The sequence below is a fragment of the Neobacillus novalis NBRC 102450 genome (genome assembly GCF_001591805.1).
Taxonomy (GTDB): Bacteria; Bacillota; Bacilli; order Bacillales; family Cytobacillaceae; genus Neobacillus; species Neobacillus novalis.
Map to the genome: position 1 here is coordinate 1 of NZ_BCVP01000015.1, position 57,671 is coordinate 57,671.

The 57,671-nt window shown below is 43.0% G+C and carries 60 protein-coding genes, 1 tRNA gene and 1 pseudogene (1 of these 62 running past the window's edge); 52 read left to right on the forward strand and 10 right to left on the reverse strand.

The annotated features are described in order from the left end of the window. Positions 1–219 precede the first annotated feature (219 nt). A pseudogene (locus tag BANVL01_RS12070) lies at positions 220–909 on the reverse strand (CsxC family protein); the annotation flags it as partial. A 1,424-nt stretch (positions 910–2,333) separates the two neighbouring features. Here BANVL01_RS12070 and BANVL01_RS12075 point away from each other — a divergent pair. The 3 genes from BANVL01_RS12075 to arsC all read left to right on the forward strand — a co-directional run bounded on the left by BANVL01_RS12075 (position 2,334) and on the right by arsC (position 3,805). Beyond that, positions 2,334–2,639: an ArsR/SmtB family transcription factor gene (locus BANVL01_RS12075; protein WP_066091776.1), complete on the forward strand. Its 306-nt coding sequence runs from the start codon at positions 2,334–2,336 to the stop codon at positions 2,637–2,639. Positions 2,640–2,730: 91 nt separating this feature from the next. Next, positions 2,731–3,393: an MIP/aquaporin family protein gene (locus BANVL01_RS12080; protein ID WP_066091773.1), complete on the forward strand. Its 663-nt coding sequence runs from the start codon at positions 2,731–2,733 to the stop codon at positions 3,391–3,393. Then, the gene (gene arsC, locus BANVL01_RS12085; RefSeq protein ID WP_066091770.1) at positions 3,386–3,805 is read left to right on the forward strand and encodes an arsenate reductase (thioredoxin); all 420 of its coding nucleotides are present in this window, start codon (positions 3,386–3,388) and stop codon (positions 3,803–3,805) included. Before BANVL01_RS12080 ends, arsC begins: the two co-directional genes overlap by 8 nt. A gap of 51 nt (positions 3,806–3,856) precedes the next feature. On the opposite strand, the gene BANVL01_RS12090 is transcribed toward arsC, so the two are convergent. The 4 genes from BANVL01_RS12090 to BANVL01_RS12105 all read right to left on the reverse strand — a co-directional run bounded on the left by BANVL01_RS12090 (position 3,857) and on the right by BANVL01_RS12105 (position 7,657). Beyond that, positions 3,857–5,068 (reverse strand): MFS transporter, encoded by a 1,212-nt coding sequence (locus BANVL01_RS12090; RefSeq protein WP_066091766.1) that lies wholly within the window; start codon positions 5,066–5,068, stop codon positions 3,857–3,859. Positions 5,069–5,151: 83 nt separating this feature from the next. Beyond that, positions 5,152–5,730: a DUF2087 domain-containing protein gene (locus tag BANVL01_RS12095; RefSeq protein WP_066091763.1), complete on the reverse strand. Its 579-nt coding sequence runs from the start codon at positions 5,728–5,730 to the stop codon at positions 5,152–5,154. A gap of 146 nt (positions 5,731–5,876) precedes the next feature. Next, complete coding sequence (locus BANVL01_RS12100; protein ID WP_066091760.1) at positions 5,877–6,935, reverse strand: ABC transporter permease; 1,059 nt, start codon at positions 6,933–6,935, stop codon at positions 5,877–5,879. Beyond that, a complete protein-coding gene (locus tag BANVL01_RS12105) occupies positions 6,932–7,657 on the reverse strand; it encodes an ABC transporter ATP-binding protein (RefSeq protein ID WP_066091757.1) in 726 nt (241 codons plus the stop codon). Before BANVL01_RS12105 ends, BANVL01_RS12100 begins: the two co-directional genes overlap by 4 nt. Positions 7,658–7,940: 283 nt before the next feature. On the opposite strand from BANVL01_RS12105, the gene BANVL01_RS12110 reads away from it, so the two are divergent. From BANVL01_RS12110 to cydS, 9 genes are all read left to right on the forward strand, one after another. Beyond that, on the forward strand, positions 7,941–8,534 hold the full coding sequence (locus tag BANVL01_RS12110) for a putative ABC transporter permease (RefSeq protein ID WP_066091754.1): 594 nt from the start codon (positions 7,941–7,943) through the stop codon (positions 8,532–8,534). 186 nt (positions 8,535–8,720) lie between these two features. Next, positions 8,721–9,419, forward strand: a complete 699-nt coding sequence (locus BANVL01_RS12115) for a response regulator transcription factor (RefSeq protein ID WP_066096914.1) — start codon at positions 8,721–8,723, stop codon at positions 9,417–9,419. 4 nt (positions 9,420–9,423) lie between these two features. Next, entirely contained in the window at positions 9,424–10,788 is a 1,365-nt protein-coding gene (locus BANVL01_RS12120) for a HAMP domain-containing sensor histidine kinase (RefSeq protein ID WP_066091753.1), read from the forward strand. After that, entirely contained in the window at positions 10,785–11,477 is a 693-nt protein-coding gene (locus tag BANVL01_RS12125; protein WP_066091750.1) for a polysaccharide deacetylase family protein, read from the forward strand. The genes BANVL01_RS12120 and BANVL01_RS12125 overlap by 4 nt, the downstream gene beginning before the upstream one ends. A gap of 7 nt (positions 11,478–11,484) precedes the next feature. Continuing rightward, entirely contained in the window at positions 11,485–12,093 is a 609-nt protein-coding gene (locus BANVL01_RS12130) for a DedA family protein (RefSeq protein ID WP_066091747.1), read from the forward strand. A gap of 167 nt (positions 12,094–12,260) precedes the next feature. Beyond that, entirely contained in the window at positions 12,261–13,439 is a 1,179-nt protein-coding gene (locus BANVL01_RS12135; RefSeq protein ID WP_066091744.1) for an MGDG synthase family glycosyltransferase, read from the forward strand. Positions 13,440–13,838: 399 nt separating this feature from the next. Next, positions 13,839–15,185 (forward strand): cytochrome ubiquinol oxidase subunit I, encoded by a 1,347-nt coding sequence (locus BANVL01_RS12140; RefSeq protein ID WP_066091741.1) that lies wholly within the window; start codon positions 13,839–13,841, stop codon positions 15,183–15,185. Next, positions 15,182–16,207, forward strand: coding sequence for a cytochrome d ubiquinol oxidase subunit II (locus BANVL01_RS12145; protein WP_066091736.1), 1,026 nt, complete (start codon positions 15,182–15,184; stop codon positions 16,205–16,207). Before BANVL01_RS12140 ends, BANVL01_RS12145 begins: the two co-directional genes overlap by 4 nt. 20 nt (positions 16,208–16,227) lie before the next feature. After that, entirely contained in the window at positions 16,228–16,329 is a 102-nt protein-coding gene (gene cydS, locus BANVL01_RS28870) for a cytochrome bd oxidase small subunit CydS family protein (protein WP_425311843.1), read from the forward strand. 181 nt (positions 16,330–16,510) lie between these two features. Here cydS and BANVL01_RS12150 read toward each other — a convergent pair whose 3' ends face one another. Both BANVL01_RS12150 and nikR read right to left on the reverse strand, forming a co-directional pair. After that, positions 16,511–18,046 carry an NCS1 family nucleobase:cation symporter-1 gene (locus BANVL01_RS12150; protein ID WP_066091733.1) on the reverse strand — a complete coding sequence of 512 codons (1,536 nt, stop codon included), beginning with the start codon at positions 18,044–18,046 and terminating at the stop codon, positions 16,511–16,513. A gap of 455 nt (positions 18,047–18,501) precedes the next feature. After that, the gene (gene nikR, locus BANVL01_RS12155; RefSeq protein WP_082804968.1) at positions 18,502–18,921 is read right to left on the reverse strand and encodes a nickel-responsive transcriptional regulator NikR; all 420 of its coding nucleotides are present in this window, start codon (positions 18,919–18,921) and stop codon (positions 18,502–18,504) included. Positions 18,922–18,996: 75 nt separating this feature from the next. On the opposite strand from nikR, the gene BANVL01_RS12160 reads away from it, so the two are divergent. The 4 genes from BANVL01_RS12160 to BANVL01_RS12175 are packed head-to-tail and all read left to right on the forward strand — an operon-like array spanning position 18,997 to position 21,396. Then, a complete protein-coding gene (locus BANVL01_RS12160; RefSeq protein ID WP_066147884.1) occupies positions 18,997–19,632 on the forward strand; it encodes an energy-coupling factor ABC transporter permease in 636 nt (211 codons plus the stop codon). Next, on the forward strand, positions 19,629–19,904 hold the full coding sequence (locus BANVL01_RS12165) for a PDGLE domain-containing protein (protein ID WP_066091724.1): 276 nt from the start codon (positions 19,629–19,631) through the stop codon (positions 19,902–19,904). Before BANVL01_RS12160 ends, BANVL01_RS12165 begins: the two co-directional genes overlap by 4 nt. Next, a complete protein-coding gene (locus BANVL01_RS12170) occupies positions 19,901–20,587 on the forward strand; it encodes an energy-coupling factor transporter transmembrane component T family protein (protein ID WP_066091721.1) in 687 nt (228 codons plus the stop codon). Before BANVL01_RS12165 ends, BANVL01_RS12170 begins: the two co-directional genes overlap by 4 nt. Then, positions 20,587–21,396, forward strand: coding sequence for an energy-coupling factor ABC transporter ATP-binding protein (locus tag BANVL01_RS12175; RefSeq protein ID WP_066091718.1), 810 nt, complete (start codon positions 20,587–20,589; stop codon positions 21,394–21,396). Before BANVL01_RS12170 ends, BANVL01_RS12175 begins: the two co-directional genes overlap by 1 nt. Positions 21,397–21,788: 392 nt before the next feature. Here the strand turns inward: BANVL01_RS12175 and BANVL01_RS12180 are convergent, their stop codons facing one another. Beyond that, positions 21,789–23,153 (reverse strand): Ig-like domain-containing protein, encoded by a 1,365-nt coding sequence (locus BANVL01_RS12180; protein WP_066091715.1) that lies wholly within the window; start codon positions 23,151–23,153, stop codon positions 21,789–21,791. Positions 23,154–23,518: 365 nt separating this feature from the next. Here BANVL01_RS12180 and BANVL01_RS12185 point away from each other — a divergent pair, with 365 nt between their 5' ends. The 16 genes from BANVL01_RS12185 (at position 23,519) to BANVL01_RS12260 (ending at position 39,007) form a co-directional block, all read left to right on the forward strand. Beyond that, the gene (locus BANVL01_RS12185; protein WP_066091712.1) at positions 23,519–23,803 is read left to right on the forward strand and encodes a YhdT family protein; all 285 of its coding nucleotides are present in this window, start codon (positions 23,519–23,521) and stop codon (positions 23,801–23,803) included. Next, on the forward strand, positions 23,800–25,245 hold the full coding sequence (panF, locus tag BANVL01_RS12190; RefSeq protein ID WP_066091709.1) for a sodium/pantothenate symporter: 1,446 nt from the start codon (positions 23,800–23,802) through the stop codon (positions 25,243–25,245). The genes BANVL01_RS12185 and panF overlap by 4 nt, the downstream gene beginning before the upstream one ends. 268 nt (positions 25,246–25,513) lie before the next feature. After that, complete coding sequence (locus tag BANVL01_RS12195) at positions 25,514–25,753, forward strand: CsbA family protein (protein ID WP_425311842.1); 240 nt, start codon at positions 25,514–25,516, stop codon at positions 25,751–25,753. A 232-nt stretch (positions 25,754–25,985) separates the two neighbouring features. Continuing rightward, positions 25,986–27,965: an excinuclease ABC subunit UvrB gene (uvrB, locus tag BANVL01_RS12200; RefSeq protein WP_066091704.1), complete on the forward strand. Its 1,980-nt coding sequence runs from the start codon at positions 25,986–25,988 to the stop codon at positions 27,963–27,965. A gap of 9 nt (positions 27,966–27,974) precedes the next feature. Continuing rightward, positions 27,975–30,851, forward strand: coding sequence for an excinuclease ABC subunit UvrA (gene uvrA / locus BANVL01_RS12205; RefSeq protein ID WP_066091701.1), 2,877 nt, complete (start codon positions 27,975–27,977; stop codon positions 30,849–30,851). Positions 30,852–30,899: 48 nt separating this feature from the next. Then, on the forward strand, positions 30,900–31,139 hold the full coding sequence (locus BANVL01_RS12210) for a hypothetical protein (protein ID WP_066091695.1): 240 nt from the start codon (positions 30,900–30,902) through the stop codon (positions 31,137–31,139). Between the two features lie 52 nt (positions 31,140–31,191). Then, on the forward strand, positions 31,192–32,133 hold the full coding sequence (locus BANVL01_RS12215; RefSeq protein ID WP_066091692.1) for an ABC transporter permease subunit: 942 nt from the start codon (positions 31,192–31,194) through the stop codon (positions 32,131–32,133). A 2-nt stretch (positions 32,134–32,135) separates the two neighbouring features. Next, positions 32,136–33,041, forward strand: coding sequence for an ABC transporter permease subunit (locus BANVL01_RS12220; protein WP_066091689.1), 906 nt, complete (start codon positions 32,136–32,138; stop codon positions 33,039–33,041). A gap of 63 nt (positions 33,042–33,104) precedes the next feature. Beyond that, positions 33,105–33,419 carry a magnetosome magnetite crystal formation protein family gene (locus BANVL01_RS12225; RefSeq protein WP_066091686.1) on the forward strand — a complete coding sequence of 105 codons (315 nt, stop codon included), beginning with the start codon at positions 33,105–33,107 and terminating at the stop codon, positions 33,417–33,419. Positions 33,420–33,458: 39 nt separating this feature from the next. Beyond that, complete coding sequence (locus BANVL01_RS12230) at positions 33,459–34,568, forward strand: DUF4097 family beta strand repeat-containing protein (RefSeq protein ID WP_066091683.1); 1,110 nt, start codon at positions 33,459–33,461, stop codon at positions 34,566–34,568. Positions 34,569–34,585: 17 nt separating this feature from the next. After that, positions 34,586–34,951 (forward strand): phage holin family protein, encoded by a 366-nt coding sequence (locus BANVL01_RS12235; RefSeq protein ID WP_066091680.1) that lies wholly within the window; start codon positions 34,586–34,588, stop codon positions 34,949–34,951. A gap of 138 nt (positions 34,952–35,089) precedes the next feature. Continuing rightward, complete coding sequence (gene hprK, locus BANVL01_RS12240) at positions 35,090–36,025, forward strand: HPr(Ser) kinase/phosphatase (RefSeq protein ID WP_066091677.1); 936 nt, start codon at positions 35,090–35,092, stop codon at positions 36,023–36,025. Between the two features lie 20 nt (positions 36,026–36,045). Further along, positions 36,046–36,864, forward strand: a complete 819-nt coding sequence (gene lgt / locus BANVL01_RS12245; protein ID WP_066091674.1) for a prolipoprotein diacylglyceryl transferase — start codon at positions 36,046–36,048, stop codon at positions 36,862–36,864. 20 nt (positions 36,865–36,884) lie between these two features. Beyond that, a complete protein-coding gene (locus BANVL01_RS12250; protein WP_066091672.1) occupies positions 36,885–37,853 on the forward strand; it encodes a nucleoside recognition domain-containing protein in 969 nt (322 codons plus the stop codon). Beyond that, positions 37,822–38,466 carry a pyrophosphatase PpaX gene (ppaX, locus tag BANVL01_RS12255; RefSeq protein WP_066091669.1) on the forward strand — a complete coding sequence of 215 codons (645 nt, stop codon included), beginning with the start codon at positions 37,822–37,824 and terminating at the stop codon, positions 38,464–38,466. The genes BANVL01_RS12250 and ppaX overlap by 32 nt, the downstream gene beginning before the upstream one ends. A 4-nt stretch (positions 38,467–38,470) precedes the next feature. Then, positions 38,471–39,007, forward strand: a complete 537-nt coding sequence (locus BANVL01_RS12260; RefSeq protein ID WP_066091668.1) for an acyltransferase — start codon at positions 38,471–38,473, stop codon at positions 39,005–39,007. 24 nt (positions 39,008–39,031) lie between these two features. Here the strand turns inward: BANVL01_RS12260 and BANVL01_RS12265 are convergent, their stop codons facing one another. Then, positions 39,032–39,310, reverse strand: a complete 279-nt coding sequence (locus BANVL01_RS12265) for a hypothetical protein (protein WP_066091667.1) — start codon at positions 39,308–39,310, stop codon at positions 39,032–39,034. A 143-nt stretch (positions 39,311–39,453) separates the two neighbouring features. On the opposite strand from BANVL01_RS12265, the gene BANVL01_RS12270 reads away from it, so the two are divergent. From BANVL01_RS12270 to BANVL01_RS12340, 15 genes are all read left to right on the forward strand, one after another. Further along, positions 39,454–40,626 (forward strand): ATP phosphoribosyltransferase regulatory subunit, encoded by a 1,173-nt coding sequence (locus tag BANVL01_RS12270; RefSeq protein WP_066091665.1) that lies wholly within the window; start codon positions 39,454–39,456, stop codon positions 40,624–40,626. After that, complete coding sequence (gene hisG, locus BANVL01_RS12275; protein ID WP_066091662.1) at positions 40,619–41,281, forward strand: ATP phosphoribosyltransferase; 663 nt, start codon at positions 40,619–40,621, stop codon at positions 41,279–41,281. The genes BANVL01_RS12270 and hisG overlap by 8 nt, the downstream gene beginning before the upstream one ends. Then, positions 41,259–42,554: a histidinol dehydrogenase gene (gene hisD, locus BANVL01_RS12280; RefSeq protein ID WP_066091659.1), complete on the forward strand. Its 1,296-nt coding sequence runs from the start codon at positions 41,259–41,261 to the stop codon at positions 42,552–42,554. The genes hisG and hisD overlap by 23 nt, the downstream gene beginning before the upstream one ends. 166 nt (positions 42,555–42,720) lie before the next feature. Further along, entirely contained in the window at positions 42,721–43,308 is a 588-nt protein-coding gene (gene hisB, locus BANVL01_RS12285) for an imidazoleglycerol-phosphate dehydratase HisB (protein ID WP_066091655.1), read from the forward strand. A gap of 91 nt (positions 43,309–43,399) precedes the next feature. Continuing rightward, a complete protein-coding gene (gene hisH, locus BANVL01_RS12290) occupies positions 43,400–44,029 on the forward strand; it encodes an imidazole glycerol phosphate synthase subunit HisH (RefSeq protein ID WP_066091651.1) in 630 nt (209 codons plus the stop codon). After that, the gene (hisA, locus tag BANVL01_RS12295; RefSeq protein WP_066091649.1) at positions 44,026–44,760 is read left to right on the forward strand and encodes a 1-(5-phosphoribosyl)-5-[(5-phosphoribosylamino)methylideneamino]imidazole-4-carboxamide isomerase; all 735 of its coding nucleotides are present in this window, start codon (positions 44,026–44,028) and stop codon (positions 44,758–44,760) included. The genes hisH and hisA overlap by 4 nt, the downstream gene beginning before the upstream one ends. Beyond that, positions 44,751–45,512 carry an imidazole glycerol phosphate synthase subunit HisF gene (gene hisF, locus BANVL01_RS12300; RefSeq protein WP_066091646.1) on the forward strand — a complete coding sequence of 254 codons (762 nt, stop codon included), beginning with the start codon at positions 44,751–44,753 and terminating at the stop codon, positions 45,510–45,512. The genes hisA and hisF overlap by 10 nt, the downstream gene beginning before the upstream one ends. Then, positions 45,509–46,126 (forward strand): bifunctional phosphoribosyl-AMP cyclohydrolase/phosphoribosyl-ATP diphosphatase HisIE, encoded by a 618-nt coding sequence (hisIE, locus tag BANVL01_RS12305; RefSeq protein ID WP_066091643.1) that lies wholly within the window; start codon positions 45,509–45,511, stop codon positions 46,124–46,126. Before hisF ends, hisIE begins: the two co-directional genes overlap by 4 nt. 314 nt (positions 46,127–46,440) lie before the next feature. Further along, positions 46,441–47,937, forward strand: a complete 1,497-nt coding sequence (locus BANVL01_RS12310) for a tetratricopeptide repeat protein (protein WP_066091641.1) — start codon at positions 46,441–46,443, stop codon at positions 47,935–47,937. A 95-nt stretch (positions 47,938–48,032) separates the two neighbouring features. Beyond that, positions 48,033–48,983 (forward strand): thioredoxin-disulfide reductase, encoded by a 951-nt coding sequence (gene trxB / locus BANVL01_RS12315; RefSeq protein ID WP_066091638.1) that lies wholly within the window; start codon positions 48,033–48,035, stop codon positions 48,981–48,983. Positions 48,984–49,454: 471 nt separating this feature from the next. Next, positions 49,455–49,913, forward strand: a complete 459-nt coding sequence (locus tag BANVL01_RS12320) for an 8-oxo-dGTP diphosphatase (RefSeq protein WP_066091635.1) — start codon at positions 49,455–49,457, stop codon at positions 49,911–49,913. A 20-nt stretch (positions 49,914–49,933) separates the two neighbouring features. Continuing rightward, positions 49,934–50,827 (forward strand): RNase adapter RapZ, encoded by an 894-nt coding sequence (gene rapZ / locus BANVL01_RS12325; RefSeq protein ID WP_066091634.1) that lies wholly within the window; start codon positions 49,934–49,936, stop codon positions 50,825–50,827. Beyond that, a complete protein-coding gene (mgfK, locus tag BANVL01_RS12330; RefSeq protein WP_066091631.1) occupies positions 50,824–51,810 on the forward strand; it encodes a gluconeogenesis morphogenetic factor MgfK in 987 nt (328 codons plus the stop codon). Before rapZ ends, mgfK begins: the two co-directional genes overlap by 4 nt. A gap of 46 nt (positions 51,811–51,856) precedes the next feature. Continuing rightward, positions 51,857–52,807 (forward strand): DNA-binding protein WhiA, encoded by a 951-nt coding sequence (gene whiA, locus BANVL01_RS12335; RefSeq protein WP_066091628.1) that lies wholly within the window; start codon positions 51,857–51,859, stop codon positions 52,805–52,807. 114 nt (positions 52,808–52,921) lie between these two features. Then, entirely contained in the window at positions 52,922–53,179 is a 258-nt protein-coding gene (locus BANVL01_RS12340) for an HPr family phosphocarrier protein (protein ID WP_066091625.1), read from the forward strand. Positions 53,180–53,280: 101 nt separating this feature from the next. Here the strand turns inward: BANVL01_RS12340 and clpP are convergent, their stop codons facing one another. Beyond that, on the reverse strand, positions 53,281–53,883 hold the full coding sequence (gene clpP / locus BANVL01_RS12345) for an ATP-dependent Clp endopeptidase proteolytic subunit ClpP (protein WP_066091622.1): 603 nt from the start codon (positions 53,881–53,883) through the stop codon (positions 53,281–53,283). A gap of 205 nt (positions 53,884–54,088) precedes the next feature. Here clpP and BANVL01_RS12350 point away from each other — a divergent pair. The 5 genes from BANVL01_RS12350 to gap form a co-directional block, all read left to right on the forward strand. Next, positions 54,089–54,160, forward strand: a tRNA-Arg gene (locus BANVL01_RS12350). Between the two features lie 350 nt (positions 54,161–54,510). Beyond that, positions 54,511–55,833, forward strand: a complete 1,323-nt coding sequence (gene rpoN, locus BANVL01_RS12360; RefSeq protein WP_066091616.1) for an RNA polymerase factor sigma-54 — start codon at positions 54,511–54,513, stop codon at positions 55,831–55,833. A gap of 6 nt (positions 55,834–55,839) precedes the next feature. Next, positions 55,840–56,118 (forward strand): glutaredoxin family protein, encoded by a 279-nt coding sequence (locus tag BANVL01_RS12365; protein ID WP_235845553.1) that lies wholly within the window; start codon positions 55,840–55,842, stop codon positions 56,116–56,118. A 122-nt stretch (positions 56,119–56,240) separates the two neighbouring features. Next, positions 56,241–57,263: a sugar-binding transcriptional regulator gene (locus BANVL01_RS12370; RefSeq protein WP_066091608.1), complete on the forward strand. Its 1,023-nt coding sequence runs from the start codon at positions 56,241–56,243 to the stop codon at positions 57,261–57,263. Positions 57,264–57,314: 51 nt separating this feature from the next. Next, positions 57,315–57,671: the 5' portion of a type I glyceraldehyde-3-phosphate dehydrogenase gene (gene gap / locus BANVL01_RS12375; RefSeq protein WP_066091605.1), read on the forward strand. The gene runs 651 nt beyond the window's last position; only the first 357 of its 1,008 coding nucleotides appear in the window; it begins with the start codon at positions 57,315–57,317; its stop codon lies off the right edge, out of view.

Below are 57,671 nucleotides of genomic sequence, written 5' to 3' on the forward strand. Positions count from 1 at the left end.
AGTAGCACCGGTTGCGCCAGTATCGCCGGTTGCACCTGTAGCACCTGTAGCGCCAGTAGCGCCGGTAGCACCGGTAGGTCCACCGGAAGGACCCGTAGCACCGGTAGCACCAGTAGCACCAGTATCGCCAGTAGCACCGGTAGCACCGGTATCGCCCGTAGCACCAGTAGCGCCAGTAGCGCCTGTAGCACCAGTTGGACCAGTAGTTCCAGTGATACCTATTTGTTGAGTTTGTAATACTTTTACAGTAAGATCCATAACGATTTTCTCGCGCAAGGTGCTAAATGCTGCTTCAGGGTCTACAAAAGTTGGGGAGAAATCAAGTTCAAAGAAATTAGCAGAAACTAACTCACCAAAAGGCTGTTCATTATAATTGACGAAATTTTGAAAGAAAAATTTATCTAATCGTGGGACTAGACCATTTTGCTCATTAAGGAAGTTAGATTTGTTGTCTACCGAAACACTGAAAATTGGTGGATTAAGGAATGTTGTAAGGTCTGAAAAACCAGAAAATGGAACATCGGCAATTCGATCCTGGAGTGGTGCATTACAATCAGCTGTAGCATATTCAATATTCTTACGAATAAATCCAGATACAATTAATTTAGCTCTTGTTACGTTGAAAAAGTCAGATCCGTCAATAGGTGCAAATGCAACAGGAACAAGTTTTACCTGATTTAGAAATACATTTTTCACCACACGCTTTATTTCTGTTGCTGCTGGAGAAAGTGGAATATCAGCTTCTACAACAATTTGCAAGGTTGGTTCTGCTAATACAACTGGTGTTTTAATGGTTGGGGTAACACTTTTTGAAAGTGTAGTGTTTAATGGGATCAGTTCTGTTGATGATACGGGACAAGCCGGGTCAAATGCTTGGTTAGTGCTGTTAGTTTTTTTGTTATCACTCATAAAATTCACTCCTTATTTTTATTTTAACTACTTAACTAGTGTATTCATTCATAGAGAAAAGGACAGGGTAACTGTAATAGTCAATTTGCTCTTTTTTTAAAATTTGGTTCCTTTTTTTGAGAGTAGAATACTTTCTTCATTATTTACTTGATTTCATAGTGAACATAACGTATGTCATGTTCACTAGAAATAATAAAAGGGGATTGGACATCTGTTAATATAAATATGAAATTGAGAAACTACCCTTGTTGCGTTAAAAACCTTGGTACGACTAATCTGAGATTTATGAAATTGATTCATTTATAAAAAGAATAGACTTAATAATAAAGTAATTATTAAATGAAGAAGAAATATTCGGAATTGTACGCCTTGAAAATTCCTAATATTGAAACTATACCCTTATAATTATTGAGGTTACAGAGCTAAGTAAATGACGCGTGCATTATCTAATAATTAGAAAAACATATAAAAAGCAAAAGACATCATTAATAAGATGCCTTTTGCTTTTTATTGCTCATTAATTCAAAGTAAACAAACTTGATAAAGTCGGTTTACGTATTAACTACTACGATTAATATGGTACGGTTATTCTCCAATTTAAGGAGATAAGGTAAATACTTAACTACCACTTGCTTTATATTCTAAAACAAGGTGTGGTAATGCCAGCCGCAGACATTTTAGGCCTTACAAACATTATATTCGCAAAATAATTCCAGCCATTTTGTTGTAAAAGGGAGATGAAGAAGGATTTCTTCAAAATTAATTGAATTAATTTAGCACAAAGGTACGCATTTCTATTAATAGGGGCGATTATATGGCTGAATATGTAGTTAATCTGAATCCCAATTTTGATGACTTAGAAGATTTCGAAGAAGAGAATAATAATTTGTGTAGGGTAATAATATTAGATAGAAAACATGGTAAAAAATTTAAAATCCTTCAAATTATAGAGTACAACTGCAATTAAGTCGTGATGGACTTTAAGGACTTAGAAAAGAGTTAATAAGATTTGCTCATAAATACGACAATGGTGAGTGCCATCATTTAATGCCATCAAAAAGTGAGCATTTTTCACAAACATTAGAAATTGTGTCAATACCAGATAGTTGTGAACATGTAATTGGATGTGCTAATTTTGACACTATAGATAAATATTTAGAAGACGATTAGTACATTCTTGAACTTTACAGGGTTTATGTTAAGTAGAAAGGCTACTTAGGTAGCTTTTTTTATGTTTGTTTATATTCGGACCAGGTCATCATTTCTCTATAATGATGGCCTTTAAAGTTTGAAAAAAGAAAAAAGATATTAGTTTTTATACTTGAATAATCTTTTAGATGTTTTACAAAAAATTAATAATAGTTAACTTGCGGTTTTTATATAAGTGAATTATTATATAAGTAAACGCTTATTAAGTGAAGGGGATGACTTTTTTGGAGAATCTTGAAATAATGGCGAAACAGTTAAAAGCTGTGAGTGATCCTAATCGTTTAAAGCTGTTGGCTTGTCTTAAAAAAGGGGAAGTATGTGCTTGTGATTTTGTTGATGTGTTAAATATTTCTCAACCTGCTGTCAGTCAACAATTGAAAAAGTTAAAAGAAGCAGGAATCATTGTCGAAAGACCAGCAGGAACATGGAAGCATTATCGATTAAATGATGTGCAACAACCGTATATTCAGACCATTATTGACCATTTGGATGAGATTTCATTCATACGTTGCGACTGTTAATCGCTTGTGATACTTTTTTAGTCAAGACGTGCGAGGTATAGATAGATCCTGTTTTGCGTCAAGAATTTTCATCATCAAGGGGATTAAAACAATGAAAGAAAAGCTTATAAGTGAATTTTTAGGAACCTATTTTCTTGTTTTTGCCGGGACAGGTGCAGTAGTAATAGATACTATGACGAAAAGTTTAACACATGTTGGCGTAGCCATTACATTCGGGCTAGTTGTAATGGCATTAATTTACACGTTCGGTCACATCTCAGGTGCACATTTTAACCCTGCAGTTACCATTGGATTTTTAATTCATAAGGATATTACTAAAAAGGAAGCCGTTTATTATATTTTTACACAAATAATTGCAGGGATTGCAGCTAGTCTCACCTTATTTCCTTTATTTGGAAATGTAGCATCATTAGGTACTACCCTACCAAGCGGTACATGGTCTCAATCGTTTGTTTTAGAATTCATCCTTACATTTTTCTTAATGTTTGTTATTTTTGGAGCTGCTGTTCATGGTAAAGCAGCAAAACCCTTTGCAGGAATAGCAATTGGGGCAACAGTGGGGTTAGAAGCGATGTTTGGTGGTCCCATTAGTGGTGCCTCGATGAATCCAGCAAGATCGATTGGTCCAGCAATCGTATCAGGAACACTTCAACATTTATGGGTGTATATTATTGCGACTATTTTAGGGGCCATGTGTGCGGCAATCATTTATAAATTAATAGACGATACAAAAAGGAGCGAGCAACATGTCTAAAAAAACTCTTTATTTTTTATGTACAGGAAACTCATGTCGAAGCCAAATGGCTGAAGGTTGGGCAAAGAATTATTTAGGTAATGAGTGGGAAGTACGCAGTGCCGGCATTGAAGCACACGGGTTGAACCCCAATGCTGTAAAGGCGATGAAAGAAGCTGGAATTGATATTTCAAATCATACTTCTGATATTATTGAACCTGTATATTTAAACAACGCAGATTTAGTTGTCACGCTATGTGGTGACGCTGCTGACAAATGCCCAATTACCCCGCCAAAAGTAAAACGAGTGCATTGGGGATTTGATGACCCAGCAAAAGCACAAGGAACAGATGAGGAAAAATGGGCATTCTTTCAGCGTGTCCGTGATGAAATTGGAAATAGAATCAAGCGATTTAGTGAAACAGGAGAATAATACAACCAAAAACCAAGAGTCATTCTTTAAAAAGGGGAAGAGAGGTCCCATTCAAATGGTACCTCTCTTTCGATATGATTTGGTTGAAATGGTTACCATTAGGAAAATGGCAACAAGAATATAGGCAATACCTCCAAGCAGACCCAAGGAACGGGGTGTGAGGTATTGGAGTGCGGATCCGGATAAAAACATAGACATTCCCAAAATGGTGTTTGAGATTGTTGCCAGTAGCCCAAACATGGTTCCTTGATGCTCCTCGGGAATTTCCTTCATGAGAGTGGTGTCGAAGCACGTATTTCCAATCCCGGACATAAACGCAGCACCACAGAATATAAGCAGTGCGAAAACCACTAAATGTGTTCGGCTTAATAAGACTAGAAATACCCCTTCAAGCAATAGACATACTAAACCTGTAACAAGGAAATTTTTTCGTAGTTGATTGGCGACTGAAAAGCTTAACATTAAACCAATCCCTAAGGCACCATAAAAAAGACCTACCCCAACATCTCCAAGCTGAAACTCATTAATCGCATAGACGCTGATTAGAACATTATCAATTCCATTCATAGAAGCAATTAATATCTCACATAAAAGAAGGATTTGAACCGGTACAGACATCAAGATTACCTTTTTGAAGGTTGAGATTGGACTTTCCTTATTGGACTCATCTACTTTTTCTATGTTTTTATTTTTGGGAAACGTAATAGTCGAGATGATGGCTCCAGCTCCTAAAAATGAAACTGCATTTAACCAAAATGTCACACCAGCCCCAAAAATAGCTGAAACGATTCCACCTGAAATGGCTCCAATGATTAAAACAATCCCGACCATGACTTGCTCCAAACTATTCACTTTCACAAGATGCTCTTTGCTCACGAGCCCAGCTATGCCCGATTTTCTTGCCGGTCCATAAATAGCTTCTCCTGAAGCCAAAATAAACGAACTACAATAGACAATCCAGAGATCCTCCTTACTGTGAACAAAAAGGAAAGATAAGGCTACCGCAACTCTAATAAGGTCAGTTGTGACTAATATTGTTTTTCGCGAAAATCGATCTACCAGCCTTCCCACTATTGGTCCAAAAAATAATGAGGGCACCAGCCGAATGGCTAGAGTCGTTCCCACCGCCAAGCCTGACCCTGTTACATGCAAAAGCATAGCTAACACAGCTACGGAACTAAAGCGGTCGCCAATCCCATTCACAATTCCAGCTAGAAATAATCTCCGATATTGTTTTTCTTCCTTTAAAAATGAAATACCCATATCTATCACCTTCTTTTACATATATCTAATTTTATATTCATCTAATTAGTTGGGTAAAAAAAACGGGTGCCGGCTGACACCCTTTAACTCAACCACCATAACTCAACCGGATTTAACTCATATTGATTGTTTTCTCGGTACATATATTGGCACATAATCAGTTCGCGTCTTAATGTTGCATAATCCTCATGATAATGCTTTAAATATTCATTGATTTCTTTCTCTTGATAGACTTTTCCGAATTCCAATCCTTTGATCATATGAGCTAGTACCACAAGCTTTTTCTTTCTTTGTGCAGGGTAGTTTTTCAGTTTCCCATCTTTCGTGAAGAAATTATTGATAATAGCTGATCGTTCCTCTTCAGTAACCGACATTTCCATTTTTGCATCACCTCCTGTTCCAACAGATAAAATGCCCTTAGCACTCATTTCTAATATTTTTGTATTAAGAGAAAAATAGATCGTATTTTTATCACGGCGTTCTTTAATAAGTCCAACCTCACGCAGCTTCGTCATATGGTGTGTAATCGTTGGCGGCTTAAGCCCTAACGTCTCAGCAATCGCTTGCCCATTCAAAGGACCTTGCTTTAGCAAGGCAATAATCCGAATCCGTGTCAGATCACCTAATGCTTTATGGAATTCAACAATTTTGTTTAACTGCATTCGTTCATTCACCTACTTTTGTATTTATCTAATTAGATACTAATCGAATCCGATTTAATAAGCAAGGGGTAAATATGATTTTTTTAATACAGACATGCCAAATAAATGAAGCCAAAGGATTTCCTATCCTTTGGCTTCATTTATGCTTATAATTTTCGATATTTTTTCAAAGCCAAGATATTAAGTACAATGAAGATGGCAGCGAAAATAACTAAGGCGAAGAGATCGCCGCTGATTTCGCTTAAGCTGGCTCCTTTATACATAACGCCCTTTAAGGCGTCCCCTGCATAATACATTGGGATAATCCTCGCGACTGCCTGTAACCAATTGGCCATCCCTTCAAGCGGGAAGATCCCGGCAAAAAATATTTGTGGAATAACCGCTATCGGGATAAATTGTATCATTTGAAATTCTGAAGCCGCAAAGGTCGATAACAGAATCCCTAAAGAAAGTGCTACCAGAGCGAGCAGCAAGTTAATCAATACCACATTCCAAATCGAGCCGGCAAGCACGATGTCTAATACATTGATTGCATAAAAGACGACAATCAGCGTTTGAATGACAGCGAATATTCCATAACCAACCAAGTAGGCTGTAACAATTTCTACTCTTCGAATTGGCGTCGACAATAACCTTTCCAATGTGCCGGTCGTCCGCTCACGTAATAGGCCAATCCCCGAAATAATAAACACAAAGAAGAAGACGAAGAATCCTACTAAAATCGGGCTTAAGACATCAAAAAAGACAGTATCCGCATTACCGTAAACATAGTTTACATCGATACTTGTTGGTGTTATAGTTGGCGCTGGTCCAGAACTTTTCATCATCATCTTGAATTGGAACTCGGCAGCAACCACCTGATTGACCTTCATTTGCAGCACTTTCGCTTTTGAAGGGTCGTCATTTAGCAGCGTCAATTTCATTATCCCATTTTCATGATTAAGCAAACCGTCGAGGTCTTCATTAACCACTGTCTTATTTGTTACATTTTCAAATTGTTTTACGTTAATGTCCGCCTTTTTCAATGCTTCCACCAAATTACTGTCCACACCTGAGACGCCTAATTTGGGATCAACTGTATTGCCATTAAATAAAAAGTACATCAGCGTTAAAATTAAGAGCGGAGCCACAAACATTAATGCTAAAGTCCGTTTATCACGAAGCAATTGCTGGCAGATTCTTTTGATTAATGCCGTCATTCTCATGCCTGTTTCACCCCTGCTTTCAGGAATACCTCATCAAAATCGTCTGTTTCGTATAACGCTTTTAACTCACTTGGCGAACCGCTGGTTAAAATGCGGCCATCGCGGACCATGGCGACATAATCACATTTCACTGCCTCATCCATCACGTGTGTGGTCACGATAATCGTTTTTCCTTCTTCATTTTTCAATCGTAAAAACTCTTTCCAAATTGATAATTTTAATTCGGGGTCAATTCCCACAGTCGGTTCATCTAATATTAAAATCTTCGGATCTTGAATCAGTGCGATTGCCAGGGATAAGCGTCGTTTCATTCCGCCTGAATAGGCCGCTACGCGCTTCTTTAGGTCCGCCGTCAGGTTTACTAAGCTGGCCACGTAAGCAAGCCGCTTTTTCTGCGCTTCCTTATTTAAGCCAAAAAGTGAAGCAAAAAACTTCAGATTCTCCTCACCTGTTAACTCAACATAGAGGGCGTCCGATTGCGCCATATAACCGATTTCCTGGAGTAAGCCAAGGTTGGGCATTTTTTGATTTAATACATGAATCGATCCGGTATCTGCCTTTTCCATGCCAACAATCATTTTGACAAGCGTGGTTTTCCCTGCCCCTGAAGGTCCGATTAACCCGAATAATTGACCTTTCGGGATTGTTAAGTTAACACCACTCAAAACGGGCTTTTTACCATAGCTTTTATTGACATCTTCTACTTTAATTGTTGGATCCATTCCCATTCCTCCTCTAGAGATGCTTCTACTTTAATTTTACAGCTCCAGACGATTTTAACAATAAACAAATTGGTGTTTTCTGTTTATTAATTCAAAATAAGAACGAAAAAATGTGTGTTAAAAGTAGGTTTGGCGGAATCACACCTATAGCCGGTACCCAATAAGGATCAGTTTCTAGGGCCCTCTAATTTTCGTGTTTTTTTGGAGAATTTATGCATATCTGGAAAACGATCGGTTAAACCTATAATGGTAAATTTTCCAATCTATAAAAGGTGGTTTAGCCATGATTATTAGCTTGCTGAATAGTATTGAGTTTCAAAATCCGGGGATTTTTAATGTGGAAGGAGCGGCGGCCATCGTTTTTTATTTCACGCTGTATTCGTTTATGGGCTGGCTGCTCGAAAACAGCTACAGCTTCTTCACAAAACGGGTATTTTTCAAACCCAATTTTTTGTGGGGGCCATTTAAACCGATGTATGGCTTTGCCCCTATCCTCCTGGTCTATTTAATACCGGCGAACACACATTTGGCGGTTGTGGCCGTGCTTTGCTTTTTCATTCCGACGATTGTGGAATATGTGAGCGGTGCTTTGCTACAGAAATTATTCAACCGCCAGTGGTGGGATTACTCCGACACCCCAATGCAGCTGCACGGTCATATTTGTTTGCCCTTTTCTCTTTGCTGGGGTGTCCTCGCCATCATTTGTGTACAATGGATCCATCCGGCCCTCACTGCTTTCTATGGAGCAATCGCGCCTTTTTGGGCATGGATTTGGGCTGTGGCAGGGTTATACTTCCTTGCCGACCTCGCCTTAGCGACACGAAGACACTCATTAAAGGACCTCATTACCGATGAATCATCAAACCCAATTCAATAACAGCGCTACGACAACAGTAAAAACTCCTACGCTTCTTTAAAGCCGAAGGAGTTTTCGTATTGAAATAGATTAAATTTCTATGAAAAAAAGAAATATAAGGATAAATAATGCTACATTGAAGGGGAGCGTTTTACGCAACTAGTTGGAATGGGCATCTTGAGAGAGATTCATAAAGGAGCGATCATCTTGAAACAGCGAATTTTGGTAGTAGAGGATGAAAAACAAATCGCCAAGATTTTAAAGCTTGAACTCGAGTATGAAGGCTATGAGGTCGTGGTTGCCTATGACGGCAAGTCAGGGCTGCAATCAGCCTTGAGCGAAAAACTGGATTTAATCCTATTAGATGTCATGCTTCCTGAAATGAACGGCATTGAGGTATTAAGAAGAATACGCAAAGTAAATACACTGATCCCTGTTATTTTACTAACCGCCCGTAACATGACGATGGACAAGGTGGCAGGTCTCGACCAGGGGGCCAATGATTATATCACCAAGCCATTTGAAATCGAGGAATTATTGGCGAGAATTCGCTCTTGTCTACGGCAGAATTCCATTGCTGTTAAGGCATCACAAGCGGAGGATTCCGTATTAACAATTAGGGACCTAACCGTCAATCTTGAGACGAGAGAGGTAACAAGGGGTGAGGCTTCGATTACGTTAACCCCGAAGGAATTTGATTTGCTCGTGTATTTACTGGCCAATAAAAATAAAATCGTCACGAGGGACAATATTCTTTTTCATGTTTGGGGCTATGAATATGAAGGGGAAACAAATGTCATTGATGTATTTATCAGACATTTACGCAAAAAAATTGAAGAAGGCTTTTCAGATCCAACGATTATTCAGACTGTTAGGGGAATCGGTTATACAGTCAGGGAGAATTAAATAAATGAAGATAACGACAAAAATTAATCTAATCACGACGACCTGGATCATTTGTGTGCTAATAGCGGTCAATGCAGTGGTCTTTTTTTCTTTTATGAAAATTACCGTAAATATGGAAGATGATGAACTGCTGCAAAAGGCAAGTGTGTTAATAAAGGAGCTCAACAAGGAGACCTCCGCTGCCGGCACGAAGGAGAATTTAACTCCATACCTTGCGAACCATTCCTATATTCGGGTCATCAATCCCGATTCAAAAATTGTCAATCAAGTAACCAATGATCCGCCGATGGCAGCGAAAATAAAGGCGGAATTTGCCGCTAAAAAAGGAACTGACCGGCTGACGATTAGACTAAAGAATAAAGAAGAACAAATTGGGATTGTCAGGGTGCCAATCCAAAAAAATGGACAGGTTGTCGGCACGCTAGAGTTTGGCAAGAAATTAGCCGGCTTGGAATTAGGAAAGGACTTATTACTGTCGATCCTTGCCTTTTGTACCGTCCTTGGAGCAGTTCTATCACTGCTTGGGGGCAGGTGGCTCTCCAATCTGATTATGAGGCCGATCTCTAATATGATTAACACGATGGAGGATATTGAGCAAAGCGGGATCCCGAAGAAAATTGATATTCAACTTGAAACAAAAGACGAACTGCAGAAATTGGCTGTCACCTTTAATCGAATGATTGGGCGGCTAGAGAGGAACTTGGAAAACCAAAAGCAGTTTATCTCCGATGCCTCGCATGAATTAAAAACCCCGCTTACCGTTATTAAAAGCTATGCAGATCTTTTGCTTAGACGGGGACTGCAAAATGAAGCGGTTGCCCACGATGCAATCGAATCGATTCATTCAGAAGCAACAAGGATTCAAAAAATGACCGAACGGTTTCTCGACCTCGCTGATACCGAATCGGGCAATCTGTTAGAAACAAAGAAAATCAATTTAGTCTCTTTATGCGAGAATATAGGCAAACAACTGCAAGCTGCCTATAAGCGGATGATTGACCTCCATGTTAATGAAGCCTCCATTACCGTGGTCGCGGATGAAGTAAAGCTCAAACAGGCAATTATTATTTTAATCGATAACGCCATCAAGTACAGTATGGACAAAGTAGACGTTTATTTAGAGGACTCTGAAATAGGGACCAGTATTATCGTAAAAGATTATGGGATTGGTGTACCCGAGGGGGAACTCGAAAATATCTTTGAACGTTTTTACCGGGTTGATAAGGCGAGAAGCCGGGAGACGGGCGGAACCGGGCTCGGCTTGGCGATTGCCAAAAACATCATCAAGCAGCACCAGGGGGAAATAAAAATAAGAAGTACGGAGGGAGTAGGAACGGAGGCAGAGCTGTTCTTACCAAAAAGGAAATGATCAAACTAGTAATCATAGCTTTCATTTTATTATTGATGCTTATTCTTGTTTATGCAGTATTGCCAACAGTGCTGATTCGTATTGGCAATCTGGGCATAAGCAAACGGACGAGAACAGAAGCAATCGCAATCACATTTGATGACGGTCCCAATCCGGAATACACACCACAGCTGTTAGATCTTTTAAAAAAGCATGATGTGAAGGCGAGCTTTTTTGTGGTCGGTGCTAAGGTGAAAAAGTATCCCGAAATCATTAAACGCATGAATGAGGAGGGGCATACGATTGGCATCCATCATTATCAACATATTTCAAGCTGGATTCTCTCGCCCTATCAATTAAAAAAACAGCTTCAAATGACGGAGCTGGCCATCATGGAATGTACGAATGAGAAGGTCATGTTTTACCGGCCGCCATGGGGACATTTTAATCTTGTCAGCCTGCTGCTGAGTAAACGATATAAGATCGTTCTCTGGTCGCATATCTTCGGCGATTGGAAAGAAGCAAAGGGAAAACATGGTTTAACGGAGCAATTACGGCTAGCAACAGAACCAGGTTCGATTCTATTGCTTCATGACTGCGGGGAAACGCTTGGTGCGGACAAGTCTGCGCCCGGCTATATGCTTAAGAGCTTGGAAATCTATTTACAGGAAAATAGGGGAACTAAATTTATCACATTAAAAGATAGATGAGGCCATTATGAATGTTGATACGATTGTAAATTATATTGAGATTTATGGATACGCCGTCATTTTCCTGTTTTTATTCTTTGGGATTGTCGGCATTCCTGCCCCCGAAGAATCGCTGCTGTTTTTAATCGGCGTCTTGAGTGTCCATCACAGGCTCTCATTAGAATTAGCGATGATTTCTTCGATTCTTGGCGCCTTTGTCGGCATGCTGACAGCTTATAGCTGCGGACGATACGCAGGCTCCCCATTTATCAAAAAATACGGCAAGTATGTTGGAATTACAAATGAACGCTTGGAAAAAGTAAGCACTAAATATACAACAAACGCCCGTAAAACAATCTTGCTGGGTTTTTATCTGCCGGGACTGCGCCAGATAAGCCCATACTTTGCCGGGATTACTAACATTCCCTTTCAGCGCTTTTTTATCTTTTCACTAATAGGCACACTTCTTTGGGTCATTCCGTTTATTTTGGCAGGATATTTTGCGGGCAAAGTATTTAATATTAATCCCGCCTATGTCCCTTATTTAGGAATAATCTTACTCTTCATCTTTATCCTCTATGTTTTAATAAAGTATATAAAAAGGAAGAAAACGGAATCAACAAATAGACCAACGTAGACAAAAACCCGATAGCAGTTGTTCGGGTTTTTGTATTGTAAAAAAACGCTGAAACCAAGATTAAAAATCAATTAAAAACCTCGTTTTTCCAGAAAATAGTGATACAGTTGACAAGGAGAAATCATCTTTTCTAGGAACGATTTCTAAAAGAACAGGAGATGAAACAAATGAAAAAGATTCTGTTTTTACCACTGTTACAAATGCAGTCAGGGCATCACCAAGTCGCTGAGGCAATCATGGACTTATTAAAAAATCATACAGACGATATTATTTTTAAAAAAATTGACTTATTAAGTTATACCAATAAATCGCTAGAAAAAATGATTACGAATGGCTACTTAAAATGGATTCGCTATGCGCCGGAATCCTATAATCTCGCCTATAAAAGCTTTTTTTACGTCCCGCCTGCCAAAGGTCATTCCTTTAAATGGTATCAACCGCTGTTTTTGAAAAAAATGGAGCAATTGCTGGCGGAGGAGAAACCGGATTTAATCGTTTGTACGCACGCCTTCCCTTCCAATTTGCTCAGCAAGTTAAAAATGAAGGGGAAATGTGACGTCCCGGTCATTAACGTGTATACCGATTTCTTTATTAATAGTATTTGGGGAAGAGAGGGAATTGATGCTCATTTTGTTCCAAGTCAGCATGTAAAGGAACACCTGCTTAAGAAGTATCAAATTCCAAAACAACGGCTGTTTGTCACAGGAATTCCTGTTCATGAAAGGATTACCAAGAACGACGTTAGGAAAAAGACCAACAACCTGCGTCCGCAAGTTTTAATCGCCGGGGGAAATAGCGGGTTGGGCGGGATTGCTAAGCTGGCGGATGAGTTAAAATGCTCCACCCAGATAGATTATTTAGTCCTATGCGGCAAGAATCGGAAACTATATGAGGAAATTCGCTCATGGGATTTAGCACATATTAAGCCATTGCCCTATCTTTCCTCAAGGATCGAAATGAACACGATCTATGAAGCGGTCGATGCGATTATGACCAAACCAGGCGGTGTCACCGTGAGTGAGGCCCTGAAGAAGCGGCTGCCGATCTTTGTTCATTCCATGCTTCCCGGTCAGGAGGAAATTAATTTACATCATTTAAAGGACAAAGAGCTTGCCTTTGAACTTGAACAGAAACTGCCATTGGAAAAACAATTGCTCGCTGTTTTGCAGGATGCTGGCAAAATGAAGCGCTGGGAGCAGGCCGTCGATGCCTATCAGCAGGGGATTGAGCTTGATCATCCGGAATCAATCGTTGATGCCATCAAAGTCATTCTCGACCAAGAGACAAGCCGTATTCAATCAGCAGTTAGCAGCCAGCAAAAAGTCCTTCATAGTGCAGGTGCCTAATGGTATTTCAGAAAGCAAAAGGAAGAAGAGCCAGTGTATAAGGTTCTTCTTCTTTTCATATCTGTCACTAATCGATAGGATCTTAACTTGATTTGGCTATTGTGATTTGTCTATGCACCCCATTTTTTCAATATGAAATTTCTGTGAATTTATAGAGTTTGTTTGTGTTATAAAAAGGGAAACAATAAATAATAGGGATTGAGAAGTATGTGATATACTGAGCAAAGAGGAGGGGATCCTTATTTATAAAAAACAAGAACGAATGTTAATCTGGCTGGCCTTTATTGTTGCTTTTATTATCGGCTTATCGATTATTGGCCGGATTTTTTGAATGAAATTGGTTCTAAAGGCAGGTTAATGATGCCTTCCAAAATGTAAGAAAGGTGGTCGGACCGATATATGGGAAATGCAGATTCACTATTTTTTAGCCGTGTCTTAACAGAATTAACCTTATCCTTCCATATTATTTACGCAACTATCGGCGTGGGCATACCGCTGATGATAATGATTGCCCAATGGGTGGGGATTAAGAAAAATGACGAACATTATATTTTACTGGCGCGCAGGTGGACGCGGGGCTTCGTCATTACTGTGGCTGTCGGGGTGGTAACCGGGACCGCCATTGGCCTGCAGCTCTCGCTTCTATGGCCTAATTTCATGGAGCTGGCAGGAAATACAATTGCCCTGCCATTATTTATGGAAACGTTCGCCTTCTTTTTTGAAGCAATCTTTCTAGGCATCTACATATATACTTGGGATCGATTTGAGAATCAGAAAAAGCATTTGCTGCTGTTAATTCCGGTTGCGCTCGGTGCCTCTTTTTCTGCCGTGTTTATCACGATTGTGAATGCGTTCATGAATGCACCGCAAGGCTTTGACTTGGTTAACGGACAGCTGGTGAATGTAAGTCCGCTGCTCGCCATGTTTAACCCAGCAATGCCGACCAAGGTGGCCCATGTCGTGGTCACAGCCTATATGACATCGGCGTTTGTCCTCGCATCCATCGGCGCTTACCGGCTGCTGAAGGGCTCTAATCATGTGTACCACAAGAAGGCACTGTTTTTAACGATGAAGCTTGGGCTGATTTTTTCGATTGCCACTGCGGTCATCGGTGATTTTTCCGGAAAGTATTTAGCGGAATATCAGCCGGAAAAATTAGCGGCAGCGGAGTGGCATTTTGAGACAGAGAAGGGGGCGCCGCTGATTTTGTACGGTGTACTTGCAGACGGCGAAGTGAAATATGCCCTGAAAATTCCCTTTGGTCTCAGCATCCTGGCCCATAGCAATCCAAATGCTGAAGTGATCGGGTTAGACCAATTTAAGGAGGCCGACACCCCGCCGCATTATATCCATTATATGTTCGATTTAATGGTGACAATCGGAATGTGGATGGTTCTTCTATCGTTAGTGTACGTTGTTGGTACATGGCGTAAATGGCAGTTTATTTTTTCAAAATGGTTTAGATGGCTTATGGTGCTTGGCGGTCCTTTGTCGATTATCGCGATTGAGGCGGGCTGGTGGCTCGATGAAGTCGGGCGCCAGCCGTGGGTATTGCGCGGGATTATGCGGACAAAGGATGCAGCAACCACAAGCGGACATGTCGATACGATGCTCTGGCTGTTTGCTGGTCTTTATCTCATCCTTGGGATTGGCAGTGTTTTCGTATTATGGCAGATGTTCCGGAGGAATCCGGTGGAACAGGAATTGGCTGACCGGGCTGGAGAGAAAGCGGGTGTTGCAAAATGACGCTGGAGGTTCTCGGTATTACCGTATTGGGCGTGTTTCTTTTCGGATATATTATCGTTGCATCGATTGACTTCGGGGCAGGATTCTTTAACGCCTTTAGTACAGTGACTGGTAAACAGCATATTTTGACGAAGGTGATTCAGCGTTATTTATCACCGGTCTGGGAAGTGACGAACGTATTTTTAGTGTTTTTCTTTGTCGGGATTGTCGGTTTTTTCCCGAAAACAGCCTATTATTATGGCTCAACCCTGCTTGTCCCCGCGAGCATTGCAATCATTTTGCTGGCCATCCGCGGTGCCTATTATGCGTTTACCACATACGGGGGACTGAAGCATAAACGCTACACAATTTTGTACGGATTGACAGGATTATTTATCCCGGCTTCCTTATCGATTGTTTTGACGATTTCCGAGGGCGGCTTTGTCACCATGTTGGATTCAGGACCTGTCCTCGATTATTGGACTCTGTTTACTAGCCCATTATCATGGAGTATTGTGGTTCTAAGTTTGACATCCGTCTTATATATTTCCGCCGTGTTTTTAACGTGGTATGCGCAAAAGGCGAAAGACCGGGCTGCCGTCAGCCTGCTTAGGAAATATGCACTTATTTGGGCGGTGCCGGCAATCATCACCGCTGCCGGCATTATTGTGGAGATGAAGGGACATAATCCGGAACATTATCAACGCTTAGTCGATGTCTGGTGGCTGTTTGCGCTATCGGTGGTTTTCTTTGCGGGGACGGTGTTCTTACTTTGGAAGCGGCTTGCCTACGGTTTCGCCTTTTGGCTATTAATCGGGCAATTTACGTCCGCCTTCTTGGCCTATGGAATTTCTCATTACCCATATTTAATGTATCCATATCTGACGATTTATGACAGCTTCACGAATAAAGCGATGGCAACTGCGCTAGTCATTGCATTTATCGCCGGACTTTGCTTGTTATTGCCGTCACTATATCTGTTGCTCAGGCTGTTCTTGTTTAACAAAGCCTATGTACAAGGCGATCGAAATGATCATGCTTAGGAGGGGGGGGACTAACGGTGTTGGAAAAATTCCTGATCTTTTATGCGCCATTTCTTGTGCTTATCGCATCCATCCTGGTTGGGTTCTGGAGTGCTCTAAAGGATAACGTAGTGAACAAATAACATACAAGCATTTAATGAAGAGTCTCATCGATTAACGGATTCGGTTACCTATAAAAAATGAGTGCCAAATTTTATATGAATTTGGCACTCGTTTTTCCTTCTTTAACAATCCTCTTAAACTTCTCTTTCAATAACCCATGAAGCAGTTTCTAGTCCTCTTCACCTAAGCAGGTTTCAGGTCTTAATATAGATTAACATTTGGATTGCTTCCATCCAATGTATCGGCAAGATTCCCTGAAACTGAATTTTTGTAGCTTGTCATTTTTTCATACTCACCTTTTTTGAGTACGCTCTGATCGCCCTTCATTAAATAGGTGTAGGCAATAATCGATACAAACAATCCAAACGTCCATGCATTATCCCATAAGAAATGAAGTCCCGGAATGATGAGACCTAGAACCGGGACGGCTACTCCGATGATGAGCGCATAAACCCCATTTTTATTAAAACCGCCCGTATAACTGTAACGGCCGTTCACATCGTACAGCTCATGAAGAGCCATTTGCCGTTTACGAACAAGCCAGTAATCAGCTATGGCAATTCCATCGATTGGTCCAAGTAAGGCACCATATGTTCCAAGCCAGCCAAAAATGTAATTACCGAAATTTTCCATGATAAACCACGGCTGCATGAGGATGGCAAATAGACCTGTAATAAGGGCTCCGAGTCCAAAGGTAATACGTCTTGGATTCAAATTTTCGATTGCACGTGCTGGCGCAACCACGTTTGCTCCAACATTGATAGTTAAAGATGAAATAACGATCACGAGTGTACCTAAAAAGATGATAAATGGCGGGAACTTTGCCAGAAGCGCAACCGGATCCCAAAGCGCCTGTCCAAAAATGACCACAGTAGCAGAAGTTACAGCAATTCCAATAAAGGAGAAAATCGTCATGGTAAGTGGGAGTGAAAAGCTTTGTGCAACCATTTGCGACTTTTGGCTTTTTGCGTAACGGCAAAAGTCAGGAATGTTTAAAGCAAGTGTAGCCCAGAAGGCAATTACCCCGGTTACGGCAGGGAAGAACACTTTGAAAAATTCACCGGTTGTCTGGAATTGAGATGGAGTCGATAAAATCGGCCCCCAGCCGCCGGAATTGGTGAGTGCCCATATGAGGAGAATAATCGCTGAGATCCCAACGACAGGAGTTGCAATCAAACTTAAATATTTCATAGCCTGCGGACCCTTATATGCAACTGCTACATTTAAGATCCAAAAAAGAGCAAAGACAATGACTGTATGTCCCGAAAAGTTCCAGAAAGAGAAGGAAGCTGATAATAAGGTATCGATAGCGCCGGTTCCAATCCAGGTATTAATACCAAACCAGCCAGCAGCAACAATGGCTCTTGCCATAGCAGGAATATGTGCTCCCTTTGAGCCAAACCAAAGGCGGGCAAAAACTGGGTACGGAATCCCGTATTTTGTCCCAGCATGAGAATTCAATAAAATAGGAATAAGAACAATTACGTTACCAACAAAGATGGTTGCAATCGCCTGCCACCAGTTCATTCCTAAAGAAATCAATCCGCTTGCCATCGTATAAGCTGGAATACATAAACACATTCCAATCCATAGCGTCGCAAAGTTCAGACCTTTCCACGAATGCTCCTTCATGGTCGTCGGGCGGAGATCGTCATTCCATAACCCACTTCCCTCCAGGCTGTCCGAAGCTTCCTTTGTCAAAATGACAATGCCGTTTTGCTCAATCTGCGTTTTCAATAAAATTCCCCCTTTTTTGGTCCTCCAAAAGCATCAAAACAAAACCATTTAAAACAAGGTTGACAGAGGATATTCATGATAACTTTCGAGCCGCCAATTTCACGGAAGATTGAATATTCAGAAATTAAAATCTGCAATACCCCGCTACCCTTAATTGTAAGCGCTTTTATTTTATTGTGGCACCAACCTTCCATCCCTGCCTATATTATTATATTTTCTACAAATTGGGCTGTCATTGGACAAAAAGTAAAAAAATTGTATTGATATTTCTTATATTTTGTAAAGGGGCCATTAGCTGTTATGGTTGATAGGATTCGAGCCAATTCATGAGGAGATTCTTTCGTTCCACTACTAATGAAACGGCTTTTCTGACCTTAAATAAACTAAAAACTGTCACATATATACCATTTCACTGGCATATATTGGTGTTACGATTATATTGAAAAGTAACACGATTACGGTTCGGATACAGGGGAAACGGACAGTTGGCCGTACTTTACTCCTTTTATACTAAGTAATTTATCTCTTAAACTGCGAATATTTAGGGCATTCCCGCGAACGACAATCATTTCAAGGCAGTTATGATGATCAAGGTGAAAATGAGTCGTTGCCAGAATCGAATCATGGTAGTCGTGCTGAATCGTTGTTAATTCTGCCATTAGATGGCGCTGATGGTGATCATAAAAAATCAGGAGACAGCCTGCAACCTCATGATCATCTTGTTTCCATTGATGTTTGACTAATTTTTCACGGACTAGATCCCGGACCGCTTCCGAGCGGGTTTTATAGCCTTTTTCTTCAATTAATTGGTCGAAACTTTCAAGTAAGCTTTCTTCCATGGATACACCAAACCGGCTTAATTTCTTTGAAGTCAAAATAGTTTGCCTCCTTCCTTATAACGTAACGATATCACAAATATTTTTATAGAAAAAGTGAAAAGGAGAATCATTATGCATATTCCTGATGGGATTTTAAGTCCCGCTATTTTAGCAACAGGTGCAGCAGTATCGGTTATCGTCCTTGCCAAAAGTGTTCAAGAATCGAAAAAGAATCTGGAGCAGACAGCTGTGCCGATTATGGGCGTGATGGCTGCGTTTATCTTTGCAGCGCAAATGGTGAATTTTCCACTATTAGGAGCGGCGGCCTCCGGCCATTTGATTGGCGGAGCTTTGGCTGCCTATCTATTTGGCTTTTGGCCGACGACACTCATTATGACGACTGTCGTCACCATCCAAGCAGTGGTCTTTCAGGATGGCGGCATCAGTGTGCTTGGAGTAAATATACTCAATATGGCGATCCTTGCACCGCTGGCCGCAACATTAGTTTATAAACTTGTACGAAAAACAAAGGTTCCGGTTTCGGTGATGGTCTTTATCGCGGGTTGGGTCTCTGTAGTTGTCACAGCTGGATTTGCCGCCCTTCAGCTCGGGGCGTCACATGTAGTTTCCTATCAATTGGCTTTACAAACACTTATTCTTTGGCATGTGATTATTGGGATTGGCGAAGGCGTGATAACAGGGGCAGTTGTTCCGTTTGCCCGCCGCTCCTCCTTTTTCCTTGGCGTTAGTGAGGAGAGGTTACGATGAAGAAACGGTTAGTTCTTTGGATAGTGGTATCGTTATTTATTGCCGGTGGAGTATCGTTACTTGCGTCGACACATCCCGATGGCTACGAAAAGACAGGAGAACAATTGGGGTTTATTGACAGAGCCACCTCCTATTTGCATTCACCACTCCCTGACTACGCGATTCCAGGCGTCCATTCATGGCTGTCAACCAGTCTTGCCGGCATCCTTGGGGTAGCGATTACGTTTGTCCTCTTTCTTTTGCTTGGAAAAATGGCTGGGAAACGCAGATGATTACGGAGCCGAAGCCAAGAGTAAAAGTGGTGATGGCTCTTATCTTGATTATTCTTGGTGTTCTACCGAAGAATCTTGTGATGATTGGCGGAAATCTCGTCATCGGTCTCCTGCTTTTGTTTATTTATCGAATTCCGCTTCGTGCTTTTGTCAAACAGCTAAAGCCCATCGCCTTTTTTATGCTGTTTACGTTTCTTTTCTTTCCGCTTTATGAAGGGAGTCATGGCTGGATAAAAGCGCTTCAATATAGCGGCCGCTTACTGTTTGTCGCAGAGGTGCTCAGCTTCCTATTTTACCGTTTGGGAATTGTTGGTTTTTTACAAGTGTTGGCTGAACTTCGGCTGCCCGCGATTTTTATTGAGCTAATCCTGTTTACATTGCGCTTTATGGATGTGTTCCGCGGGGAAGTGCGGCAAATGCTGTTAAGTCTCCGGAGCAGGGGGTTTTATACTGGCAATTGGTTTCAGCTTAAGAAATATAGGGTTTTGGGCGGATTGTTGGGAAGCCTGCTGCTTCGTTCCTTTCAACGCTCGGAGCGGATTTATACGGGAATGTTAAGTAAGGGTTACAAAGGAGAACTTAGGGCAATGACAACAGAGTTTGTCCCAAAATATGAGTGGCTGCATTGTGCACTATGGGTCGGCTGCGTCCTTTGCTTGTTTTTTGTAGGAGGATTGCGATAGTGGATATATTTCAATTTAACGAAGTGTCGTATGGCTATACGAAGGACAAGCCAATATTACGCGAAATCTCCTTTTCGATTCGTGAGGGCAGAAAAACAGCTATTGTTGGCGCAAACGGAGCGGGAAAGTCGACGATTTTGTTTCATTTAAATGGATTGTTTGCCCAGCAGCAGGGGGACATCTTCTTCCGTGGCCAAAAGCTTGATAAGAAGTTACGGAAAGAATTATATCAGCATGTCGGTATTGCTTTTCAAGACCCTGACGACCAAATCATTTCATTGACAGTGTCCGATGACATTGCGTTTGGGCCGGTTCAGTTGGAAATATCCGCTTCAGACGTTAAGGAGAGAGTGAGAAAGTATACCAATCTATTAGGGATTGAGCGCTTACTGACGGAAAACCCATCCGAGCTAAGCTACGGACAAAAGAAGCACGTCACCATTGCCGGGGTGCTGGCGATGGAAACGGACGTATTTATTTTGGATGAACCGATGGCCTTTCTTGATCCATATGGAAAAGAACGGATGACATCGATATTACAGCTGCTGCAGGAGCAGGGCAAAACCGTAATTGTCACCACCCATGATATGCAGTTTGTCGCCGAATGGGCGGAGAATGTGATTGTCATCCATCAAGGACAGTGTCTCGGGACATTTCAACCAAGAGAACTTTTCGGGCGTCCTGATATCATGAAACAGGCAAACCTAACGCTGCCGCCAATCGTCGAATTAATGACAGCCATCTGGAAGGGCAATAAAGAAGAAATGCCAATTCGAGTTGAGGAGGCGAAGAAGTGGTTTGGGACATAGACACCTGTCCAATGATTCGCCGATAAATATTCAATATTCGCCGATAAAATCAAAAATTCGCCGATATATGAGGAATATTCGCCGATAAAGTGTAATTTTTCGCTGATAAATGGATCACAAAGGACGCTGGGGCACGCAAAATAAATCTTATTTGCGAATCTAGCCCTCTTATTGGCGAATTTCACCTGCTTATTTGCGAATCTAGCCCTCTTATTGGCGAATTTCACCTGTTTATTTGCGAATCTAACACTTTTATTTGCGAATTGACTTCAACAAACTGAAAATGGCGGTTTAGATGACATCGCACTATAAGTCATATGGAACGAAAAAAATGAAAATAAAGGAGGAGTAAAATCATCTTAGGATGACCTCGCTCCTCCTTTTAATTCCGTTTACTTAATCCAAGCACCATCAGCACCTAAGCGGTACGTGCCAATTTTTGTACTGGAGGCCATTTTACCACTGCTGTAGAGATAGTACCATTTTGCTCCATCCTTAATCCACCCAGTTTTCATGGCCCCATTGCCGCCAAGGTAATACCAATCTTTACCGGATTTCAGCCAGCCGGTTTTCATCGAGCCGTTGCTATTTAAGTAATACCAAGCACCTCTATCTTTTACCCAGCCGGTTTTCATTACACCATAAGCATCAAGATAATACCATTTGCCGCCATCGAAAATCCAGCCTGCTTTCTTTTCCCCAGACTGTTTATCAAGGAAAAACCATTTATTTTCAGTGAACAGCCAACCTGTTACCATGGCCCCGCTGGTTTTATCAAGGAAATAATATTTTCCGTTTTGGAAAAACCATCCAGTGTTTTTCACTCCATTGGTGTAATAATAACGTTTGCCATTTTCAACCACCCAGCCGGTAAAAGTTGAACTTGCAACTGTAATTTTTGTCGCCTTACTCTTATTTCCTGCACTATCTGTTGCCGTTACACTTAATACTGTCCCGGCAGGATAAACAGGTATGGAAACGGTGAATTTCCCATTTGCACCGGTAATGGCTGTACCAACTACAGAACCGTTTACGGATACTTCAATCACAGAACCAGCTTCAGCCGTTCCTCTTAAGACATTGTCCTTATCATTCACGCGATCAACCTGCGGTGCAGCAGGCGGAGTGGTATCCTCATCGCCAAAATTCATCGTGGCCATTAGAGCGTATCCGTCGCCGTAATAGTCATTTAAATTGAACGCTTTAATATAGTAAGTTCCAGCTTTGATAGTATAAAATTCTACTAATAGTTTACCTTCTTGATAGATATCTTCAATGTCGACAAGGTTATCATTTTTATCAAATAGTAAAAAACCAATTTCAGAAAATGCATATTCATCCATAAGACCAAGTACGGCCAATGGTCCGGATTTTGTCACATTAATTTTGTATGTATCAATATCATAGTAGTCTAATGTGCCCAAAGCAATTTCATCTAATCGTAATGGATTCGCTTGAGAAATGGAGTCATTCGGCTCGACTTCGTAAATAGGGGGATACTCTTCCCCTGCTTTTGCAGCTGCATGACGATTAGCTGATTCAGATTCAGACCATTTCTTACCGCTAGTTAATACTTTATTCATTTCGCGGATTTTCTGTTTTTGGGCAAAAGTGAAATTTGCCTTTTCAGCGCTAGTAACCCCCTTGTTAAAAAGACTTTTTAGTGATTCGGATGTTGTTTCCGCCTTTACCGCTGAATTACCGATGAGCAAAATGACCATTAATACTACTAAACTCCCTATTGCCTTTAACCTCATTCCAATAACATCCCCCTTTTATAAAACTACCAGCATGAACAATGTTACTATAGAAGCAGGTATTTTTTAACAAATATATTCCCCTAAATAATTACAATTACCCCTATAAAAATGGAATTTTTCCACAAATGGTGCCTGACACCATCAGATATTGGTGGATTTTGTAATATTATGGCTGGGCAGGGACATGGGGTCAGGCACCTTGTCTACATTGTAGGTTAGGGATTTCTCTATGAAATTATTAGAAATTAACTGGGACAATTAACCTATCCCTAGGGTTCCCTCTTTTTGCATTCAGGATTGTTTGGTAAAATGTTCATTATTCGTTAAAAATAACGTAGTTGCGGAAACGAGGAGGGGTCCAGTTGAAAAAAACAGCCAAACCGCTGGACAAGCGTTTTAAGATTGCCCATAGAGAAGCCCTGATTGGGATTATTCTTGTGTTGATTAATTTTATCTGGTGGTATGGCTTTGCCTATGGCCTTGGTTCAACCGATGTCCATAATTATACCTACATATTTGGGCTGCCGGCATGGTTCTTTTACAGCTGTGTTGGCGGCTTTGTCGTGATGGTGATTCTCGTCATTTTGACTGTTAAATTTCTGTTTAAAGAAGTTCCCTTTGAAGAGGAAGAGGGGGAGAGCAAATGAATTGGGCGGTCATTACACCATTAATTCTCTTCCTTATGATTATTTTTGCCGTTGGCTTTTGGTCAAACAAGTTCGTCCTCAAGTCCAATTCCTTTATTGAGGAATATTTTTTAGGGGAACGGCAAATGGGCGGTTTTATCCTCGCGATGACGATGGTCGCGACCTATGGCAGCGCCTCAAGCTTTATCGGCGGGCCGGGAATCGCTTATACCCAAGGCTTAGGCTGGGTCCTGTTGGCGATGGCCCAATTAGCAACCGGTTATTTCACGTTAATGGTGCTGGGAAAGAAATTCGCGATTGTGGCTCGTCAGTATAAAGCAATCACCCTGATTGATTTTCTTAAAGAGCGTTATAAAAGTAAAACCGTAGTCCTTTTATCTGCGGCAAGTATTATCATCTTTCTATTTTCATCAATGGCGGCGCAGTGGATTGGCGGGGCGCGGCTTGTTGAATCCCTAACCGGGCTGCCTTATACAGCGGCCCTATTAATCTTTGCCTTTTCCGTTCTCGCCTTTGTGATTGTCGGCGGCTTTCGAGCGGTGGCCTTGACCGATGCCGTCCAGGGGGTCGTTATGTTTCTCGGGACGCTAATTCTGCTGGTGGCGACGATTAAAGCAGGCGGCGGTATCCCGCGAATTATCGCCGATTTAGCGGCGGAAAATCCAAATTTAATCAGCCCGTTTGGCGCCGAGAGAACATTAACCCCAGCTTATGTTTCTTCGTTCTGGATATTAGTCGGCATCGGCGTTGTCGGGCTGCCGCAAATTACCGTCCGGGCGATGTCGTATAAAAACTCAAAGGCGATGCATAGTGCCATCATTATCGGAACAATTGTTGTCGGTTTTATTATGCTTGGGATGCACCTCATTGGCGTGTTCGCAAGGCCAGTGCTTCCTGGTGTCAAAATTGGCGATACCGTCATGCCGTTGCTATCGATGAAGGTGCTGCCGCCGTTTGTTGCCGGTATCGTCCTGGCAGCACCAATGGCTGCAATTATGTCCACTGTCGATGCCCTGCTCATCCTCGTCAGTTCGGCATTAGTCAAAGATGTCTATTTGAATTACATTAAGCCCAATGCCAAGGATCATCATGTGAAAAAGGTCAGTTTCAGTGTCACGGCGATTATTGGAATTCTCGTCATTCTGCTGGCATTAAGTCCGCCTGATTTAATCGTTTGGCTCAATTTATTTTCTTTCGGCGGCTTGGAGTCCGTCTTTATTTGGCCCGTTATCATGGGACTGTATTGGCGGCGGAGCAATAAATATGGCGCCATCACGTCGATGATTCTAGGGATGGGTTCCTACATCTTATTAGATCGGTTTTATCCGAACGCCTTTGGGCTCCATACAGTAGTGGTGCCAATTGTGCTCTCATTGCTAGGATTTGTGCTGGTTAGCCTTGTTTCTCAGCAACACACCGCAGCGATCGAAATTGAAAAATAACACAGCAGAAGTATTTGGTTGAAAAGGGGCGGAGCGCCGCATAAACGAATCGGTATGACCAATCGGAAGTGAAAATTGACAATTCGAACTTTGAAAAGGAAAAGCCGGGCTCTGCTCACACCGCCTTTATTAGGTTGGTGTACTACTCATATAAAATATATTTCCATTTATCGATGGGAAGTTGAAATTCATGTTAGTTTTTTGTTGCAATTTTTTAAATTAATTCCTAGAATGAATTAACAGAAATCTTTGAATGGGTGTGGACCGATTGTTAGATGTTATTAGATACTTGTCAGCCTTAATTATGCCGGGGTTACTAGTTTTGCTGTTTACACGGGTCACTTACAATCGAATTATCGGTCTTGTTTTAACCGTTGCCCTTATTGCCGCGTCTGTATATAAAGGTTATACCGGCTCATTTTTTCTTATTGTGATTGACGCCTTCTCCTTAACCGCCGGGTTCTGGCTGGCGGCAAAAATGAAGCAGCGAGCGGTGAAAAGAAGCTAGGATATGGTAAGTCTGTCGATTTTCGGCAGACTTTTTTTACGGGATTTAAAGGACAAAATAATCCTCATGATAAAAAAACGAATGCTAGTTCGCATATTATTGGTTTGTTTTTGGGTGAATGTGGTAGAATGTTAATATGAAATTTTACTGGGACACTTTGCGGCGCCATCCCGGTCCATTAACAAGGTTATTAAGCTGAAAAGTGATTTATATTACGGGGAGGAAACTTTTTGTGAAAGACCAATTTGAATTAATTTCAAAGTACTCGCCACAAGGGGATCAGCCGGAAGCCATTAGGCAATTAATCGAAGGTATCAAGCAAAACAAGCGCCATCAAACACTTCTTGGTGCGACCGGTACGGGGAAGACATTTACCGTTTCAAACGTGATAAAAGAGGTAAACAAACCGACTTTAGTGATTGCCCATAATAAAACGCTCGCCGGCCAGCTATATAGTGAGTTTAAAGATTTTTTTCCAAATAATGCCGTTGAGTATTTCGTTAGTTATTATGATTACTATCAGCCAGAAGCCTACGTGCCACAAACTGATACATTTATTGAAAAAGACGCCAGTATCAACGACGAGATTGATAAACTGCGCCACTCGGCAACTTCTTCTTTATTCGAGCGCAAGGATGTCATTATTATTGCCTCAGTATCTTGTATATACGGTCTCGGTTCTCCGGAAGAATATAGTGAGATGGTGCTGTCACTGAGAACCGGGATGGAGATTGAACGCAACCAGCTGCTTCATCGCTTAGTAGATATTCAATATGAACGAAACGATATTGATTTCAAGCGGGGGACATTCCGGGTTCGCGGCGATGTCGTGGAGATTTTTCCCGTTTCACGTGATGAGCACTGCATGCGTGTGGAATTTTTCGGTGATGAAATTGATCGCATTCGCGAAGTCGATGCGCTTACAGGTGAAATCATGGCTGAGCGAGAACACGTTGCGATTTTCCCAGCCTCCCACTTCGTTACCCGAGAAGAGAAGATGCGCGTTGCGATTGAGAATATTGAAAAAGAACTTGAAGAACGGCTTGCCGTCCTCCGAGCTGAAGATAAATTACTTGAAGCACAAAGGATTGAACAGCGGACTCGTTATGATCTAGAAATGATGCGCGAAATGGGCTTTTGCTCGGGAATCGAAAATTACTCGCGCCATCTGACCCTAAGACCAGCGGGTTCAACGCCGTACACACTGCTCGATTATTTTCCAGAAGATTTTCTGATGATCGTCGATGAGTCGCATGTCACCCTGCCGCAGGTAAGAGGAATGTTCAATGGCGACAAAGCGCGGAAACAAGTGCTTGTCGACCACGGCTTCCGGCTGCCATCGGCGCTCGATAACCGGCCGCTCACCTTCGATGAATTTGACAAGCACGTTCATAATGCCATCTTTGTTTCGGCAACACCTGGTCCTTATGAATTGGAGCATACACCGGAAATGGTTCAGCAAATCATTCGTCCGACTGGCCTGCTCGATCCAACAATTGAAGTCCGGCCAATTGAGGGCCAGATTGATGACTTGATAGGTGAAATTCACGAGCGGGTGAAGAAAAATGAACGAGTCCTTGTCACGACCTTAACGAAGAAAATGTCCGAGGACTTAACCGATTATTTGAAGGAAATTGGCATCAAGGTCCAATACCTGCATTCAGAAGTGAAGACGCTCGAACGAATTGAGATTATCCGTGAGCTCCGCATGGGAAAATACGACGTTCTCATCGGAATCAACCTTCTCCGTGAAGGACTGGATATTCCAGAGGTTTCGCTGATTACGATTCTTGATGCCGACAAGGAAGGCTTCCTCCGGTCGGAACGTTCGTTAATTCAGACGATTGGCCGTGCTGCACGTAATTCTAACGGTCACGTCATCATGTATGCCGACAAAATCACCAATTCGATGGAACTGGCGATTAGCGAAACGAAGCGGCGCCGTGCAATTCAAGAGGAATACAATTTGAAGCATGGAATCACACCTACGACGATTCAAAAAGAAATCCGCGATGTCATTCGCGCCACCCATGCGGCCGAAGACCAGGAGGCATACACACCAGCGGCCTCGTTCGGCAAGATGAGCAAAAAGGAAAAAGAGAAACTGATTGCGACAATGGAAAAAGAAATGAAATTTGAAGCGAAGGCGCTTAATTTTGAACGTGCCGCCGAGCTTCGTGATTTAATTTTGGAATTGAAAGCGGAAGGATGACGTACACACATGGCAATGGAAAAACTGATTGTGAAAGGCGCCAGGGCCCACAATTTAAAAAATATTGATGTCACGATTCCGAGAGATAAGCTTGTTGTCTTAACCGGACTTTCCGGTTCGGGAAAGTCCTCACTCGCGTTTGATACGATTTACGCCGAAGGGCAGCGCCGCTATGTCGAGTCGCTCTCGGCCTATGCGCGGCAATTCCTCGGCCAGATGGATAAGCCAGATGTCGATGCCATTGAGGGCCTGTCCCCAGCGATATCAATAGACCAAAAGACAACAAGCCGGAACCCGCGCTCAACAGTCGGGACGGTGACAGAAATCTATGATTATTTACGCTTATTATATGCCCGAGTCGGACACCCAACCTGCCCGATTCACAAAATAGAAATCTCATCGCAAACGATTGAGCAAATGGTTGACCGGATTCTCGATTATCCGGAACGAACAAAAATGCAAATCCTTGCCCCGGTTGTTTCCGGTCGTAAAGGAACGCATGTGAAGGTCTTCGAAGATATTAAAAAACAAGGCTTTGTCCGTGTTCGTGTCGACGGGGAAATGGTCGATATCGGGGATGAGGTTGAACTGGAAAAAAACAAAAAGCATTCGATTGAAGTGGTCGTCGACCGGATTGTCGTTAAGGAAGGGGTTTCCGCGAGGATTGCCGATTCCTTAGAAACGGCCCTAAAGCTTGGCGAAGGAAAAGTCATCGTTGACGTGATGGGCGAGGAAGAGCTGTTGTTCAGTGAAAACCATGCCTGCCCCATTTGCGGTTTTTCGATTGGAGAACTGGAGCCGCGGATGTTTTCCTTCAATAGTCCCTTCGGTGCTTGCCCCGAGTGTGACGGGCTCGGTTCCAAGCTTGAAGTCGATGTCGACCTCGTTGTTCCAAATAAGGATTTAACCCTGAAGCAGCATGCGATTGCCCCGTGGGAGCCGACAAGCTCACAGTATTACCCTCAGCTTTTGGAGGCGGTATGCAATCATTTTGGCGTCGACATGAATATTCCCGTTAAGGATATTCCCGAGCATCTGTTTGAAAAAGTTCTCTATGGTTCTGGCCGCGAAAAAATTTACTTCCGCTACGAGAATGATTTTGGCCAAATTCGTGAAGGGAATATTGAATTTGAAGGGGTTATTCCCAATGTCGAACGCCGCTTTAAGGAAACAAGCTCTGATTATATCCGTGAGCAAATGGAGAAATACATGGGCCAAAAATCATGTCCAACCTGTAAAGGCTACCGCTTGAAAAAGGAAACCTTAGCAGTCCTGATCAATGGTCACCATATTGCCCATGTGACCGACCTGTCGATTGAAGAAGCGCAGCAATTTTTTGCCGAATTAAAGCTTTCGGAAAAAGAAATGCAGATTGGGAAGCTGATTTTTCGCGAAATCAGCGAGCGCCTTGGCTTCCTAGTTAATGTCGGACTCGATTATTTAACGCTGAGCCGCACGGCTGGTACGCTGTCCGGCGGTGAGGCGCAGCGAATTCGCTTGGCGACACAAATAGGTTCACGATTAACAGGCGTATTATATATTTTAGATGAGCCGTCCATCGGGCTCCATCAGCGTGACAATGACCGCTTAATCGGCACGCTGCAAAGCATGCGCGATATAGGCAACACATTAATTGTTGTCGAGCACGACGAGGATACGATGCTGGCCGCGGACTATTTAATTGATATCGGCCCGGGTGCCGGCGTGCACGGCGGGGAAATTGTCTCAGCGGGAACACCTGAAGAAGTAATGGCCGATCCAAATTCGCTGACGGGGCAGTACTTGTCGGGGAAGAAGTTTATCCCTTTACCGCTCGAGCGCCGCAAGCCGGATGGCCGCTATATTGAAATAAAAGGCGCTTCTGAAAATAATTTAAAAAATGTCAATGCCAAGATTCCGCTCGGGATGTTTATTGCGGTGACCGGTGTATCCGGTTCCGGAAAAAGTACACTCATTAACGAGATTCTTCATAAATCACTGGCGCAAAAGCTTCATCATGCAAAAACGAAACCAGGGGAACACAAGAATATCAAAGGCATCGATTATCTAGAAAAAGTGGTCGATGTTGATCAGTCACCAATCGGGAGAACGCCGCGCTCCAATCCGGCGACCTATACCGGTGTCTTCGATGACGTCCGTGATGTGTTTGCTTCAACGAATGAATCGAAGGTGCGCGGTTATAAAAAAGGCCGCTTCAGCTTTAATGTCAAGGGCGGCCGCTGTGAAGCCTGCCGCGGCGATGGGATAATTAAAATAGAAATGCACTTTTTACCAGATGTGTATGTTCCTTGCGAAATTTGCCACGGCAAGCGTTATAACCGGGAAACACTGGAAGTGAAGTACAAAGGGAAGAATATTTCTGATATTCTTGATATGACCGTTGAGGCAGCTGTTGAATTTTTTGAAAACATTCCAAAAATCAGCCGCAAGCTGCAGACAATTTTGGATGTCGGTCTCGGCTATGTCAAACTTGGCCAGCCGGCAACAACACTGTCCGGAGGCGAGGCCCAGCGTGTCAAGCTTGCCTCTGAGCTCCATCGTCGTTCTAACGGAAAATCCTTTTACATTTTAGACGAGCCGACAACTGGTCTCCATGTTGATGATATTTCGCGATTGCTTGTTGTGCTGCAGCGTTTAGTTGAAAATGGAGACACCGTTTTGGTCATCGAACATAATCTTGACGTCATTAAGGCGGCTGATTATCTTATCGACCTTGGCCCAGAAGGCGGAGACAAGGGCGGGATGATCATCGCAACGGGAACACCGGAAAAGGTTGCAGAAGCCCCAGAATCTTATACGGGCAGGTATCTAAAACCGATTCTCGAGCGAGACCGCTTACGAATGAAACAGCAAATTGAAGAGAAAGAAATGACCGTAAAAAGCTAAAACTTTATGTTTTAGCTTTTTTTTATTGGAGAAGCCAGCCGGATAAAGATGCAGGTCGAATTCCCGTTGCTGGAATCCAGGTTTGGCGGAATAAATGGAGAAGTTGGCGAAATCCCATCACAGTTTGGCGAAAACCGGGCTCAGTTTGGCGAAATACGTGCCCAGTTTGGCGAAATGCAATCAAAGTTTGGCGAAATTAATCCGAAAGTTGGCGAAATCCCGGCCACCAATCACCTTTTTCAAAAAAAGGTGATTTTTTATGTAATGACATTCGCAAAATTGAAATAATTTTGAAATATTAGTAGAATAGTAGATGATTCCAAAAAAAGGAGATAAATAGATGATTTTGCGTAATATTTTTCACCAGACCCTTTTATGGCTGATAACCATCATCCTGTTTCTGACACTCTTATTCCTGCCGCGCACAGCCGCCTATGAAACCGGGGCCGGCGGCATGTATAAATCGGCGACCTCTAGTTATACCGTCGGCGACCATGTCAACCAATTTAAGGAGTTTTTTCAATACATTAAGGAAAATAAAGGCCTTGGCACCGTTTATAACGGGGTCTCGCTTTCAGAAAATATTTGGCGCACCTTCCAAAAAAGCATGCTGATTACCATTCCCGCCCTATTCCTAGGCTTTTTCCTCGGCATCGCCAAAGGGGTTTTCGACTACCGGATTCGCAATCGAAGAGGGAAACTGTTTGGGGTTAATACAACAAGATTCTTTCTCTCGATTCCGGATTTATTTTTGATCATTGCCTTGCAGCTTCTGATTATGGAAGGCTTTGAGGCCGGTCTGCTTCCACATATTGTCGTTTATGGCAGCGACCAGCCGAGTGTCGTCATCTTAGATATTATCTTTCTAGCGATTTATCCGTTATTTTACATAGCCAATATTACTTTTTTCAGCATCCGTGACGAGCAGGGAATGGATTACATACGGACGGCCTTTTCTAAAGGAACCTCCTCCTTTAAGGTATTGTACCGCCACGTCTTGAAAAATTGCTTTGTCAAAATTTTAAGCCATACCAATACGATTACTCTATATGCGCTCTCAAACTTATTCATCGTCGAATTCCTGACAAATTATCGCGGCGCCGCCTATTTTTTTTACGAAACGGTTACGTCGCCGAAAGCCTTCATGGTTGGACAGGACTTCTCAATTGCGGTATACCCGGCAGCAGGATATGTTATCCTCTTTACCGCTGTGATTTATCTGGCGAAGGTTCTTAGTGAAATCGCAAGAGGCTTAGTATCGCCTTTGGAAAGGAAGGAATAGAATTGAAGAATTGGAAGCTTTGGATTAGTTCGCTCTTTTTACTAGTTTTACTGATTGTCGTGTTCGCCGGGCCGTCTTTGCCGTTTGTCGATAACCAATTAAAGCAACATGGTGTGATCAAAACCGAAACAGGATCCTTTATTCTGCCGCCGATTCCACCGCGGGAAGGCTTCCCGCTAGGCAGTAATCATAAAGGCGTCGATGTTCTCAGTCTGATTATTATGGGGGCGAAAGAAACATTGACCATCGTCATCCTGGTCGTGGTCATCCGCTATGTATTGGCCATCCCGTTAGCCATCGGCGGGTTTTATTCGAAACTGCTGGAAAAAATACTGCAGGGCTGGCAGCAGCTGTTTTCCTTTATGCCGCCGATCTTTTTTGTGACCTTTTTCGTGACACTGCCGCTGATTTTTTTTTCCAAGGAAAGAGGATTGTGGGTCATTCTTGTGATTGCGATGCTTGAAACGGGGAGGGTGGCCGAGATTATCCTGCAAAATTTGAAGGAAACAAAGAAACGGCCGTATATTGAAGCCGGAATTGTCGCTGGCGGGACGCCGCTAAGGCTGTTTAAAAACTATTATATGCCTGTCGTGATTCCGCATCTGATTATTTTAATTGTTAATGATATTGGCAGGGTGCTTTTCTTGCTGGCGCAGCTGGGCGTTGTTCATGTCTATGTTACCCATACGTTTATAACGAATCAGTGGGGTGCCTATGAAGTCGTAAATACCTCTCTTGCTTGGCCAACGATGTTTGAAAAAATCACGGCGGATATTTTCTCCTATCAGTGGATTCCGTTTTCCGTAATTGGTGCAATTGCCGTGACGATTTACACCTTTAATTTGTTCGCCGATGGCTTGCAAAAGTTTTTTGAAAATAAATACCGGACCTACCGCGCGGATTTATAATTTTAAAAAAACTGAAACCTTCAGCTTTCCCTTCCGTAAATATAGGATAGAGGTGATGACGATATGGATACAAGAAAAGTGCTTTCAAGTTTGTGTTATTTTAGTATTTTTTTCGCAGGGTTTCTTTTTCCGCTGGTAGTCTACTTTGCAACAGGGGATGAAGTGACAAAAACACATGCGAAGAAATCACTGTTATCGCATTTAATTCCATTGATTCCGACACCGCTGATTGTTGCTGCTGTCTGGCATGATATTGCTACCCTTCACGATCAGGTTCCTGCTTTTACGATTATAAGTATTGTCGCATTAATGCTGATTTGGATTATTGTTCTCATTTGGAATATTGTAAAAGGCGTAAAGGTCCTTACAGCTGAATAAGCTTTAAGAGAGAAAAATTTTATATTTGAGGTGGAGACCATGAAAGAGGAACGAAAACGTATTTTAAAAATGGTGGAAGAAGGAAAGCTTCCAGTTGACGAAGCCTTAACATTGCTGGAAGAACTGGAAAAAGCCCAGAAGACGATGGAAGAGAAGCAAGAGCAAATTGTGAACGAGCTGTCAACGGCCGTCCAATTTGAGGAAGCGAAAAAGGAAGAGCCTTTCCAGGCGAAATACCAATCGACAAAGGATAAGATTTTTGACTTTGTCGACAGTGCTTTGAAAAAAATAAAAGACTTGGATTTTGACTTGAACTTCGGACAATCCGTTGATATTTCCCATATCTTTCACCAAGCGGACGTCGATCTAAAGGATCTGGACATTGATGTCGCAAATGGTTCCGTTAAGATAGCGGCCTGGGATCAGCCGGACGTCAGGATTGAATGCCAGGCGAAGGTTTACCGCGTCGACAATCAGGATCAGGCACGGCATAACTTTTTAAGAGATGTAAATTTTTCAGCCGACAATCAGAAATTACGGTTTATAACCCAGCAAAAATGGATGAAGGTGGAAGCTATCATTCTTGTACCAAAAGCGCAATATGAGCGGGTTCGCATTCGGATGTTCAATGGTGCAGTTACTGGTGAAGAAATGGATGTCCATGACCTGCGCGTGAAAACTGCTAATGGAAAAATCAGCCTTAACCGCTTGAACGGAAAAAAAGCAGAGATTGAAACAGCGAACGGAAAAATCAACATGACGAGCAGTCAATTCGATGACCTTGAGGCCGAGACAATTAACGGTGCTATTAACCTTGATGGTGATTTCAAAAGGGTTGAAACGCAGTCCTTTAATGGAAATATCAGCTGCAAATTAAGTGGGAATCGTGCAGAATTGCTTCAAGCAAAAGCAACAACGGGCGGCATTGACTTGCTTGTCCCTGAGGGCGCGCCTATCAATGGCGAGTTTAAAACCAATCTGGGCGGCTTTAATTTAAACCTTGTCGGCGTCCAGGTTCTTGAGGAGAAAAGCGAAATGATTCAGAAATCGCTTCGCTTCCAATCCGTCAACCATCCTGATAAAATGGTAAGAATCTACGCTGATACAAAAACGGGCTCGATTTCAATTCAAAAATCACTTGAAGAATAACTAGGGGACAAGAGAAAATGAGATGGCTGATTGGATGTTTGATTAATGCGGTTTTGTTTATGGCACTTGCGGGCTATTTTCACGAAAGCTTTTACTTAACAGGGTTTATGGCCGCACTTCAGGCAAGCATTTTATTATCCATCTTAAATGTGCTGGTGCGCCCGCTCCTGATTTTGTTTACCCTGCCGGTAACGATATTAACGATGGGATTGTTTTTATTTGTCATCAATGCCATCACGCTTGAACTGACGGATTGGCTGATGGGATCGTCGTTCGAGATTCACGGCTTCGGGATGGCCATGTTTTTTGCGGTGCTGATGTCGCTCGTCAACTTAGTCATTCAGAAAACGATTCTGGAACCTTCAAGGAAATCAAAGCATTAATTAAGCGAGTGCGCGCTGCTGCCAAGTGGTGCGCACTTATTTATTTGCTTTTTCGAATAACTTCCGTTTGGTTCTTTTTCAAAAAATGCTAAAATAAGAGATAGTGAAAAAAATAGTCCGTGTAGAGGAGGAAGCTTCTTGCCAAAAGTACGCACCAAAGATATATTAGAAAAATTTCAGCTTGAATTGGTCAGTGGTGAAGAGGGCATCAATCGCCCAATCCCCACGAGTGATATCTCACGGCCGGGAATTGAAATTGCCGGATATTTTGAATTTTATCCAGCAGAGCGAATCCAGCTGTTAGGGAAAACAGAACTATCCTTTTTCGAAGAGCTTCCCGAAAGCGAACGAATTTCAAGAATGGAGCGATTATGCACCGATATCACCCCAGCGATTATTGTCACCCGGGATATTGATGTTCCAGTGGAGTTAATTGAAGCATCGGAACGTGAATCGGTCCCTGTCCTTAGGACAAGCATGAAAACGACGCGCTTTTCAAGCCGGTTAACGAACTTTTTAGAAAGTCAGCTTGCGCCAACGACGGCGGTCCACGGTGTATTAGTGGATGTTTATGGAATAGGTGTGCTGATTACTGGAAAAAGCGGCGTCGGAAAAAGCGAAACAGCGCTGGAGCTGGTCAAGCGCGGTCACCGGCTCGTTGCTGACGATTGTGTAGAAATTCGCCAGGAAGATCAGGATACCCTTGTTGGTACATCACCAGGGTTAATCGAACATTTACTGGAAATCCGCGGTTTAGGTATTATCAATGTCATGACGCTGTTTGGTGCCGGAGCTGTCCGCAGCAATAAGCGCATCACGCTCATCATGGATTTAGAAATTTGGGATTCCAAAAAGCAGTACGACCGCCTGGGTTTGGATGAAGAAAAAGTGAAGATTATTGACACCTACGTTACAAAGCTGACAGTTCCCGTTCGCCCAGGACGAAACCTCGCTGTTATTATTGAAGTAGCAGCGATGAATTTCCGTTTAAAACGAATGGGCGTGAATGCGGCGCAGCAATTTACGGAACGACTTTCCGATGTGATTGACGAAGGGGAACAGGAAGATATTTAAGGGAAAAAGGAGAAAGAGAGATGAACGAAATAATTGAACCGCTTAACCCGATTGCCTTTAAGCTTGGACCGATTCCGGTGCATTGGTACGGAATCATTATTGGTTCAGGTTTGGCACTCGCCCTGTTCCTTGCGATTAGAGAAGGAAATCGCCGGGGGCTTCCGAAGGACTTATTTGCTGATTTGATGCTTTGGGCAATTCCGATTGCGATTATTTCCGCCCGGATTTATTATGTAATTTTTGAATGGAAGTATTATGTCAAACATCCAATTGACATCCCGCAGATTTGGACGGGCGGGATTGCCATTCACGGCGCGTTGATTGGTGCCGTAATTACCACGATTGTTTTTTCCAAAAAACGAGGAATTTCTTTTTGGAAAATTGTCGATATTGCGGCCCCAAGTATTATTCTTGGCCAGGCGATTGGCCGCTGGGGCAATTTCATGAACCAGGAGGCACACGGCGGTGAAGTAAGTCTTAGTTTTCTCCAAAGTCTGCATTTGCCGGACTTTATTATCAACCAAATGTATATTGAAGGGGTCTATTATCACCCTACGTTCTTATATGAATCTGTTTGGGATTTTGCCGGCTTTTTCTTATTAATTTTTCTCCGGCGTGTGAATTTCCGCCGCGGTGAGCTGTTTCTCTCCTATGTCATTTGGTATTCCATCGGCCGCTATTTTGTCGAAGGCTTACGGACAGATAGTTTAATGCTTGGCAGCCTGCGGATGGCGCAAACGATTTCGATTGCCTTGATCGTTGGAGCGATAGCGATTTTACTTTATCGACGTCAAAAGAAAATGGCAGAGGCCCGTTACTTAGATCAAGCGAATTTGTAGTGAATGGAGGGAGTTTGGGAATGCTGCTAAGCTCAATGAAAAAGGGGTTACTGGTTGGTTTCAAAACAACATGGACGTTAGGGAAAGTTATTTTTCCAGTTACCCTGATTGTGGCAGTGCTGCAGTATACACCAGTTCTGCCATGGGTAATGAATGCGATTTCCCCGCTCATGAAGCTGCTGGGATTATCAGGGGATGCCGCGATTCCGCTCGTGCTCGGGAATTTCCTGAACCTGTATGCGGGCATCGGCGCCATCTTGACGTTCGATTTTTCGGTAAAAGAAGTATTTATTCTAGCCGTAATGCTTTCGTTTTCACATAATTTATTCATAGAATCCAGCGTTGCCATGAAAGCCGGCGTCAAGCTGTGGGTCGTCCTGGTGACAAGGCTTGGGCTTGCCCTTCTGTCTGCCGCCGTGATTAATCTTGTTTGGCATGGGGGCGGAGAAACCGCAAAGTATGGGTTAATTCAGCCGAGTACGGAACAGGCCGACGGCATCGCTGCCATTTTACTAGAAGCGGTTCAAAAAGCAGGGCTCGGCATTTTTCAGTTAGCGATGATTGTCATCCCGCTTATGGTGGTCATCCAAATTTTAAAAGACTTACAATGGTTAACTAAGTTTTCAAAAATGATGTCGCCCGTCACGAAAACGCTTGGCATGAAGGAGAATACCTCGACGACGATGGCTGCCGGTTTATTATTCGGCTTAGCTTATGGTGCAGGTGTCATGATTCAAGCCGTAAAAGAAGATGGTGTCAGTAAAAAGGATATCACGCTGGCGTTTATTTTTCTAATGGCCTGCCATGCGGTTGTCGAGGATACGTTAATCTTCTTGCCGCTCGGCATCCCGGTATGGCCGCTGTTTTTAATCCGGCTTGGTGTCGCGATAGTGCTGACCTTAGTGGTCGGGATGATTTGGAAACGAAGAGGGCAATTGAAAAGAAAGGATGCCAACTATGACCAACAAAATTACAACAGTTCTGTTTGATTTAGATGGAACATTAATTGATACCAATGAATTAATCATTTCAACTTATTTGCATACGCTTGAAAAATATTATCCAAGCAAGTACAAGCGTGAGGATGTTTTGCCGTTTATGGGTCCTACCTTGCAGGAAGCATTTAGTACAGTTGACCCTGACCGTGTAGAGGAAATGATTCTGGAGTACCGTACATTTAATCTCGCCAATCACGATGCCTTAGTGAAAGAATTTGAGGGTGCAGTGGAAACAGTTCAAACTTTATTCGAAAAAGGGTACAAACTCGCAATTGTTACGACGAAACGTCATGACACGGCCTTGAAAGGGCTCCGCCTGATGAACCTTGATCGCTATTTTGAAGTGGTTGTCGCGCTAGATCATGTGACAAAGGTAAAGCCTGATCCGGAACCGCTTTTCCATGCGCTTGAGCAGTTAAAGTCCACACCAGAGGAGTCACTGATGGTCGGCGATAATTACCATGATATTTTAGCAGGAAAAAATGCCGGGACATTGACGGCAGGTGTCGCATGGTCGATTAAAGGCAGAGAATACATCGCCAAATATGAACCAGATTATATTCTAGATCACATGACGGATTTATTAAAAATCCTCGGAGAGTGAAGGTATGAGGAATACGACCCGCTACCCGGTTGAAGGTGCGAATTCTTTATGGCACGTTTACAAGACCGTGCCTTTTTGGAAGGTTGTCAGAAATTTTATTGTCATTCAGCTCGGCCGCTATACGCCGTTTTTAGGGATGAAGAATTGGCTGTACCGTGTGTTTCTTGGTGTTAAGGTCGGCGAGCAAACCTCCTTTGCGCTGATGGTGATGCTCGATGTGATGTTCCCGGAGAAAATCAGTGTCGGCCGCAACACGGTCATTGGCTATAACACGACCATCCTGGCGCATGAGTATTTGATTAAAGAATACCGCTTGGGGCCAGTTTCGATTGGCAGCGAGGTCATGATTGGCGCCAATTCGACGATTTTACCTGGGGTGACCATTGGTGATGGATCCATCGTCTCAGCCGGAACCCTTGTCCACAAAGATGTCCCAGCGGGGGCATTCGTCGGCGGTAACCCAATGCGGGTGATTTACACAAAGGAAGAACTAGCCGCGCGCTGGGCCGATGATGTAATTTATGGCCGTGGAAGTAAATAATGAAGGATGAAGCCTGGTTTGCTTTTAACTGGGCTTTTTTTTATGGAACTTGCCTTCCGGGAGAAAAAATTGTTGGGGTGGCGGAATGCGGAGTAGTTTGGCGAGATCCCTGCCTAGTTTGGCGAAATCCCGGCGTAGTTTGGCGAGATCCCGGCGTAGTTTGGCGAAATCACCGCGTAGTTTGGCGAGATCCCTGCCTAGTTTGGCGAAATCCCGGCGTAGTTTGGCGAAATCACCACGCAGTTTGGCGAAATACCCTCTGAAATCAGCAGAATCAACTCGTATCTCAGTGGAATCAATCAAGATTTCCTATGAAATTCTCCCCTTTCCTCGACCCGTGTTGATTTTTCCATTGACGAAAACATACCTAGAGAGTAAACTACTAATTATTAACTTTAATTCGCTACCAATTTAGCAGACTAAAGCATGTGAAAAGGGTGAACCAAATGAGTCGCTTGTTTATGTTTGAAAAGCCTTTGGGAATGCGCGATACGCTGCCGGAATTATATGAAAAAAAGCACCAGATTCGGTCAGTAATAGCGGAAACAATGAAACTCTGGGGCTATCAATTTATCGAAACACCAACACTTGAATACTACGAAACTGTCGGGGCGGCATCAGCGATTGCTGACCAACAGCTGTTTAAATTGCTTGACAAAGAGGGTAATACTTTAGTGCTCAGGCCTGATATGACAGCGCCAATCGCCCGTGTAGCGGCATCCAAACTATTAAGCGAGGATCTTCCTGTAAGGTTAGCTTACTCAGCCAATGTTTTCCGTGCCCAGCAGCGCGAGGGTGGCCGGCCTGCCGAGTTCGAGCAAATTGGGGTTGAATGTTTGAACGAGGATACCGTCTCCTGCGATGGCGAGACGATTGCCTTACTGATTTCTTCCCTAAAGAAAGTCGGTCTGCCGCAATTCCAAGTTTCGATTGGCCATGTAGGCTTTGCACAGGAGTTGTTTATGCAAATCCTCGGAACGAACGGACGGGCGACAGCCTTAAGGAAATTTTTATATGAAAAAAATTATGTCGGCTACCGCGAACATGTAAACTCCTTGCAACTATCATCAATTGATAAGCAAAGGCTTCTCCAGCTCCTTCAACTTAGGGGTGGTGAAGAAGTCATCGGAAAAGCTCTCGACATTATTGAAAACGGCAAAGGCAAGCAAGCAATCATCGAGCTGCAAGAGCTGTGGGATGTCATCAAGGATTATGGAATCGAAGAAATGGTTAAATTCGACCTTTCGATTGTTAGCCATATGAGCTATTATTCAGGCATTTTATTTGAAGCATATGCCGGGAATGTAGGATTCCCCATCGGAAATGGCGGCCGCTATAGTTTAATTGAGAAATTTGGAAGAAAAGCAACCGCGACCGGGTTTGCGGTACGACTTGATATGCTTCTCGAAGCACTAAAAGAAGTCCAGCTCGAAAATACTGCACACTGTATTTTTTTCAGTGGAGAGAGGCGGAAAGAAGCCTTTCAACTAGCAGAAAAAATGCATGGGCAAGGTAAACTGGCGGTCCTACAAGACATTACCGGAGTAAAAAACCTTGATGCTTTTACAAAAAGGTTTAACGATACGACCTTTTTAATCGGAGGAAGCGGCAATGAATAACAACTTAACAATAGCGATGCCAAAGGGGCGGATTTTTGAAGAAGCTCTTGAATTATTAAGAAAAGCCGGTTATAAACTGCCGCCGGAATTTGATGATTCACGAAAATTAATCATCGAAGCAGCTGCAGAAGGGCTACGATTTATTTTAGCCAAGCCGATGGATGTGGCTACATATGTCGAGCATGGCGTTGCAGATGTCGGAATTGCCGGAAAGGATGTTCTCCTTGAGGAGGAACGAGATGTCTATGAACTTCTTGACCTCAAAATCAGCCCCTGCTATTTAGCAGTTGCCGGGCTTCCGAATACACAAATGAATGAGGTTGCCCCGAGAGTCGCCTCTAAATATCCGAATGTGGCGGAAGCCTATTTTCGCGCGCAAGGGGAACAGGTCGAAATTATCAAATTAAACGGCTCAATCGAACTGGCCCCGTTAATTGGATTATCCGACCGTATTGTTGATATTGTCTCATCTGGCCGGACATTAAAGGAAAACGGGCTGGTCGAATATGAACGAATTGTTGACGTAACATCGAGGCTGATTGTCAATCCCGTCAGCTACCGGTTGAAAGATACCCGGATTGACGAACTGGTAACAAGACTGCATGAAGTGGTTGCCGAAGGGGGTTCTTCCGATGAAAATAGTAAGAATATCTGACGAGGTAACGATCAAACGCTCCATTGATACGGGCACTACCGAGCAGCAAGCGATTGTTAAAACGATAATCGCCGATGTTCGAACACAGGGTGATGAGGCGTTACACGTGTATACGGAGAAATTCGACAGGGTCAACCTATCTACTTTTTCCGTAACTAACAAAGAAATTGAGGAAGCTTACGAAAAAGTCGATCAGCGTTTTATTTCCATCATTCGGGAAGCGGCAGCAAATATTCGCAGCTTCCATGAAAAGCAGCTCAGGTCATCGTGGATGACAACGGAAGACAACGGAACCCTTCTTGGTCAAAAAATAACCCCGCTGGATTCGGTAGGAGTGTATGTGCCAGGAGGGACGGCGGCCTATCCATCATCGGTACTGATGAATGTGATTCCCGCGAAAGTGGCCGGTGTCGAACGAATTGTGATGGTGTCGCCGCCAAACGCAGATGGTGTTGTACCTGCAGCAGTCCTTGTCGCGGCTCAGGAAGCCGGGGTTAAAGAAATCTATAAAGTTGGCGGGGCGCAAGCGATTGCCGCGCTTGCTTACGGAACCGAGTCGATTGCATCTGTTGATAAAATTACTGGCCCGGGAAATATTTTTGTGGCGCTGGCGAAACGTGAGGTATTTGGCGATGTGGATATCGATATGATTGCCGGTCCAAGTGAGATTGCGATTTTAGCAGATGAAACGGCAAGGGCAGATGAGGTTGCTGCAGACCTATTATCCCAGGCCGAACACGACCCCCGGGCCTGCAGTGTTCTGGTTACACCCTCAATGGTGTTGGCCGAAGAGGTGGCAGCGGAAGTCGAAAAGCAGCTTACCATGCTGCCGCGTCAGGAAATTGCCGCCCGTTCGATTGCCGATTACGGGGCAATCTATGTAACAGCAGACATCGATGAAGCGGTTGAAACGGTTAATCAGTTAGCGCCAGAACATCTCGAAGTAATCACGGAAAATGCGCTGGAGCTTCTTGGAAAAATTCGTCACGCTGGGGCAATCTTTATCGGCCGATACAGCTCAGAACCCGTCGGTGATTATTTTGCCGGGCCGAATCATGTGCTTCCGACTAACGGCACCGCACGTTTTTCCAGCCCACTTAATGTCGACGATTTTCAGAAGAAATCAAGCGTGATTATTTACAGTGAAAGGGCGTTAAAGGAGAATGGCGCTAAAATCGCTGCCTTTGCCCGCATGGAAGGGCTCGAAGCACACGCCCGGGCAGTGGAAATAAGACTTAAAAACGATCGCTCAGTCACTAAAAAGGGTTCATAGTGCCCGTCGCGGTTCAAAAAAGCCTTGTCCGGTCACTGAGAAGGGTTCATAGTGCCCGTCGCGGTTCAAAAAAGCCCGGTCCGGTCACTGAGAAGCGAGTTCCTTGAATAGGAAAAAACTACCAATTCATATTAGGAAAAAACAATCATTACAAGGAGGCATCTGAATGGAAAGGATCGCAAGTATTGAACGACAAACAAATGAAACGAAAATTCAGCTATCGTTAGCAATTGACGGGGAGGGCCAGTCCAATCTTGAAACAGGCGTTCCTTTCCTTAGCCATATGCTTGATTTGTTCGCGAAACATGGCCAATTCAATCTGACGGTTGATGCCAAAGGCGATACTGAGATTGATGATCACCATACAACAGAGGATATTGGCATATGCTTTGGGCAGGCATTACAAAAAGCACTCGGAGACAAGCGGGGCATTAAGCGTTACGGGAATGCGTTTGTACCGATGGATGAGGCCTTGGCCCAGGTAGTCGTCGACCTCAGCAATCGTCCGCATCTCGAAATGCGTGCGGAGTTCCCGGGCCAGAAGGTTGGCTCATTTGATACGGAACTCGTCCATGAATTTCTTTGGAAACTCGCCCTCGAGGCACGAATGAACCTCCATGTGATCGTTCATTATGGAAAAAACACGCACCACATGATAGAAGCCGTCTTCAAAGCACTAGGCCGGGCACTCGACGAAGCAACAACGATAGACCCGCGCATCAAAGGCATCCCCTCAACAAAAGGATTGCTATAAAGTGGTGTCAGGCACCATTAGGTAAAAACTACCAGATGGTGTCAGGCACTATGGAAGAAAAATACGATAAAATTCGGGCGGTGAGTGACACGTGATAGGTATTGTTGATTACGGCATGGGAAATCTTTTCAGCGTAAGCAAGGCATTGGAACGACTCTCGGCTGATTATTTCATCTCCGCCGATGAAATTGAATTGCTTCAGGCAGATGCGTTGATTATCCCCGGGGTGGGCTCATTCCGTGATGCAATGGAACGGCTCCCAGCAGAAACCATAAAGGAATTTGCGGCATCGGGTAAACCGCTGCTCGGAATCTGCCTCGGCATGCAGCTGCTTTTTGAAAAAAGTGAAGAAAACGGCCTGACGGAAGGGTTGGGGTTATTACCGGGAAGTGTCCGCCGTTTCCCAGGAAAATCTCGCAATGGCAAGCCCTATAAAGTTCCACACATAGGGTGGAACCGATTAGAATTTGTTAAAGAATCACCCCTCTTGAAAAATCTCACTGAGGATTACGTCTATTTCGTGCATTCCTATTATGTTAATGCAGAAAACTCCGATGTCCTTCTCGCCAAAACCGATTACCATGAACAGGTTTCGGCAGTAGTCGGCAGGGATCATATTCTAGGGATGCAATTTCATCCTGAAAAAAGCAGCAGGCTCGGGATGGACCTGCTAGATAATTTTTTAAAAATGGTGGAGGAAAGGAAGGCGGTTAGACGATGAGCATGACGATTTATCCGGCCATTGATATGCGCGGCGGCAATTGTGTCCGCCTTCTTCAGGGGGATTATGATCAGGAAACGATATATGGGGATTCGCCTTTCGATATGGCCCGAAGTTTTGCCGCTGAAGGGGCAGAGTGGATTCACATGGTTGACCTTGACGGCGCAAAAGATGGCAAGCATGTCAATGACCGCTTTGTGATTGAGGCCGCCCAAACACTTAACGGTGTGAAAATTCAAATTGGCGGCGGCATTCGCTCTGAGGAAGATATCCTTCACTACCTTGAAAAGAGTGTTGATCGCGTGATTATCGGAAGTGTTGCTGTATCGAATCCTGAGTTTGCGATAGAAATGATAAAAAAATATGGCGCGCAAATTGTCGTCGGGATTGATGCGAAAAATGGCTATGTCGCCACACATGGCTGGCTGGAAACATCAGAACTAAAGGCGATTGAACTTGGTAAACGCTTTGCCGATGCGGGGGCGGAACACTTTATTTTTACCGATATTGCGACAGATGGGACGCTCTTAGGTCCCAATATTGCTGCTGTTTGTGAAATGGCTAAAGTCACCGGAAAAAATGTTATTGCTTCAGGCGGGGTCAGCAGTCTCGCAGATTTGCAGGCTTTAGCTGAAGTGAAAATTGTAAGCGGAGCGATTGTCGGAAAAGCACTTTATGAGAATCGGTTTACATTGAAAGCAGCGTTAGAAGAGGTGAAATCATGGCCCTGACAAAACGAATTATTCCCTGCCTCGATGTCAAGGAGGGACGAGTAGTTAAAGGGATTCAATTTGTGCAGCTCCGTGATGCCGGTGACCCTGTTGAACTTGCGCGCTTTTACGATGAGCAAGGCGCAGATGAATTAGTTTTCCTCGATATATCGGCCTCAGTTGAAGGCAGGAAGACGATGGTCGAGGTCGTTAAGGCTGTTGCATCCGAACTGGCAATTCCGTTTACGGTTGGAGGAGGGATTAATTCTCTTGAGGATATGAAAAAACTCCTCCGCGCCGGAGCTGATAAAGTCTCACTTAACACAGCTGCTGTATTGAACCCCGCTTTAATTAGCGAGGGTGCAAGCTATTTCGGATCCCAATGTATCGTAGTCGCAATTGATGCAAAATTCGACACGGGGCTCGGGACATGGCGCGTTTTCACACATGGCGGCCGAAAACCTACTGATAAAAAAGTAGTGGAGTGGGCGGTAGAAGCGGCCGAGCTTGGTGCGGGAGAAATTTTATTAACCAGTATGGATAGTGACGGCGAGAAAAATGGCTTCGATCTTGCTTTGACGAAAGCAGTAAGTAATGCAGTTCCCATTCCGGTTATCGCTTCAGGTGGGGCAGGGAATGCGGCACATTTTGAAGAAGCATTTTTGGAAGGCGAAGCGGACGCAGCCCTTGCTGCCTCGATTTTTCATTATAAGGAAACCTCGGTTCGTGAGGTAAAAAGCTATTTACGCGAAAAAGGAGTGACTGTCCGATGAATGTTAAATTTGATGAAAAAGGGCTTATCCCGGCTATCATTCAGGATGCCGGTACGAAAGAAGTGTTAACGCTCGCTTATATGAACGAGGAATCGCTGGCTAAGACGATTGAAACTGGGGAAACATGGTTTTTCAGCCGCTCGCGTCAGGAACTATGGCATAAGGGTGCGACAAGCGGAAACACGCAGACAGTTGTCAGCATCAACTACGATTGCGATCAAGATGCGGTACTCGTAATGGTTACTCCCAAAGGCCCCGCCTGCCACACTGGTTCAGTTAGTTGTTTTTCGGAAGGAGTTTCGGAGCGGTCAACCGGCCTGGGGGATTATCAGATTTTACAATCACTTGAAAAAGTAATCTTAGAACGTGAGCGGGAGCGTCCAGAGGGTGCCTACACCACCTATCTTTTTGAAAAAGGCGTCGATAAGATTTTGAAAAAAGTCGGCGAAGAAGCCGCTGAGGTGATTATCGCAGCCAAGAACCGCGACCACGAAGAACTTAGGTGGGAGGCCGCCGATTTGCTTTATCACCTTCAGGTATTGTTGGTGGAACAAGGCCTTCCATTCAAAGAGGTTTTAAGAACACTAGAGGAAAGACACAAAGACCGTTCATAATCCGCGGTCTTTCTTTTTGAGATTTTCCATATAATGTCTAAATAGCCAAAACTCCTTAAAAAGTAGCCAAAACCCCTTGGAAAATAGCCGAATCACCTAAAAAAGTAGCCAAAACCCCTTGAAAAATAGCCAAACTCAAAAAAACTACCTGAAACCTACCAAAAAACTACCTGAAACCCACAAGAACTTCCCCAAACTCCCCTCAAAAGTCACCCGAACGAAGAACCAAGTTAATCCTACCCCCAAATCCCTTCTCGAACAACCGCCAAATATGGTATAATACATAAGTTATGTTGAAAAATGTGGAGGACTTCATGGGAAAAGACGCAAAAGCAAGAATTCAAAAGGGAAAATTACTTTCATTTATTCCTACGGGCGAATATTATTTCACGAAGGGTTTAAAGGCATACCATCGACGTGATTTTATCAAAGCAAAAAAATATCTTGGACGGGCGATGCAGCTCGAGCCTGGTGAACCGATGATTACATGCCAGCTGGCCATTGTGTCAACAGAACTTGGCGAGTTTGAAAATTCCAACCGGCTCTTGCATCACGTCCTTGAAGAACTAGACTCTGAAATGGTCGAGTGCCATTACTTTTTAGCGAATAATTATGCCCATATAGGATTTTTTAAAGATGCTTATCACCATGCAAAGCTCTATTTACAATTAGAACCGGATGGTGATTTTTCCGAAGATACAGAGGAACTGCTTGAACTGCTTACGTTTGAATCAGAGGATCTTGAGGATGAGCTGTATCTGGAGCAGGATGATTTGATTTTCAAACAAGAACAGGCTCGTGAGCTCCTAGAGTCAGGCTATTTTCCAAAGGCAATTGAGCTGTTAAAAGATGTCGTCAAGGAATATCCGGAATATTGGTCGGCGTACAATAACTTAGCGCTAGCTTATTTTTATTTAGGTCAAACGGAAAAAGCAGAATCGATTTTACAGGATGTGCTCGAGCGCAATCCGGGAAATCTGCATGCCCTCTGTAACAAACTTGTATTTGCCCATTATCAGGGGCAAACAAACAATGTCACAAACATGCTGCAATCATTGAAAAAAATTCAACCGCTCCTTAGTGAGCACCAATTTAAGCTTGGTACCAGCTTTGCTTTGGTCGGCGAGTATGAGCTTGCCTATTTATGGTTGAAAAAATTATATAAAAATGGCTTTGATGGCGATGGTCCGTTTTATTACTGGCTATCCTATTCAGCCTATTTCACCGGCTATGAAAATTTTGCCCAAAACATCTGGAAAAAGATGCTTCGGATTTATCCTGATAAAGAAGGGATGGAACCATGGAATGCCGAAAAGGCGCCGGCAAATGGTTTGGAAGACCAATCAGGATCTATTTTTCAAAAGCTTGAAAGTGACTATGTCGAAGAGCGCTTATTCGCCCTATTCCTAACCACTATTTCAAGTAAAAGGGAAGAAATCATTACCTCAAAGCGGCTGTTTCAAAATCAGAAATTCACCAGCCTAGAAAAAGAATATATTTCGTTAATCAGGTCGGGAAAACCTTCTGTGACGTCCGACGCACAGGAAATTGCCGAGCTTTTTTATGAAAACCATCAGCCGATTGGCTCAATTGAATCTGGCTTATACCTGATGTGGTTCTCGCTGTACGTCGAAGTTTCCAAAGCCAACATTTCCTTGAAAAATAAACGGGCCTGGGCGGGGGCGGTTGAATATATGTGGCACAAACTGCGCAGTGAAAAGGTATCCCAGCAGGAGGTTGCCGAACGCTACGGGCTATCAACCGCCACGATTGGCAAATATGTAAAAATCGTGAATGACTATTTAAATTAAGCAGATAAATGGACTATAATTCAATTGTTTAATACGATTAAGTAGGGAAGAATATACTTAATCGTATTTTTTTATATAAGAGGAGTGAACCAACCATGACTGAAGAAAAAATTTATGATGTCATTATTGCCGGGGCTGGTCCTGCGGGGATGACGGCTGCTGTATATACATCACGCGCGAACCTTTCTACTTTGATGATTGAGCGCGGCATGCCGGGCGGGCAAATGGCTAATACCGAGGATGTTGAGAACTATCCGGGCTTTGAGAGTATTTTAGGTCCTGATTTATCAACGAAGATGTTTGAACATGCCAAGAAATTCGGCGCTGAATATGCGTACGGCGATATTAAGGAAATCGTTGACCATGGCGACTACAAACTTATTACCGCTGGGTCTAAACAATATAAAGCACGCGCTGTCATTATTACAACCGGTGCTGAGTATAAGAAAATTGGCGTTCCTGGTGAAAAAGAACTTGGCGGCCGCGGTGTTTCTTATTGCGCCGTTTGTGATGGTGCTTTCTTTAAAAATAAAGAACTTTACGTGATTGGGGGCGGCGACTCAGCGGTTGAGGAAGGCGTTTACTTAACCCGTTTCGCATCCAAAGTCACCATCGTTCACCGCCGCGATCAACTGCGCGCGCAAAAAATCCTTCAAGACCGTGCCTTTGCTAACGAAAAGGTTGATTTCATTTGGAATCATACGCTTAAGTCGATTAATGATAAAAATGGCAAAGTTGGCAGCGTGACCTTGGTGTCGACACAAACTGGTGAAGAGCAGGAACTGCCAGCAGATGGTGTATTTGTTTATATCGGAATGCTGCCACTATCGCAGCCATTTGTTAGTCTTGGCATTACGAATGAAAATGGTTATATTGAAACAAATGAACAAATGGAAACAAAGGTGCCGGGTATTTTCGCTGCCGGAGATATTCGTGAAAAGACGCTCCGTCAGATTGTCACCGCCACTGGAGACGGCAGTATTGCTGCTCAAAGTGCACAGCAATTTGTCGAAGAACTTAACGAAGAGATGAAATTAAAGAAATAACGGTTTAGTGAAAAGGTATAAGTGTAAATTTACATTTACGAAAAAGTAACTCTGTTTTAATTTTCCTGTAACAATAGTGAAATATAGATAGGGTATGATTAAATAAATTGACCCCCTTTAAAATAAATACCTTTTCAGCGCACAAGCCCAGCAGCTTGTGCCATTTTTTTTGCGTGGAAAAGGGGCGGAGCGCCGCAAAGATTAATCAGTATATCCAATTGTAGAGGGAAATATACATTTTATACTTTCAGCGAGTAAAGCCTAGCTCTGCTCACACCGCCTTTATTGGCAGGAATGATTCTTTGAATACCTTTTTGTGGTAAATTGTGGCGTGAAACACCATATTAGTTTGGGCCGGCTAAGGTAAAAAAATATCAATTATGTATTCATTGTGGCTGTTTCCTAAAAATAGTATAATGAAAAGAATAAAATAAACTGTTACAATATTAGTTTTAGAGTAGGTGAAAAACAATGCAGCGGGTCACCAATTGTGTTTTGTTAAGAAATAATCAAATATTGTTACTGCAGAAACCGCGCCGGGGATGGTGGGTGGCTCCGGGAGGAAAAATGGAACCGGGCGAATCCGTACGAGACTCCTGCATCAGGGAATATCGTGAAGAAACGGGCATCTATTTAAAAAGTCCACAATTAAAAGGGATTTTTACAATGATTATGAAGGAAAGTGATGAGCTTCTTTCCGAATGGATGATGTTTACTTTTATGGCAGCGGATTCAGATGGCATTGATTTAGTCGAATCTGAAGAGGGGAAGCTGGCGTGGCATCCGATAGACCAGGTGAAAGGTCTGCCGATGGCTGCCGGTGATTATCATATCATTGATTACATGATTCATGGAAAGGGCATCATTTACGGTACTTTTACTTATACAAAAGATTTTCAACTAATCAGTTATCGATTAGATCCAAGTTAATATAATTAGGGGGAATTGAAGTGAGTACCGGTTCGATTAACGATACCCAGATGGTGATTATTACCGGAATGTCTGGGGCAGGAAAAACAGTGGCGATTCAAAGCTTTGAAGATTTAGGGTTCTTCTGTGTCGATAATTTGCCGCCAACGCTGCTCCAGAAATTTCTTGAACTTATGAAAGAATCAGGGAATAAAATGAATAAGGTTGCCCTGGTTATGGACTTACGGGGAAGAGAGTTTTTTGACCATTTATTCAAAGCATTAGATGAACTGGACGAAACATCGTGGGTGAAGCCGCAGATTTTATTTCTAGATGCGGATGATTCGACATTAGTACGCAGATATAAGGAAACAAGGCGGTCGCATCCGCTGGCCAAGTCAGGCTTACCTCTTGAGGGCATCTCGCTTGAGCGTGAACTTCTTGAAGAATTAAAAGGCCGGGCACAATTAATTTACAATACTTCCCAGATGAAACCACGTGAATTACGTGAGAAGATATTAACGGAATTTACCGCGAATAAACAATTAATCTTTACTGTCAATCTCATGTCGTTCGGCTTTAAACATGGGCTTCCAATTGATGCAGATCTCGTCTTTGACGTGCGCTTCCTGCCGAATCCCCATTATATTGAGCATATGAGACCAAAGACAGGGCTGGATGAAGAAGTTTCAAGCTATGTTTTAAAATGGAACGAAACGCAAAAGTTTTTGGAAAAAGTAACGGACCTGCTAAGCTTCATGCTTCCACATTATAAGCGGGAAGGAAAGGCGCAGCTAGTGATTGCGATTGGCTGTACTGGCGGGCAGCACCGTTCGGTTGCCCTTGCTGAGTATTTAGGCCGATTTTTCGAAAATGATTATAAAACATGCGTTTCCCACCGCGACATTGAGAGGAGAAAGGATAAAACAACATGAGAGAGATAGGACAGCCTCGGATTGTCGTCATTGGCGGAGGAACAGGTTTACCGGTTTTATTGCGTGGTTTAAAACAGTTTCCTGTGGATATTACCGCCATTGTGACTGTCGCGGATGACGGCGGCAGTTCAGGACGCTTGCGCGAGGATCTGCATATTCCTCCTCCCGGGGACATACGCAATGTATTAGCATCACTGTCAGATGTCGAACCGCTAGTTGAGGAAATGTTTCAGCATCGTTTTAAAACCTCGAATGAACTTTCCGGACATTCGCTGGGAAATTTAATCTTGGCGGCGATGACATCGATTACCGGCAATTTCGTTCATGCCATTCAGGAGATGAGCAAAATCTTGAATGTCCATGGCAAAGTGCTTCCGGCTGCGAACCAAAGCGTGGTATTGCATGCAGAGATGGAGGACGGAGCCATTGTTTCCGGGGAATCGAAAATCCCTTATTCGGGGAAAAAGATTAAAAGAGTTTATTTAACTTCCAAAAGTGAAATCCGCCCATTACCCGAGACGATTCAAGCAATTCGTCAGGCTGATTTAATTATCATTGGCCCGGGAAGTTTGTATACCAGTATCCTCCCAAATCTGCTTGTCCCGCGATTAGGGGATGAGGTTTGCCGCTCCAATGCGAAAAAGGTCTATATTTGTAATCTAATGACACAGGCAGGAGAAACGCATGGCTATACGGCGAGCGATCATGTCAAGGCCTTATATAGCCATATGAGCTGTGCCTTTGTCGATACGGTCCTTGTCAATAATGAAGAAATTCCCCAGGATGTGCAGCTCCGCTATAATGAAGAGCTGGCTGACCCGGTACAGTATGATTTACCACAGCTTTTTGAGCTGGGGCTCGAGGTGGTCCATGCGGATATTGCCTATCAGGAAAATGGCGCACTCCGGCATGACCCGAAAAAAGTAGCGAATATTTTATATAATTTGCTCGTGGATGAAACCAAAAAGCGTTATGAAGCGTAGATAGTAGCAGGGAAATTATTATTGCTTTTTATAAAGGGGTGAGGGGATGTCTTTCGCTTCGGAAACGAAAAAAGAATTAACTAACCTGGAAGTGAAAACGTGCTGCATTCAATCAGAGCTCTCGGCTTTGATCCGTATGAACGGTTCCCTTTCCTTTTCAAATCGTAAGTTAGTTGTTGATATTCAAACCGAAAATGCCGCGATTGCGAGAAGAATTTATACATTATTGAAAAAGAGCTACCAGGTACAGGTAGAATTGCTGGTCCGCAAAAAAATGTGCTTGAAAAAAAACAATGTCTACATTGTTCGTTTGTCCCAGCAGGCAAAGGAAATTCTGGAGGACACGAAAATTATTGGCGATGGATTTACCATCATTCACGATATTTCGCCGGAGCTGATAAAAAAGAAGTGTTGTAAGCGTTCTTATTTACGTGGTGCCTTTCTAGCTGGAGGCTCCGTCAATAATCCGGAAACATCTTCCTATCACTTGGAAATTTCTTCGCTCTATAAAGATCATAATGACTCTTTATGCGAATTAATGAATACATTTGGACTTAACAGTAAAACGCTTGAGCGGAAAAAAGGCTTTATTACCTATTTAAAGGAAGCCGAGAAAATTACTGAGTTTCTAAATATTGTCGGGGCCCATAATGCCCTGCTCCGCTTTGAAGACGTTCGAATTGTTAGGGATATGCGGAATTCGGTGAATCGCCTGGTAAACTGCGAAACGGCTAATCTCAATAAAACAATCGGTGCTTCCATCAGGCAGGTTGAGAATATCCGCTTGATTGATGGAACGGTTGGTTTGCAAATTTTACCGGATAAACTGCGGGAAATTGCGGAACTCAGGTTGAATTTTCCCGATGTTACCCTAAAGGAACTGGGTGAAATGGTTTCCGGCGGTGCCATTAGTAAATCAGGAATTAATCATCGTCTGCGAAAAATTGATGAGATAGCCGAGAAGCTCCGAATGGGCGAAATTGCATCAAGGAAGTAGACGGCTCTGACGGGTCCTAAATATTGCCCGCTTTAGGGCTAAGTGATTTTGACTTTGTGAAATAATGAATTTGTTATCATAATATAGGATAAAAACATGAGGAGGAATTAAATAATGTTGGCAAAACAGGTAGAGGTTAAATTGAGAACAGGTCTGCAAGCACGACCAGCAGCACTTTTTGTGCAGGAGGCAAACCGCTTTTCAGCGGATATTTTTCTAGAGAAAGATGGCAAAAAGGTAAATGCAAAAAGTATCATGGGATTAATGAGCCTTGCAGTTGGCTCAGGAATCGTGATTAATATTATCGCAGACGGCGACGATGAAGAAAAAGCCATCAACGCACTAACAGAATTTATTCAGAAAGATCATTAATTGAAAAAAGGATTCAACCTCATTTAGTGGTTGAATCCTTTTTTAATGTATGAAAGCAAAAATAAAAGCAACCGGTTCAATGCCGGTTGCCTAATGTTCATTTATTTTTCTTTTTTATCAAGTGTGTGGCGTGTAATGATGCTGTCAATCAGGCCGTATTCCTTTGCCCTTTCGGCAGTCATGAAATTATCGCGGTCGGTATCCTTTTGAATGACTTCAAGCGGCTGGCCAGTGCGCTCTGCTAAAATTCCATTTAACTTTTCACGAAGGAAAAGGATCCGTTTAGCGGCAATTTCAATTTCGGTTGCTTGTCCTTGAGCACCGCCAAGTGGCTGGTGAATCATCACTTCAGCATTTGGGAGCGCAAAACGCTTGCCTTTTTCCCCAGCTGACAGTAAGAAAGCGCCCATGGAGGCTGCCATTCCGATACAAACAGTTGATACATTTGCTTTGATATACTGCATGGTATCGTAAATCGCCATCCCGGCTGTGATGCTTCCGCCTGGACTATTAATGTAAAGAGTAATATCTTTTTCAGGATTTTCCGCTTCTAAAAACAATAATTGTGCTACAATACTGTTGGCGACATTGTCATCAATACCACTGCCAAGCATAATAATCCGATCTTTTAATAAACGGGAATAAATGTCATAGGCACGTTCGCCGCGGTTTGTTTGTTCAATAACTGTAGGAATCAAATTCATATTTCTTCCTCCTCCTGAGTGTGAAAGTTTAAAATAATTTGTATAGTAATCATACACTGATGGTCAATAAAGGTCAAACAATTCGCCTTTCAAATGTTCGACAACTTTCCTACATCAGCATAACCATTCCGGACTAATTTAAAACCTATTATTTACTTGCAAAGCTGTCGAAACTAGCATATAATATGTAAGTCGTTACAAATTAGCGCTCGTGGTGCAACGGATAGCACGTAAGATTCCGGTTCTTAAAATGGGGGTTCGATTCCCTCCGAGCGCGTTATGAAGGCCTCCTGTTTTTTGTAAACAGGGGGTTTTTATTTTGATAAAAAGGTTGACTTGATTTCCAGTATATGTCTAATTAGCCATAACCCATTAAAAAATAGCCATAACTCCCAAAATAATAGCCATAACCCATCAAAAAGTAGCCAAAACTTCAAAAAAAGTAGCCATAACCCATTAATAAGTAGATATACCCCCTCGAGAATAGCTAATACCATTGAAAAACAGCCAGACCCCTAAAAAAACAGCCAAAACCCTTAAAAATGTACCCAATTCCCCTCAATAATTTTTTTCCATACCCGAAACTCCTTCTTTCATGTAAAATAGGAACATAAGGGGGGGAGTGGAATGAACTTAAAGGCAGGGTTATGGCAGCAGCAAACATTAAAATTGGCGATGACGCAGGAGTTATCGCAGGCGATTGCCTTATTGCAGTACTCGGCCCAAGAACTCACTGACTTTTTAGAAAATAAAGCATTGGAAAATCCCCTTATGCAGATTGAAAATGGGAATGTCCAGCCGATGAATCCCCTAATGGACCGCAATCGCCGGAGGCATCAAAAGTCGGAAAAGGACTGGATTGAGCAGCTTGCTGATAAACCATTTTCACTTGAAGATCATTTAATCTCGCAACTAAATATAGCTAGTTTATCTGCGGAGCAATTAAGAGTCATCCGCTATCTTATTCATAATCTAGATGAAAACGGTTACTTTTTGGGTAACCTTGAAGAAATTGCAGCAACTTTACGGGTATCTGATGAATTAGTTGAAGATGGCCTTGCTGTGATTCAAACGCTTGAACCAGCGGGAATTGGTGCAAGAGACCTTCAAGAGTGCCTGTTAATGCAAATCTATTATCAAAATCCAACTAACGAACTTGCGCAAAGGATTATTTCTCATTATTTCGTACTGTTTGCCGAAAAGAAATGGAAGCAAATTGCCAAGGAACTGAAGGTATCGCTAAAAGAAATTCAAGATGTTTTTGATGAAGTCCAACTTCTAGACCCAAAGCCGGGGTCCATGTTACGAAAAGAAATCACGACATACATTATTCCTGATGCGATTGTGGAACAATCTGCTGACGGGCTGACGGTACGAATGTTTGATGATGCTCTGCCAAGAATAAGTCTTAACGAGTCCTATTATAAAAAATTCAAGGACCAAGATCAGCAGGTCAGCCGTTTTATCCAGGATAATCTTCAGGATTATCAATGGATTGTCAAAAGTATTGAACAACGAAAAGAAACCCTAACAAGGGTGGTTGCCAAAATCGTCGAAAAACAGACGGCATTTTTTCAAAAAGGAGCACGCCATTTAGTGCCGATGACGATGAAGGAAGTCGCAGTTGAGCTTGATGTTCATGAATCAACTGTCAGCCGGGCAGTCCGGGAAAAATATGTGCAGACACCGACTGGGACCTTCACCTTAAAATCCTTTTTCACGAGTACCATCCAAACAGTCGCGGCGGATGGAAATGCCTCATCGACAGAGGTGAAGAATGCAATTAACCAATTAATAGATCAGGAGAATAAGGAAAAGCCGCTTTCCGATCAAGAAATTGTCGAACAATTGAAGGGGACAAACGGAATCGTGGTCTCAAGGCGGACCATCGCCAAGTACCGCGATCAGCTGGGGATTCCTTCCTCTTCGAAACGGAAAAGGTTTAATTGAAAGGAAATGACACTAACGATGACACCAACTACCATCACTTTATATACCCGAAATCACTGCCCTTTATGCGATAAAGCAAAAGCCTCTCTCCTTGAGCTAAAAGAGAATTGGGAATTTACCCTTGAGGAAATCGATATTGAAACAAATGATGACTTAACCGAGCGATACGGGCTGATGATTCCCGTGGTTCACATAGACGGGGAAGAAGTCGGATTTGGGTTTGTTGACAAATTTGACGTAAGTAACCGTTTGCAAGAAAAAAGCCAATCAAATGAGTTGAAATAGGTTTTCACTCCTGTTAATATAATAAATGTAGCAGGGGTGATTTTTTTTAGTGTAGGCGGGACACAATATGTCTATGGTGGACATTTCGCGACCAACTACATAGAATAAAGGAGCATGCTCTCATGCAATCATTTATTGATATCCAAAAAAGACTATTACCCGATCTCCTTCATGTACTAAAAAAAAGATATTCCATCCTCCGATACATAGGATTTATGCAGCCGGTAGGAAGAAGGAGTTTAGCTGTCAGCCTTGGGCTTACCGAAAGAATCCTACGTGGTGAAGTAGACTTCCTCAAAGAGCAACAACTTATTTACACAAACAATGTGGGAATGAGTTTAACTGCTGAAGGGAAAAATTTACTTGAGGATTTAGAGGAGTTAATGCGTGAGTTAAAGGGTATTGATGTAATGGAGTTAGAATTAAAGCACAAGCTTGGCATTAAAAAAGTCATCATTGTTCCTGGCGATAGCGATGAGTCACTATTGGTCAAAGGCGAGCTTGGCAAAGCAAGTGCCACCTGCATGAAAAAGCTTTTAACAGGGGAAAATATTATCGCTGTCACTGGCGGTTCAACGATGGCTGCTATCGCAGAAAGATTAACACCAGAGCTTTCTAAGAAGGAATTGCTATTTGTTCCTGCCCGGGGCGGAGTTGGTGAGGATGTCGCTAATCAAGCGAACACGATATGCTCGAATATGGCGAAAAACACCAATTCTAAACATCGTGTTTTCTATGTCCCCGATCAAGTAAGTTCACAAATTTATCAATCACTCATCAAAGAACCTGAGATTCATGAGGTCTTAAAGCTAATCAAATCCGCAAGCATGGTCATCCATGGGATTGGGGATGCTATCACAATGGCTGAGCGGCGAAAAACAAACCCCGAGATTCAGCAAAAGCTTGAAAGCGGGAAGGCTGTCGGCGAAGCGTTTGGTTATTATTTTAACGAGAGTGGCGAGATTGTTCATAAGGTATCAACAATTGGACTTCAGCGCGAAGACCTCGCGACGATTCCAAATGTCATTGCGGTTGCAGGAGGATCCTCGAAGGCAAAGGCAATTAAAGCATACTTAAAACAAGCACCGTCAGCGACGATTTTAATTACCGATGAAGGTGCGGCAAAAAGGTTGTTAAAAGGGTAAAACCTTTTTAAAAATATATATTTCTACCCAATAATAAGGAGGAATTTTATCATGACAGTAAAAGTTGGTATTAATGGATTTGGACGTATTGGTCGTAATGTATTTCGTGCGGCTTTAAACAATAGCAATGTGGAAATCGTAGCAATTAACGACTTAACAGATGCAAACATGCTTGCCCACCTTTTAAAATATGATACCGTTCACGGAACGCTTGCAGAAGACGTAACTGTAGATGGTGAATACCTAGTAGTTGGTGGACAGAAAGTGAAGGTTCTCGCTGAACGCGATCCTGCACAACTTGGCTGGGGTGAACTTGGCGTTGAAGTAGTGGTTGAATCAACTGGCCGTTTCACAAAACGTGAAGATGCTGCGAAACACCTTGAAGCAGGTGCGAAAAAGGTTATTATC

Bases quoted from the DNA above. Each gene is read 5' to 3' on its own strand.
- BANVL01_RS12130 (WP_066091747.1), top strand. From the start codon at position 11,485: ATGAATGTTGATACGATTGTAAATTATATTGAGATTTATGGATACGCC.
- hisF (WP_066091646.1), top strand. From the start codon at position 44,751: ATGGCCCTGACAAAACGAATTATTCCCTGCCTCGATGTCAAGGAGGGA.
- BANVL01_RS12250 (WP_066091672.1), top strand. From the start codon at position 36,885: ATGCTGCTAAGCTCAATGAAAAAGGGGTTACTGGTTGGTTTCAAAACA.
- BANVL01_RS12370 (WP_066091608.1), top strand. From the start codon at position 56,241: ATGCAATCATTTATTGATATCCAAAAAAGACTATTACCCGATCTCCTT.
- BANVL01_RS12320 (WP_066091635.1), top strand. From the start codon at position 49,455: ATGCAGCGGGTCACCAATTGTGTTTTGTTAAGAAATAATCAAATATTG.
- mgfK (WP_066091631.1), top strand. From the start codon at position 50,824: ATGAGAGAGATAGGACAGCCTCGGATTGTCGTCATTGGCGGAGGAACA.
- panF (WP_066091709.1), top strand. From the start codon at position 23,800: ATGAATTGGGCGGTCATTACACCATTAATTCTCTTCCTTATGATTATT.
- BANVL01_RS12110 (WP_066091754.1), top strand. From the start codon at position 7,941: ATGATTATTAGCTTGCTGAATAGTATTGAGTTTCAAAATCCGGGGATT.
- BANVL01_RS12100 (WP_066091760.1), bottom strand. From the start codon at position 6,935: ATGAGAATGACGGCATTAATCAAAAGAATCTGCCAGCAATTGCTTCGT.
- trxB (WP_066091638.1), top strand. From the start codon at position 48,033: ATGACTGAAGAAAAAATTTATGATGTCATTATTGCCGGGGCTGGTCCT.
- BANVL01_RS12230 (WP_066091683.1), top strand. From the start codon at position 33,459: ATGAAAGAGGAACGAAAACGTATTTTAAAAATGGTGGAAGAAGGAAAG.
- hisB (WP_066091655.1), top strand. From the start codon at position 42,721: ATGGAAAGGATCGCAAGTATTGAACGACAAACAAATGAAACGAAAATT.
- BANVL01_RS12090 (WP_066091766.1), bottom strand. From the start codon at position 5,068: ATGGGTATTTCATTTTTAAAGGAAGAAAAACAATATCGGAGATTATTT.
- clpP (WP_066091622.1), bottom strand. From the start codon at position 53,883: ATGAATTTGATTCCTACAGTTATTGAACAAACAAACCGCGGCGAACGT.
- BANVL01_RS12125 (WP_066091750.1), top strand. From the start codon at position 10,785: ATGATCAAACTAGTAATCATAGCTTTCATTTTATTATTGATGCTTATT.
- BANVL01_RS12170 (WP_066091721.1), top strand. From the start codon at position 19,901: ATGATTACGGAGCCGAAGCCAAGAGTAAAAGTGGTGATGGCTCTTATC.
- BANVL01_RS12180 (WP_066091715.1), bottom strand. From the start codon at position 23,153: ATGAGGTTAAAGGCAATAGGGAGTTTAGTAGTATTAATGGTCATTTTG.
- BANVL01_RS12210 (WP_066091695.1), top strand. From the start codon at position 30,900: ATGCAGGTCGAATTCCCGTTGCTGGAATCCAGGTTTGGCGGAATAAAT.
- hisG (WP_066091662.1), top strand. From the start codon at position 40,619: ATGAATAACAACTTAACAATAGCGATGCCAAAGGGGCGGATTTTTGAA.
- arsC (WP_066091770.1), top strand. From the start codon at position 3,386: ATGTCTAAAAAAACTCTTTATTTTTTATGTACAGGAAACTCATGTCGA.
- BANVL01_RS12215 (WP_066091692.1), top strand. From the start codon at position 31,192: ATGATTTTGCGTAATATTTTTCACCAGACCCTTTTATGGCTGATAACC.
- hisD (WP_066091659.1), top strand. From the start codon at position 41,259: ATGAAAATAGTAAGAATATCTGACGAGGTAACGATCAAACGCTCCATT.
- BANVL01_RS12365 (WP_235845553.1), top strand. From the start codon at position 55,840: ATGACACTAACGATGACACCAACTACCATCACTTTATATACCCGAAAT.
- BANVL01_RS12075 (WP_066091776.1), top strand. From the start codon at position 2,334: ATGACTTTTTTGGAGAATCTTGAAATAATGGCGAAACAGTTAAAAGCT.
- BANVL01_RS12095 (WP_066091763.1), bottom strand. From the start codon at position 5,730: ATGCAGTTAAACAAAATTGTTGAATTCCATAAAGCATTAGGTGATCTG.
- BANVL01_RS12235 (WP_066091680.1), top strand. From the start codon at position 34,586: ATGAGATGGCTGATTGGATGTTTGATTAATGCGGTTTTGTTTATGGCA.
- BANVL01_RS12340 (WP_066091625.1), top strand. From the start codon at position 52,922: ATGTTGGCAAAACAGGTAGAGGTTAAATTGAGAACAGGTCTGCAAGCA.
- BANVL01_RS12080 (WP_066091773.1), top strand. From the start codon at position 2,731: ATGAAAGAAAAGCTTATAAGTGAATTTTTAGGAACCTATTTTCTTGTT.
- BANVL01_RS12105 (WP_066091757.1), bottom strand. From the start codon at position 7,657: ATGGATCCAACAATTAAAGTAGAAGATGTCAATAAAAGCTATGGTAAA.
- BANVL01_RS12165 (WP_066091724.1), top strand. From the start codon at position 19,629: ATGAAGAAACGGTTAGTTCTTTGGATAGTGGTATCGTTATTTATTGCC.
- BANVL01_RS12145 (WP_066091736.1), top strand. From the start codon at position 15,182: ATGACGCTGGAGGTTCTCGGTATTACCGTATTGGGCGTGTTTCTTTTC.
- BANVL01_RS12135 (WP_066091744.1), top strand. From the start codon at position 12,261: ATGAAAAAGATTCTGTTTTTACCACTGTTACAAATGCAGTCAGGGCAT.
- uvrA (WP_066091701.1), top strand. From the start codon at position 27,975: ATGGCAATGGAAAAACTGATTGTGAAAGGCGCCAGGGCCCACAATTTA.
- BANVL01_RS12225 (WP_066091686.1), top strand. From the start codon at position 33,105: ATGGATACAAGAAAAGTGCTTTCAAGTTTGTGTTATTTTAGTATTTTT.
- lgt (WP_066091674.1), top strand. From the start codon at position 36,046: ATGAACGAAATAATTGAACCGCTTAACCCGATTGCCTTTAAGCTTGGA.
- BANVL01_RS12120 (WP_066091753.1), top strand. From the start codon at position 9,424: ATGAAGATAACGACAAAAATTAATCTAATCACGACGACCTGGATCATT.
- BANVL01_RS12270 (WP_066091665.1), top strand. From the start codon at position 39,454: ATGAGTCGCTTGTTTATGTTTGAAAAGCCTTTGGGAATGCGCGATACG.
- BANVL01_RS12160 (WP_066147884.1), top strand. From the start codon at position 18,997: ATGCATATTCCTGATGGGATTTTAAGTCCCGCTATTTTAGCAACAGGT.
- hisIE (WP_066091643.1), top strand. From the start codon at position 45,509: ATGAATGTTAAATTTGATGAAAAAGGGCTTATCCCGGCTATCATTCAG.
- BANVL01_RS12140 (WP_066091741.1), top strand. From the start codon at position 13,839: ATGGGAAATGCAGATTCACTATTTTTTAGCCGTGTCTTAACAGAATTA.
- hisA (WP_066091649.1), top strand. From the start codon at position 44,026: ATGAGCATGACGATTTATCCGGCCATTGATATGCGCGGCGGCAATTGT.
- ppaX (WP_066091669.1), top strand. From the start codon at position 37,822: ATGACCAACAAAATTACAACAGTTCTGTTTGATTTAGATGGAACATTA.
- BANVL01_RS12310 (WP_066091641.1), top strand. From the start codon at position 46,441: ATGGGAAAAGACGCAAAAGCAAGAATTCAAAAGGGAAAATTACTTTCA.
- rpoN (WP_066091616.1), top strand. From the start codon at position 54,511: ATGAACTTAAAGGCAGGGTTATGGCAGCAGCAAACATTAAAATTGGCG.
- whiA (WP_066091628.1), top strand. From the start codon at position 51,857: ATGTCTTTCGCTTCGGAAACGAAAAAAGAATTAACTAACCTGGAAGTG.
- BANVL01_RS12260 (WP_066091668.1), top strand. From the start codon at position 38,471: ATGAGGAATACGACCCGCTACCCGGTTGAAGGTGCGAATTCTTTATGG.